Below are 57,137 nucleotides of genomic sequence, written 5' to 3'. Positions count from 1 at the left end.
TGCGCAGCTCCTTGCCGGTGGTCTCCAGGAGGTGGTTCTCGTCCTGGGTCTTGTACTCGTTGTACTTCTTCAGACCCGAGTGGTACTCGTCCATCCAGTTGCGGGCGAAGGTGCCGTCCTGGATCTCGGCGAGGACCTTCTTCATCTCGGCCTTGGTGGCGTCCGTGATGATCCGGGGGCCGGTCACGTAGTCGCCCCACTCGGCGGTCTCGGAGATCGACCAGCGCATCTTCTCCAGGCCGCCCTCGTACATGAGGTCCACGATGAGCTTCAGCTCGTGCAGGCACTCGAAGTACGCGATCTCCGGCTGGTAGCCGGCCTCGGTCAGCGTCTCGAAACCGGCCTTGACCAGGGCGGCGGTGCCACCGCAGAGCACGGCCTGCTCACCGAACAGGTCGGTCTCGGTCTCCTCCGTGAAGGTCGTCTTGATGACGCCGGCACGCGTACCGCCGATGCCCTTCGCGTAGGACAGCGCCAGCTCGAAGGCCTTGCCGGTGGCGTCCTGCTCGACGGCCGCGATACACGGAACGCCGCGGCCCTCCTCGTACTGGCGGCGCACCAGGTGCCCCGGGCCCTTGGGGGCGACCATGCAGACGTCCACGCCGGCCGGGGGCTTGATGAAGTCGTAGCGGATGTTCAGGCCGTGGCCGAAGAACAGGGCGTCGCCGTCCTTGAGGTTGTCCTTGATGGACTCCTCGTAGACCTTGGCCTGGATCGGGTCCGGCACCAGGATCATGATGACGTCGGCCTCGGCCGCGGCCTCGGCCGGCGTGACCACGCGCAGGCCCTGCTCCTCGGCCTTCGCCTTGGACTTGGAGCCCTCGTGCAGACCGACGCGCACGTCGACGCCCGAGTCACGAAGCGACAGCGCGTGGGCGTGGCCCTGGCTGCCGTATCCGATCACCGCGACCTTGCGGTTCTGGATGATGGACAGATCGGCGTCGTCGTCGTAGAACAGCTCGGCCACTGGGGTTCTCCTCGTTTGCGGTATTGCTGGTTCTGCGTCCCACCGTACGGCGGGGTGCGTAAGGGAAGTCTTCCGGTCTCGCGATGCGAGCACGGGGTGGAGCACGGGTTTGGCTTATGCCGTGCGGTCCAGGGCGCGCAGGCTCCGGTCGGTGATGGAGCGCGAGCCGCGGCCGATCGCGATGGTGCCGGACTGGACGAGCTCCTTGATGCCGAAGGGTTCCAGCATCTTGAGCATCGCCTCGAGCTTGTCGCTCGATCCGGTGGCCTCGATGGTGACGGCCTCCGGGGAGACGTCCACGGTCTTGGCGCGGAACAGCTGCACGATCTCGACGATCTGCGAGCGCGTCTCGTTGTCGGCGCGGACCTTGGCGAGCACGAGCTCGCGCTGGACGGCGGAGCCGGGCTCGAGCTCGACGATCTTCAGGACGTTGACCAGCTTGTTGAGCTGCTTGGTGACCTGCTCGAGCGGCAGCCCCTCGACGTTCACCACGATGGTGATGCGGGAGATGTCGGGGTGCTCGGTGATACCCACGGCGAGCGAGTCGATGTTGAACCCGCGGCGGGAGAACAGGGCGGTGATGCGGGCGAGCACACCGGGCTTGTTCTCGACCAGGACGGAGAGCGTGTGCTTGGTGGACATGGTGCTTGTTCCCTCTTCCCTACGGCTCTCAGTCGTCTTCGTTGTCGCCGAAGTCGGGGCGGACGCCGCGCGCGGCCATGACCTCGTCGTTCGAGGTGCCGGCGGCGACCATCGGCCACACCATGGCGTCCTCGTGGACGATGAAGTCGATCACGACCGGGCGGTCGTTGATCGAGTTCGCCTCCTCGATGCACTTGTCGAGGTCCTCGGGACGCTCGCAGCGGATCGCGTAGCAGCCCATCGCCTCGGACAGCTTCACGAAGTCCGGGACGCGCGTGCCCTTGTTCGGCGGCGTCTCACCCTCCGGGCCTGCGTGCAGCACGGTGTTGGAGTAGCGCTGGTTGTAGAACAGCGTCTGCCACTGGCGGACCATCCCGAGCGCGCCGTTGTTGATGACGGCGACCTTGATCGGGATGTTGTTCAGGGCGCAGGTGGTGAGCTCCTGATTGGTCATCTGGAAGCAGCCGTCGCCGTCGATCGCCCAGACCGTCCGGTCCGGGGCCCCGGCCTTGGCGCCCATCGCGGCGGGCACCGCGTAGCCCATGGTCCCGGCGCCGCCGGAGTTCAGCCAGGTCGCCGGCTTCTCGTACTGGATGAAGTGCGCGGCCCACATCTGGTGCTGGCCGACGCCCGCGGCGAAGATCGTGTCCTCCGGGGCGAGTTGGCCGACGCGCTGGATGACCTGCTGCGGGGAGAGCGAGCCGTCCTCGGGCTGGTCGTAGCCGAGCGGGTAGGTGTCGCGCCAGCGACTGAGGTCCTTCCACCAGGCGCTGTAGTCGCCGGTGTGGCCCTCGCTGTGCTCCTTCTGCACGGCCTGGATCAGATCGGCGATGACCTCGCGGGCGTCGCCGACGATCGGCACGTCCGCGGCGCGGTTCTTGCCGATCTCCGCCGGGTCGATGTCCGCGTGGACGATCTTCGCGAACGGCGCGAAACTGTCCAGCTTGCCGGTGACGCGGTCGTCGAAGCGGGCACCGAGGGCGACGATCAGGTCGGCCTTCTGCAGCGCGGTGACGGCGGTGACCGCACCGTGCATGCCCGGCATTCCCACGTGCAGCGGGTGGCTGTCGGGGAATGCGCCGAGCGCCATCAGGGTGGTGGTGACGGGCGCTCCGGTGAGCTCGGCGAGGACCTTGAGCTCGGCGGTGGCGTGCGCCTTGAGGACGCCGCCACCCACGTACAGGACGGGCCGCTTCGCACTCGTGATCAGCTTCGCGGCCTCGCGGATCTGCTTGGCGTGCGGCTTGGTCACCGGGCGGTAGCCGGGCAGATCGCTCTGCGGCGGCCAGGTGAACGTCGTCTGCGCCTGCAGGATGTCCTTCGGGATGTCGACCAGAACCGGTCCGGGACGGCCGGTCGAGGCGATGTGGAACGCCTCCGCGATCGCCTTCGGGATGTCCTCGGCCTTGGTGACGAGGAAGCTGTGCTTGGTGATCGGCATCGTGATGCCGACGATGTCCGCCTCCTGGAAGGCGTCCGTACCGATCGCCTTGGAGACCACCTGACCGGTGATGGCGACCAGCGGGACGGAGTCCATCATCGCGTCGGCGATCGGAGTGACCAGGTTCGTCGCACCCGGACCCGAGGTCGCCATGCAGACGCCGACCTTGCCGGTGGCCTGCGCGTAACCGGTCGCCGCGTGCCCCGCACCCTGCTCGTGACGGACGAGCACGTGACGCAGCCGGCTCGAGTCCATCATCGGGTCGTACGCCGGAAGGATCGTGCCGCCGGGAATGCCGAATACGGTGCCGGCCCCGACCTCCTCAAGCGAGCGAATGAGGGACTTCGCACCCGTGACGTGCTCGACGGGCACGGACTGCTGTCCTCCGGAACGGGGCCGCGGCTGCGGATGGTGGGCCCCGGTGGCCTGCTCGGTCATCGGCATTCTCTTCTCGATGCTGAGGGTTTTTGCGAGGTTTGTGCAGGGTGTTACGAGTTGTCTAGCGGATGCGTCCTGTCCCGGTGCAACAAAAAACCCCTCGTGCCGTGAGGCAAGCGAGGGGAGCGCGCCGGGAGCGGTTGCTGGGGATTCCGGTGCGGACCGGTGGGTCCCAGCTTCAGCCGACGCGCTTTCCAAGTACGAGAATTCGGGTGCGCATGGCATTGACCCTCCCCCCGGCACACGGGACGTGTCAAGTGGGTGGGATGGGAGTCTCATTATGTGAGCGCATGGCCGGTGCGCCCGCGAACACCGGCTCGGCCGGAGCCGTGGGCACGGGGAACTCCCCCGAGGCCAGCGCGCGCCGCAGCCGGTACTCGTCGAGCGGTCCGGAGAACGCCATGCCCTGGCCGTGCGTGCACCCCATGGCCCGCAGCGCGAGCACCTGCTCGGGCAGGTCCACGCCGTCGGCCACGGAGGTGAGGCCGAGGTCGCCCGCGATCCGCAGCAGCCCGCTGGTGATCTTGTGCAGCCGTGCGGACTCGACGACGCCCTCGACGAGCGACCTGTCCAGTTTCAGTACGTCGACGGGGAGGCGGCGCAGCGCGGTGATGGCCGCATAGCCGCTGCCGAATCCGTCCAGGGCGATCCGGACACCGAGCCTGCGCAGCGAGGTGAGCCGCCGCTCCAGCTCGTCGAGCGGGACGCGCGGGTCGCTGTCGGCCAGCTCGATGACCAGCGCACCCGACGGCAGCCCGTGCCGGGTCAGGAGCGCCTCGATGGAGCCGAGCGGCATGGCGCGGTCGAGGAGCCTGCGGGCGCTGATGCGTACGGCGACGGGCGTCGCGTGTCCGCTGTGGCCGCGCTCGGCGGCCTGCTCGACGGCCTCCTCCAGCATCCAGCGGCCCAGCTCGGCGGTGCGCTCGCTGTCGTCGGCGACCCGCAGGAACTCGGCGGGCGTGAAGAGGATGCCCTGCGCCGAGCGCCAGCGGGCCTGCGCGGCGACCGCCGTGATCCGGCCGTCGTCGAGGGAGACGATCGGCTGGTGCAGCAGCGCGAACTCCCCGTCGTGCAGGGCCGACCGCAGCCGCGTCGCCAGCTCCGCCTTCCGTACGACATCGGCCTGCATCTGCGGCGCGTACAGCTCGACGCGCCCCTTGCCCGCGGCCTTCGCCCGGTACATCGCCAGGTCGGCGTTGCGCAGCAGCTCGCCCGCCGTGATGTCGGGCTCGGCGAAGGCGACGCCGATGGAGGCGGCGACGCGCACGTCGTCGTGCCCGTCGATCGCGTACGGCTGGGACAGGGTGATTCTCAGCCGGTCGGCCAGCTCGTAGATCTGCTGTTCTCTGGCGGTGTGGTCGCGGCCTCCGTCGCCGACGATCAGTGCCGCGAACTCGTCACCGCCGAGACGGGCCGCGGTGTCCGAGGACCGCACGGAGTCGGCCAGCCTTCTTGCCGCCTGCACGAGCAGTTCGTCGCCCGCCTGGTGGCCGATCGTGTCGTTGACCTGCTTGAAGCCGTCGAGGTCGATGAAGAGCACGGCGGTGCCGTGGTCGGTAGCCCGCCGTCCGGTCAGGGCCTGGCTGACCCGCTTGGTGAACAGCGCCCGGTTGGGCAGGTCGGTGAGCGGGTCGTGCTCGGCGTTGTGCTGCAACTGCGCCTGGAGGCGCACTCGTTCGGTGACGTCTCTGCTGTTGAGGATCAGGCCGCCGTGGTGGCGGTTGATCGTGGACTCCACGTTCAGCCAGGCTCCGGTGCCGGACCGGAAGCGACATTCGATGCGGGTGGTGGGCTCCTCGATCTGGCTCGCGGCGAGGAAGCGCCGGATCTCGTGCACCACGCGCCCGAGATCCTCGGGATGAATGATCGAGGCCAGCTCGGAGCCCTTGAGCTCATCGGGCTCTCGTCCGTAGACCCCGGCGGCGGCGGGGCTGACGTATCTCAGGATCCCGTTCGGAGCAGCGATCATGATGACGTCGCTCGAGCCCTGCACCAGGGAGCGGAAGTGGTTCTCCTTCTGCGCCAACTCCTGGGTGAGCGTGATGTTGTCGAGGAGCATGATGCCCTGCCGCACGACCAGGGCGAGCACGACGGTGCAGGCCGTGAAGAGCACGACCCGGTCGACGCTGTGCCCGTTCAGTACGTTGTAGAGAATCCCCAACGTGCAGACGGCGGCGGCCAGATACGGGGTGAGTGCGGCCAGCGAGCCGGAGATGGGCCGGGTGTGACTGACCTGGTAGCGGCTGCCGGCCGGCTGGGGCCTGTCCTCCTGCCGGGGCCCGCCGCGCGGGCCCACCCACGGCGCGTACGCCATCAGGAGCGAGCCCGCGAACCAACCCGCGTCGAGGATCTCCCCCGAGCGGTAACTGGCGTGCAGCAGGGGCGAGGTGAACAGGGCGTCGCACATCACCGTCAGGGCGAGGGCGCCGACCGCGGTGTTCACCGCCGTGCGGTTGCCCGGCGAGCGCCGGAAGTGCAGCGCGAGCACCATGCTGACCAGGGCGATGTCGAGGAGCGGGTACGCGAGCGACAGTGCGGTGCGGGTGACGCTCTGCCCCTCGTACTCGGCGGTGTGCGCGAGGGCGAGGCTCCAGGAGAGGGTGACGAGGGATCCGGCGATGAGCCACGCGTCGAGCCCGAGGCAGATCCAACCGGCCTTGGTCACCGGGCGCTTGGCCAGGACGAGCAGGCCGATGATCGCGGGCGGCGCGAAGCAGAGGAAGAACAGGTCGGCGATGCTCGGGGTCGGCACGGTCTCGCGCAGGACGACCTCGTACCAGCCCCACACCCCGTTGCCCAGCGCTGCCATCAGGGAGGAGAGCGCGAACAGGAGCCACGCGGATCGAAAACGGCTGCGCCTGCTGCGCGCATACAGAAAGTTCGACACGGCGGCGACGGCGGCGGCGATGCTCAGGCCGAAGTCGCCCATGAACAGAGCGACTTCCTCGTCCCCCCAGCCCAGCGCCGACCCCGTGGCGAAGGACACGCACAGCAAGGTGAGCACCAGCTGGGGGCCCGCGCCCGCGCCACGGCGCGGGGCGGGGGCCGGGACCGGCCCGCCGGAGTGCACAGGGGGGCCCAGAGCCGTGGTCGTCGCCGCCTTGCCGGTCACCGGGCCGCCCCGGTCCGTCGGGCGGCTCCGGTGTCCCGCTCGCCGTGCGCGGTGTGCGGATGCCGTCGGCGGCCGCCGCGGGTGCCGCCGCGGTGCGGATGACTCCTGCGGCAGCCCGGGCTGCGCCCGTGCATCGGTGTGCGCGAGGCCAAGCGGACCAGCCGCCGGCGACCCCGCCGCGTCGGATCGTTCGCCCATAGGCCGTACATCGCCCGTCGCCCCCCTCGCAGTCCGTCACTCTTCCCCGGCGCCGCGTGATGAGCGGCGCTGCCCCAGTCGGGACGATACACCAGTCTCGTCACTCAGGGACATAGTTCCTCTACTCTCCGTGACGACCAGCGAGGATGACGGCACGCGGTGCAGCCGTGCGGGCGCGGAGCGTGTGCACCCAACGGCGGGCGGCCTCACGGGAGTTGACCGTGGGGCCGGGGGTTCGGGTGTCAACTCACGGTGAGTACCACGTTGTCGAGCGGCCGTCCGGCCGCGAACCGCGTGAGCTGAGCGGCGAGCAGCCGCTTGGCCCGCGGCTCGAACGCGGACGTCGGACCGCCGACGTGCGGGGAGATGAGCACTCCCGGAGCCTGCCACAACGGGTGCTCCTGGGGCAGCGGTTCGGGATCGGTGACGTCCAGGGCCGCCGTGATGCGGCCGCTCTCCAGTTCCGCGAGCAGCGCCTTGGTGTCGACGACGGGGCCCCGGCCGACGTTCACGAGGAGTGCGCCGTCCTTGAGCCGCGCGAGGAACTCGGCGTTCACCAGGCCGCGGGTCTCCTCGGTGAGCGGCGTGACCACGATGACGACGTCGGCCTCGGGCAGCAGCCGGGGCAGGTCGGTGAGCGGGTGCACGGGGCCGCGCTCCGTCGTACGTGCGGAGCGCGCGACGCGCGCCACCCGCGCGACCTCGAAGGGGACGAGCCGGTCCTCGATGGCGGAGCCGATCGCGCCGTAGCCGACGATCAGTACGTTCTTGTCGGCGAGCGCGGGACGGAATCCGGAGCGCCACTCTCCGCGCTCCTGTCCGCGTACGAAGTCGGGAATTCCGCGCAAGGAGGCGAGGATCAGGGTGAGTGCGAGCTCGGCGGTGCTGGCGTCGTGCACCCCGCGCGCATTGCACAACTGGACGCCGGGGCGCAGGTACTTGAGCCCGCCCTGTACGTGGTCGACGCCCGCGGAGAGGGTCTGCACCACTTGAAGGGAAGCCATCCGCTGCAGCGGGCGTACAGCGACTTCGGCGCCCTGCATGTAAGGGGCGACGTAGTACGCGCAGTCGGCCGGGTCCGCGGGGTAGTCCGGCTCACCGTTCCAGAAGCGGTAGTTGAGGCCTTCGGGAAGGCCGGGGATCTCGTCGGCGGGGAAGGGCAGCCACACATCACCAGTCATGGTCAGGAGGCTATGTCAGACGCTCTGAGGTGCAGAGGTTAGGTTGGGGACCTCAGGCGGAGCGGTCCGGGGAGGGCCACAGGGAGGGTCACGAGCACGTGGAGCCAGGAGGCGCGCGCAGGGCGATCGGGGCGGCGGCGCTCGAGGTGGGTGCGGTCGGGCTCGGCTGTATGCCGATGAGTTGGGCGTACACCGGCTCGCAGCAGCGGGGTGAGGAGTCGCTGCGCGCCGTGCACGCCGCGCTGGACCGGGGGTGCACCCTGGTCGACACCGCCGACATGTACGGGCCGTTCACGAACGAGCTGTTGCTCGGCCGCATACTGAAAGAGCGGCGTGCGGACGCGTTCGTGTCCACGAAGGTGGGGCTGCTCGTCGGCGAGCAGCACATCGTCGCCAACGGCCGCCCCGGCTATGTGAAGCGGGCGTGCGACGCGTCGCTGCGCCGGCTGCAGACGGACGTCATCGATCTGTACCAGCTGCACCGGGCCGACCCCGAGGTTCCCGTCGAGGAGACCTGGGGCGCGATGGCGGAGCTCGTGGGCGCGGGCAAGGTGCGCTCGCTCGGGCTGTGCGCCGTGGGCGCGCGGGCCGCGCGCCGGGGCGACCGGACCGGGGTGCATGCCGGAACGATCCGGCAGTTGGAGCGGATCCAGCAGGTGTTCCCGGTGAGCTCGGTGATGGCCGAGCTCTCGGTGTGGTCGCCCCAGGCGCTCGAGGCACTGCTGCCGTGGTGCGCGGCGCGGGGTGTCGGGTTCCTGGCGGCGATGCCGCTGGGCAACGGGTTCCTGCCGGGGACGCTGACGCCGGGCCAGGGTTTCGAGCCGGACGACGTGCGGGCCCGGCATCCCCGGTTCACCGCGGAGATGATGGCCGCGAACCAGCCGATCGTGGCGGGACTTCGCCGGGTCGCGGCCCGCCACGGCGAGGCGGTGACCCCGGCGCAGGTGGCGCTGGCCTGGGTGCTCGCGCAGGGGCGGAACGTGGTGCCGGTGCCCGGGACCAAGCGCGAACGGTGGGCGGCGGAGAACGCGGCGGCGGCCGAACTGACGCTGACGGACGGGGACTTGGCGGAGATAGCAGGTCTGCCCTCGGCGCAGGGGTCCTGGGACTGAGGAACCTGTACGGAGAAACTGCGCTGGGTTCCTGTGCTGGGAACGTGTGCTGGGAACCCGTGTCGGACTCGGACTCTGAGCGTTCAGAAGCTGTGTCGGACTCGGGCTCTGAGCGTTCAGGACCTGTGTCGGGCGCGGACTCTGAGCGTTCAGAAACTGTGTTGAGCTCGAGCTCTGAGCACTCAGGACCTGTGTCTGACACGGACTCCGAGCACTCAGGACCTGTGTCTGACACGGGCTCCGAGCACTCAGGACCTGTGTCTGACACGGACTCCGAGCACTCAGGACCTGTGTCTGACACGGACTCCGAGCGCTGCCGCCGTGATCGGTCGGCGGAGATCGGGAACCTGCACGGCGCGAGCGGTGTATGAACGGTAGAACCGTCGCGTCGAAGGGATCCTGATCGTGCAACGTCCAGCTGTGCGGCCCGCGTTGGCCGTGGCCGCTTGTGCCGCGCTCCTGTTCACGGCGGGCTGCTCGTCCGGCGGCGGGGAGCCGAGCAAAGAGAAGAGCTCCGGGGCAGCGGGCGCGAGCACGCCGGGTGCGTCCGCCTCCGCCTCGCGCGAGCCGGGGTCCGTCCCACCGGCGAAGGGCTCGGTGACCGTGGGGCGCACGGCGGCGACCGGTCTCAAGTCGCCCTGGGGACTTGCCCTGTTGCCCGACGACGACCTGCTCGTCTCGTCCCGCGACGAAGGCACCATCACGCGGATCCGGCCGGGCGGTGACAAGACGGAGCTCGGCTCGGTGCCCGGCGTCGCCCCGGCGGGCGAGGGCGGCCTGCTCGGCATCGCCCTCTCCCCCGACTACGCGTCGGACCACATGATCTACGCGTACTTCACGACCGAGTCGGACAACCGCATCGCGCGGATGCTGTACGACGAGAAGAAGCCGCCCGGTGAGCAACTGGGCGCGCCCGACACGGTGTTCAGAGGCATCCCCAAGGGCACGAACCACAACGGCGGACGGATCGCGTTCGGCCCGGACGGCCTCTTGTACGTGGGGACCGGCGAGACGTACCACACCGAATTGGCGCAGGACAAGAAGTCCACGGGCGGCAAGATCCTGCGGCTGACCAAGGACGGCGAGCCCGCTCCGGGCAACCCCTTCGGGGACTCGCCGGTGTATTCGTACGGGCACCGCAATGTGCAGGGGCTGGCCTGGGACGGAAGCGGGCGGCTGTGGGCCTCGGAGTTCGGCCAGGACACCTGGGACGAGCTGAACAACATCGTGCCCGGTGGTGATTACGGATGGCCCGATGCCGAGGGCAAGAGCGGCGACTCCAAGTACCGCGACCCGATTGCCCAGTGGCACACCGAGGACGCCTCCCCCAGCGGCATCGCCTTTGCCGAGGGCTCCATCTGGATGGCGGGTCTGAGGGGCGAGCGGTTGTGGCGCATCCCGTTGGACGGTGACAAGGCGGCGCACGAGCCGCAGGCGTTCCTGACGGGGAAGTACGGGCGGCTGCGCACCGTGATCTCCGCGGGCAGGGACCGGCTGTGGCTGGTGACGAGCGAGACGGATTCGCGGGGGACACCGGGGAAGGAGGACGACAGAATTCTCGAGTTGAAGGTCAGCTGAGCCGGTCGGTCTCGACCGGCCCGGCGTCCTCGGCCTCGCCGCCAGCCGCGTCCTCGGTCGCGTCCTCGGTCGTGTCCTCGGTCGTGTCCTCGGTCGTGTCCTCGGTGGCGTCCTTGGCCGCAGGCTCCGGCGGTGTCTCCTGCTGCGGGCGGCGTACGACGACCTTGCCGGAGGTGAGGTCTATGGGGCCGCGCCCCGGGTCGCCGTCATTGAGGTCGACGCGGGTCAGCTCCAGGCGCTTGCGTTCGTCGTTGGTGTGCTTGCGGCCGGGCGCGAACAGCTCCTCGAACATGTTGAACACTGCGCCTCCCGGTGATGTGGCGGCCGGTCCTCCCGTCCAGCGTACGGGAGGGCCCGGCGAGCCGGTCGCCCCTGTGGGTCGGCTCTAGCTGCCGGGCGGCACCGGTACCGACTGCTGCGGGAAGAGGTGCAGCCGGTGGGCCAGGGCCGCCGCCTCGCCGCGGCCGGCGACGCCCAGCTTGGCGAGGATGTTGGAGACGTGGACGCTGGCGGTCTTCGGGGAGATGAAGAGCTCCTCGGCGATCTGCCGGTTGCTGCGGCCGGCGGTGACCAGGCGCAGCACGTCCCGTTCGCGGCTGGTGAGGCCGAACTCCTCGGCGAGGTCGGCCGGGGCGCCTCGGCGGGGCACGTCGCGGGTGAGGGAGAGCCGGGCGCGCTGGGCGAGCAGGGCGACGGACTCGGCGAGCGGGCGGGCACCGAGGTGGTCGGCGACGGCGCCGGCGAGGCGGAGCAGGTCCGTGGCACGGTCGCGGTCCTCCTCGGTGGGGCCGCCGCTGGTGGCGGAGGAGACGAGGAGGGACTCGGCGAGACGGAAGCGGGCGCGGGCCAGGTCGTGCGGGCGGTCCAGCGGTTCGAGAGCGGTGACGGTGGCGGACCAGTCGTCGGGGGTGTCGCGGCCCTCGGCACGCAGCAGCTCGGTGCGGACCCACTGTTCGTAGGCGCGCCAGACGGGGACGGCGGTGGCCTGGCGCTTGGCGGCGTCGCGGATGCGGGCGATGGCCTCGAAGCGTCCGGCGTCGGCGACGGGCAGGCCGCGGGCGTCGGCCTCCGCGGCGGCCGCGGCGCGCAGCAGCGGCCAGATGTAGCGGTGCATGGAGGGCGGCAGACCGGCGGTGACGAGACGGTCGAGTTCGGCGCGGGCGTCGAGGAGGCGGCCCTGGGCGGCGGCGAGGGAGAGGCTGAGATGGGCGAGGGGCAGTTCGTGCTGCGGCTGCGGGTCGTGGGTGCCGAAGTGCTCGTGGGAGGCGGCGAGTTGGGCCGCTGCCTCCTGGAGTGCGCCGCGGCCGAGGGCGACGGACGCGAGGATGGCGCAGGACGAGCCGCGCGGCCTGCTGCTCAGGGCATGGCGGCGGGTCCGCTCGGCCGCCTTGACGGCCTCGTCCCAGCGGCCGAGGGAGGCGAGGGACTCGGCCTTGTTGGCGCGGATCCAGCCCTTGTTGTCGGTGAGGCCGTGGCGTCGGCACAGCTCGATGCCCTCGTCGCAGATGCGTACGGCCTCGGCGGAGCGGCCCGCGCCTTCGAGGAAGGAGGGCAGGTTGACGTTGACGTTGTTGACGCGGGCGAGCAGGCCGAGGGCGGTGGAGCGGTCGCGGACGGCGTACATCTCGGCGAAGCCGCGGTCGGCGTCACCGGCGTCGACGAGGAGGCCGCCGAGGATGAGCCGGGCGTGCAGCTCGGTCTCGTCGTCGCCGACCATGCGGGCGAACTCGACGGCGCGTTCGGCGGCGGCCAGCGTCTCGGCGCCGGGGTTGTGCAGCATGCCCCAGTTCGCGGCGTAGGTGAGGACTTCGGCGTGGACGGTCGACGGCGGCAGGCCGCGGACCAGTTCCTGGGCGGTGGCGATCTCGTCCCAGCCGTTGCCCCGGCCGGTGTGTGCGACGAGCCGCGAGCGCTGGAGCCAGAACCAGGCGGCGAGCAGGGGGTCGCCCTTGCCGGCGGCCGCGGCGTCGTCCAGGATGCGGATCGCGCGCTTGCCGATCTTCATGGCGCGCTCCCGCTCCCCGCACAGCCGTCCGGCGTCGGCGGCCTCGGCCATCAGGTCGAGGTAGTCGAGCCGGGTCTCGGCCGGGTCGCAGTCGCAGGACCGGTACGCCGTCGCGTACTCGCCCATGCGCAGGGCTTCCCTGATCTCCTCGGGTGCGGCGTCCCACAGCTCCATCGCCCGCTCCAGGAGCCGCAGTTGCTCGGAGTAGGCGTGCCTGCGGCGGGCCTCGCGGGAGGCGTCGAGGACGGCGGGCAGGGCTTTGGCGGGGTCGTGCGCGTGGTACCAGTACGTGGCCAGGCGCATGATGCGGGCCTCGCCGGGCACCAGCGCCGGGTCGGCCTCCAGGGCCTCGGCGTAGCGGCGGTTGAGGCGGGAGCGCTCGCCGGGCAGCAGGTCGTCGCTGACGGCCTCGCGGACCAGGGAGTGCCGGAAGCGGTAGCCGTCGCCGTCGGTGCTGGCGAGCAGGATGTTGGCGCCGACGGCCGCGCGCAGGGCCTCGATGAGTTCGTCCTCGCCGAGCCGGGCGACGGCGGCGAGCAGCGGGTACTCGACGGTGGAGCCGCCCTCGGCGCAGATCCGGGCGACGCGCTGGGCGGACTCGGGCAGCGACTCGACGCGGACGAGGAGGACGTCGCGCAGGGAGTCGGTGAGGCCCGTGGCGCAGCCCTCGGCGGCGGAGACGGCGAGTTCCTCGACGAAGAAGGCGTTGCCGTCGGAGCGGCGGAAGATGTCGTCGACGACGGCGCGCTCGGGTTCCGCGGCCATGATCCCGGCGACCTGCCGGGCCACTTCGTCGCGGCTGAGGCGGGCGAGTTCGATGCGGGTGACGGTGCGCAGCCGGTCGAGTTCGGCGAGCAGGGGGCGCAGCGGATGGCGGCGGTGCACGTCGTCGGCGCGGTAGGTGGCGACCAGGACGAGGCGGCCGAGCCGTCCGTCGCGCATCGTGCGGAAGAGGTACGAGAGGAGGTGCCGGGTGGAGGCATCCGCCCAGTGCAGGTCTTCGAGGACCACGACGACGGTGTGTTCGGCGGCGACGCCCGCGAGGAGCCGCCCGGTGAGTTCGAAGAGGCGGGCGGTGCCGCTCTCGTCGCCGCGTCCGTCGCGGCTCGGGCCCTGCGGGGCCGGGTCGCCCAATTCGGGGAGCAGGCGGGCCAGTTCGTCCTCGCGCCCGGCCGCGGCGGTGTCGAAAGCCTCGGGCAGTGTGCGGCGCAGCGCGCGCAGGGCGGTGGAGAAGGCGGCGAAGGGCAGTCCGTCGGCGCCGATCTCGACGCAGCCGCCGGTGACGACGACGGCGCCCTGCCGGCACGCCTCTTTGGCGAACTCCTCGACGAGGCGGGTCTTGCCGACCCCGGCCTCACCGCCGAGCAGCAGCGCCTGGGGCTCGCCGTCGGCGGCGCCTGCGAGGGCTGCGTTCAATATGCCCAGTTCATCGGCTCGGCCGACGAACACCGGGCTGACGGACCTGGTTTCCACACCGCCGAGCATCGCACACGGATGCGAGAGCGCGGCAGGAGTTTCGGCGCTGGGCAGAACGCTGGGCAGAACGGAGGGGAGGACGCCGTACCGGACGTCCTCCCCTGTCGCGTTCTGCCGGAGCCCCGGCACCGTGCTCATGCGGTGTGCGCGGCGCGGTGCCGGCGAAGACCGTTGGTACTCACCCGCCCCTCGGCGCCCTGGCCGCCCGAGCGGCCGGCGCGGCGGGCCGCCTTGGCCGCGGCGCGGGCGGAGCGGGCCAGTCGGTAGTCGTCGGCCTCCTGGATGAGCTGGGCGGAGCGGACCTGGTGGATCTCGTACTCGAACATCTCGTCTCCCTGGTGACGATCGGTTGTGTTTCTCGCGGTCTGTTCTCCGCGATGACTCAACTTTCGTCTCCCAGGGGGGTGCGCCACATCGGGAGAGTGCCGCATGTTCGGGGACGGGGATGCCTTACCCGGGACCGGGGGTGCCTTAGACGAGTGCCCAGTACCCCGGGCATCCGTCTAAGGCACCCCCGGAAACGCCATCGACCTGCGGTTTCTCCGAGTCTTAGCCGGCCTTAGCCTGCCTCAGCCGGCCTCAGCCGGACTTGGGCAGCCCCAGGATCAGGTCCGAGTACTTGGCCACGGCGAGCAGCAGTCCGAGGACGCCGAGCGTGACACCGGCCCACGCCGTCGACTTGATCCAGATCGCGTTCGGCTTGCCGGGCACGCCGAACGCGGGCTTGACCAGGACGAACGCACCGACGATGAGGGCGACCAGGGAGAAGATCCCGCCGACGAGGGCGGCGGCGTGCCAGGCGTCGCCGTAGACCTCGGAGACCTGCTTGCCGACGCTCGCGCTCTGCGACGTGTTGAGCTGGCCGATGAGGGACTCACGGGCCGAGGCGACCGTGCCGAGCCAGCTGCCGCTGAACGCCACGACGGCGAGGGCCACGGACACGATGGCGGCGGCGCCCTGGCCGACGCCGGACGGGCGGGACTCGGCGTTCTCCTTGGCGAGGGCCTCGAGTTCGGCCTCGGCAGCGGCCTCGGCGGCCTCGTCCTCGGCGTCCTCCGTGTGGTCGAGGTTCTCGGCGTCCCCGGCGTCCCCGGTGATCTCGGCGTTCTCGGTGTTCTCGGCCGTCTCCCCCTGGAGCTCGGCCTCGCGCTGCTCGTCAGTCTTCGTAGTCATGCTGCGCACCGTACGGACGGAGTCTGAGAGGTCCCTTAACGTTCCTTGTGTGCGTCGCGTGCCGTGCGCCACTCGGGCGCGAGCACGGACCAGACCTCCAGGTCGTGGCGGACACCGGCCCACAGGTGGGCCTGGCGGCGCACGCCGTCGCGGGTGAAGCCGAGGCGCCGGGCAGCGTTCAGGCTCGGCACGTTGCCGGCCGCGGCGACCCATTCGATCCGGTGGATGCCGCGCTCCTCGACGGCCCAGTCGATCAGTACGCGCATGGCCCGGTTGACCAGGCCGCGCCCGGCGGCGGCCGGTTCGAGCCAGCAGCCGACCTCGGCGTTGCCGCCCGTGGCGTCGAAGTTCAGCGTGAGGACGCCGCCGACGAGCTTCCCGTCGAGCCAGATGCCGTGGTAGGCGGCGGTGTCCGCGGCCCGCATGTCGGCGTACCGCTGCAGCGTCTCGCGCGCGGACGCGACATCCGTGACCTGGGAACCGAACGGGATGAACCGCCCGATGAACTCCCGTCCCCGGTCCAGGTTCGCCAGGAAGTCCTCGGCGTGCCAGGGCTCGAGCGGGCGCAGCTCGGCACCGTCGTCACCCAGGGATATCGCGTACATCGGGCTCCTTCACCAGCACGTCGTCCAGCGCGTCGCCGGTCGCGTCGCGCTGCACGGGAATCCTCGCACCCGCGGCGGCCGCACGGCATTCCGGCGGCTCGATGCTGAGCCGGGGCAGCCGGCGGTCGAGCCACTTGGGCAGCCACCAGTTGGCGCCGCCGAGCAGGTGCATCAGGGCGGGGACCAGGAGCGTACGCAGGATGAAGGCGTCGACGGCGACGGCCACCGCGAGGGCGATGCCGAACATCGCGATCACCCGGTCCCCGCTGAGCACGAAGGCCAGGAAGACCGAGATCATGATCACCGCGGCCGAGTTGATCACGCGGCTGGTCTCGGCGAGGCCGACCCGCACGGCCCGCCGGTTGTCGCCGGTCTCCAGCCACTCCTCGTACATCCGGCTGACCAGGAACACCTGGTAGTCCATGGAGAGCCCGAAGAGCACCGAGACCATGATCACCGGGAGGAAGGGTTCGATCGGGCCCGACCTTCCGAGGTCGAGGAGCTCGCTCCCCCAGCCCCACTGGAAGATCGCGACGACGACTCCGAAGGCGGCGCCGACGGCCGCGACGTTCATCGCGGCGGCCTTCAGCGGTATGCCGATCGAGCGGAACGCGAGCAGCAGGAGCAGACAGCCGAGCCCGACCACGACGCCCACGAACAGCGGCAGCTTGCCGATGATGACCTCGGCGAAGTCGTCGTAGCTGGCGGTGACGCCGCCGACCTGGACGGCGAGCGAGCTGCCCTGCTCGGCGTCCGGCACCACGTCGGTGCGCAGCCGGTCGACGAGCTCGCTGGTCCGCTCGGACTGCGGCGCGGAGGTCGGAACGATGGTCAGGTAGGCGGCGCTGTCGTCGCCGTTGTACGTGATCGGGGAGACGGAGGCGACGCCGTCGGTGGCGCGCAGCTCGCTGACGAGCTGGGTGAGCGCCCGCTTGTCCTGGGCGCCGTCGACCTCGCTGACGAGGGTCAGCGGCCCGTTCACACCGGGCCCGAAACCGTCGGCCAGCAGGTCGTACGCCTGCCGGGTCGTGGTCGACTTCGCGTTGTTGCCCTGGTCGGAGGTGCCCAGGTGCAGGAACAGGGTGGGCAGCGCGAGGACGGTGACGACCGCGAGGGCGATGCCGCCGAGCAGCTTGGGATGGCGCTCGACGAACGCGGCCCAGCGTGCGGCGAGCCCGGTCGGTACCTCCGGTTCGGGCCCGTGCCGGTCGAGCCGGCGCCGCTCGCGCCGCGACAGGGCCCGCGTCCCGATGAGGGACAGCAGGGCGGGCAGCAGCGTCACCGAGGCGGCGACGGTGAGCAGCACGGTCACGGACGCGGCGATCGCGACGCCGTTGAGGAAGCTGAGCCGCAGGATGAGCATGCCGAGCAGGGCGATGCACACGGTGGCGCCCGCGAAGACGACGGCGCGCCCGGTGGTGGCCACGGCCCGCTCGGCGGCGACCGCCACCGGCAGGCCCCGCTTCAGGCCGCGCCGGTGCCGGGTCACGATGAACAGCGCGTAGTCGATGCCGACGCCGAGACCGACGAGCATGCCGAGCATCGGCGCGAAGTCCGCGACGGTCATGGCGTGCCCGAGGAGGACGATGCCCGCGTACGCCGTGCCGACGCTGACGAGCGCGGTGGCGATGGGCAGCGCGGCGGCGGCCAGGGACCCGAAGGCGAGGAAGAGCACGACGGCCGCGACGACCACGCCGATGACCTCGGACAGGTGTGCCGACGCCGACTCGGTGAGCGCGACGGCGCTGCCGCCGAGCTCGACCTGCAGCCCGTCGGGGCCGTCGCGCTCGGCCGCCTTCGCCGTGTCGACGACGGCCTGCGCCTGGCTCTTCGGGATGTCGTCGGCCTGCTGCTCGAAGGTGACGGTGGCGTACGCGGTGTGCCCGTCGGCGCTGATCTGGCCCGCGCCCTGGGTCGCGTACGGGGAGACGACCGAGGAGACGCCGGGCAGCTTCCCGATCTCGGCGAGCGTGTTGCTCATCGCCGTCTCGACGTCGGCGGCGCGCACGGTGGAGCCGTCGATGTGCCAGACGACGGTGTCGCTGTCGCCGCCGAGCCCGGAGAACTCCTGGTTCAGGAGCTGGGCGGCGCGGCCCGACTCGGTGCCGGGTGCCTCGTAGTCGTTCGAGTACGCGGAGCCCGCGACGGCGGCTGCCGCGCTCGTACCGCCGAGCGCGAGCAGCCAGAACAGAACGACGACGAGCCGGTGCCTGACACACCACCGTGCGAGTGCGGCCACGGACGTGCTCCCTGGGTGATTCATGGATCTTTATCGGGAGCAGTCGTTTATCAGCGAATAGCCCGCAAAGAACACTTGAGCAGTGGCCAGCCACTCTTACAGCCAGAAGTGATCCTTTGTCGCTTTCGTGTGGTTACTCACATGGGCATCGGCTCAACCCGATACGCTCGCCCGCCCGTTCTCGATGTGTCCCATGAGCCGCCGGTGGAAGTCGCCCGGGCCGTCGGCCGTGATCGTGACGTCGTACCAGCCGTGCGTCTCCCGCGTCTCGTGCACCACGGTCACCGTCCGCCCCGCCCGGACCTGGACGGTCCGCCCGTCCACGGTGAACGTCCGGGCCGCCCCGCCCGTCGCACGCAGCCGGATCCGCAGGGCACGCGCGCGTGCGTCCACGCTCGTCGTGACGTCCGCCCCGCTGTCGGTACGTCCGCGCAGCTCGCGCCGGAAGCCGTTGGGCCCGGTCACCACGAAGTCGTACGCGCCCTTGCGCACGGGCACGGGCACGGCCGCCTCCCGTACGACGTCGAAGTGGCGCGGCGCCGCGAACTCGCCGGCGTACGGATACAGCGCGAAGTGCGTGCTGCGGCGGCCGGTGTTGACGAGGTCCAGGGTGAGGGTGTCCTCGTGCACGCGCGCGTGGGCGTCCGGCTGGTACGGCAGGGCGCGGGCCGGACGGGTGCCGCTCTCCTGCTCGGGCATCGACTGCTTCAGGGGCGGCCGCGGGGCCCAGCGCCCGGTGAACTCCGGGACGGGACCCGGCTGTTCGACCTCGGGCTGCCGGTGCCCGTGCCGGAAGTCGAAGGCGCCGGTGAGGTCGCCCGTGACCTGGCGGCGCCAGGCGCTGATGTTGGGTTCGCGGACCCCGGTCCACTGCTCGAGGAACCGGATGACGGAGGTGTGGTCGAAGACCTCGGAGCAGACGTACCCGCCGACGGTCCACGGCGAGACGACGAGCATCGGCACGCGCACGCCGAGCCCGGTGGGCAGCCCCTGCCAGTGCTCCTCGGCCACGTCCGGGCCCGGCACGGGCGGCGGCACGTGGTCGAAGAAGCCGTCGTTCTCGTCGTAGTTGATGAGGACGGCGGTCTTCTTCCACACCTCGGGGTGGCGGGCGAGCGCGTCGAGCACCTTGTAGACGATGGTCGCGCTGTGGATCGGCGACGAGACGGACGGGTGCTCGGAGTCGACGGCGGACGGCACGAGGTAGGAGACGCGCGGCAGCTTTCCGCCCGCCACGTCCTCGGCGAAGGCCTCGGCGAGCTTCCCGGTGGGCACGCGCCGCAGCGCCCGCTCGAACAGCGACCGCTCGCTCCCGGTGAGCGTGGCGACGCCCTTGTCCAGGGTGGCGAACAGGGCGTCCCGCTCGCTCTCGTTCACGGCGGCGCGCACCTTCGCGTAGAAGGCCTCCATGTACGTGAACCCGGTCCCGGCCAGGACCTTGCGCGCAATCGCCTTGAAGGTGGTGAAGAACTCGATCTGGTTGTCGGTGAAGTTCTCCCACTCGGTGTACGTCCGCCAGCTCACGCCCGCCTTCTCCAGGCGCTCGGCGTACGTCCCCCAGTCGTAGCCGGGATGCGTCGCCTCGTCGTACGCGTCGTTGCCGACGGCGCGGTTGCCGTTCGCCTCGTAGCCGGTCTTCCCGCTCCACAGGTGGTTGCGGTTGGGGCTGGTCGAGGAGTGGATGGAGGAGTGGTAGGCGTCGCAGACGGTGAAGGTGTCGGCGAGTTCGTAGTGCAGCGGGATGTCCTCGCGCGTGTAGTACGCCATCGTCGCCGCGGTCTTCGCGGTGATCCACCCGTCGTGCCAGCCGCCGTGCGCGGCCTTGGCGCCGCCGGACCAGGAGTGGTCGAGGGCGCCGACGTACTGCAGGTCCTTCTTCTGTGCCGCGGCGGCCGCGCGCACGGGGAACGGCAGGACGGAGCGGAGCAGGCCCCGCTGCTCGAACACGCTCTTCCCGCTGGGGAGTCGGATCGCGTTGCGGTCACCGAAGCCGCGCACCCCGCGCAGGGCGCCGAAGTAGTGGTCGAAGGACCGGTTCTCCTGCATCAGGATCACCACGTGCTCGATCGCGTCGAGCCCGCCCGACGGGGGTTCGTGCTGCTCGGCGAGGGCCAGTTGCAGCGACGGCGGCAGGAAGGACGCGGCGGAGGCGACGCCGAGGGCACCCCCGCCGATGGCCATGACGCGTCTGCGGGACAGCTCCGGCGGGAACGGGGACGGCGACACGGGGACCTCCGTGCGTAATGGTCTGCGATCGACCCGTGGGACGGTTCGGCGGGACGCTAGCCAGGCAAGGTGTCCCTGGGAAGTACCAGAACCGGCCGAAACGTAAACCCGCGGCTAGCCGAGCACGGCGAGGGACGCCCACAGCGCCACGGTGGACGCGGCCAGCGTGGCGGGCACGGTGAGCAGGCCGAGCCGCGTGAAGTCCCCCAGTTCGGGCTCCGTCCCGTGCGCGTGCACGATCCGCCGCCACAACAGGGTCGCGAGCGAGCCTACGTAGGTGAGGTTCGGGCCGAGGTTGACGCCGATCAGCGCGGCGAGCACCGGGCCGGGGCCCGCGGGTCCGACGACGGGCAGCAGGGCGAGGATCGCGGGCAGGTTGTTGATCAGGTTCGCGAGCAGCGCCGCGACGGCGGTGATCACGAGCAGCGCCGGCAGCGAGGAACCGTCGGGCAGCACCCGGGCGATCCCGTCGCCGAGCCCGTTGTCGACGACGGCCTTGACGACGACGCCGAGGGCGAGGACGAAGAGGCAGAAGGGCAGGTTGGCCGCCTTCAGCAGTTCGCCGGGGGTGCTGTGCCGCCGGGTCAGCGCCCTGGCCCCGAGCACGACGGCCCCCGCGAGCGCCGCCCACAGCGGCTCGAGCCCGGCGAAGGACGTGACGACGAACCCGACCAGGGTGAGCGCGAGCACCGTCAGCGTGAACACCGGGACGCCGGTGGGCTCCTGGGGGTCGGGCTCGTGCGCCGGCGCGTTCAGGTCATCGGCGAAGTACCGCCGGAACACCGCGTACTCGACCCCGATCGCGACCAGCCACGGCAGCGCCATCAGCCCCGCGAACCGGCTGAACGTCAGCCCGCTCGCGGTGAACGCCAGCAGGTTCGTGAGGTTGGAGACGGGCAGCAGCAGCGACGCCGAGTTGGCGAGATGGGCGCTCGCGTAGACGTGCGGGCGCGGCCGGGCGCCGATCCGGGCCGCGGTGGCGAAGACGACCGGGGTGAGCAGGACGACGGTGGCGTCCAGGCTCAGTACGGCGGTGATGACGGCGGCGACCGCGAAGACCCCGCCGAGCATGCGCTTCGGACTGCCGTGACAGGCCCGCGCGACGGCATCCCCCGCGGCCTTGAACAGGCCTTCGTCGGCGCAGAGTTGAGCCAGCAGCAGGATCGCCGCGAGGAATCCGACGACGGGGAGCAGGTCCTTGGTCTCGGACCAGGCGTGATCGACGGTGACCAGGCCGGTGGCCACGGCGATGACCGCGGCGGGGACGGCGGCCACGGCCTCCGGCCAGTTGCGGGGACGCAGGACGGCGAAGGCGAGGGTGGCCAGCAGGAGGCTGATCGCCAGGGTCGTACTCAGTGTGCCGCTCCGTTCCACGGGGCTGTGCCCCGGACCCGCTCCTCCCACGCCGGAGGGGCTGGTCATGACCAGCCCCTCCGGAACACCACAGGCTCAGCCTTCGCTGACGCCCAGCTTCTCCAGGATCAGCTCCTTGACGCGGGCCGCGTCGGCCTGACCCCGGGTCGCCTTCATGACGGCGCCCACGAGGGCGCCGGCGGCCGCGACCTTGCCGGACTGGATCTTGGCGACGATCCCGGCGTTGCCCGCGATGGCCTCGTCGACGGCGGCGGTCAGCGCGCCCTCGTCCGAGACGACCTTCAGGCCGCGCTTCTCGACGACCTCGTCGGGCGTGCCCTCGCCCTTCAGCACGCCGTCGATGACCTGACGGGCCAGCTTGTCGTTCAGGTCGCCCTTCGAGACCAGCTCGGAGACGCGCGCCACCTGCTCGGGCGTGATGGGCAGTTCGCCCAGCTCGACGCCCTGCTCGTTGGCGTTGCGCGCCAGCTCGCCCATCCACCACTTGCGGGCGGACGTCGAGTCGGCACCGGCGTTGATCGTCGCGACGATCGGGCCGATGGCCCCGGCGTTGCGGATCGACTGCATGTCGTGGGCGGAGATCGCCCACTCCTCGATCAGCCGGTTGCGCTGCGCGAGCGGCAGCTCCGGGAGCTCGGAGCGCAGCGCCTCGACCCACTCGCGGGCCGGGGCGACGGGCACCAGGTCGGGCTCCGGGAAGTACCGGTAGTCCTCGGCGTTGTCCTTGATGCGCCCCGACGTGGTGGAGCCGTCCTCCTCGTGGAAGTGACGGGTCTCCTGCACGATCGTGCCGCCGGAGGACAGCACCGCGGCGTGCCGCTGGATCTCGAAACGCGCCGCACGCTCGACAGAGCGAAGCGAGTTGACGTTCTTGGTCTCGCTCCGCGTACCGAACTTCTCGGTGCCGTTGGGCCGCAGCGACAGGTTCACGTCGCAGCGCATCTGGCCCTTGTCCATGCGGGCCTCGGAGACGTCCAGCGCCTTGATGACCTCGCGCAGCTCGGCGACGTACGCCTTGGCGACCTCGGGGGCCCGCTCGCCCGCGCCCTCGATGGGCTTGGTGACGATCTCGATGAGCGGGATGCCGGCCCGGTTGTAGTCGAGCAGCGAGTGCGAGGCGCCCTGGATGCGGCCGGTGGCACCGCCGACGTGCGTCGACTTGCCGGTGTCCTCCTCCATGTGGGCGCGCTCGATCTCCACGCGGAAGACCTCGCCGTCCTCCAGCTGTACGTCGAGGTAGCCGTTGAAGGCGATGGGCTCGTCGTACTGGGAGGTCTGGAAGTTCTTCGGCATGTCCGGATAGAAGTAGTTCTTCCGGGCAAAACGGCACCACTCGGCGATCTCGCAGTGCAGCGCGAGGCCGATCTTGATGGCCGACTCGACGCCGATCTCGTTCACGACCGGCAGTGCGCCGGGCAGACCGAGACAGGTCGGGCAGGTCTGGCTGTTGGCGTCCTGCTTCAGCTCGGTGGAGCAGCCGCAGAACATCTTCGTCTTGGTGCCGAGCTCGACATGGACCTCGAGGCCCATGACCGGGTCGTACGACGCGAGTGCGTCCTCGTACGACAGCAGCTCGGGAGTGGTCGTGGCAGTCACGATTTCTGAACTTCCCTCTCAGCCCAGCAGAACGTCGTCGTCGCCCAGGCGCTTGAGCTCCCGCAGCAGCAGGGCGATGCCGGTGGCGATGGCGGCGGCGGAGACGACGGCGTCGACGAGGCGCAGCGTGTCGTGCTCGGTGCGCGCCTTCTTCGCCTGCTTCATGACGCTGAGCGCGCCGAAAGCGGTCGTCCCGATCGACAGGTACGTGCCGGACTTGGACTTCTTGAACCCCTTGGCCTTACCGATTGCACTCACAGCGACGGAGCCTCCTCGAGCAGCGGGTGGCCCCACTTTTCCACGAAGGCGGCCTCGACGGCCGCGCCCACCTTGTACAGGCGGTCGTCCTTCATGGCGGGGGCGATGATCTGCAGGCCGACCGGCAGGCCGTCCTCGGGAGCCAGGCCGCAGGGCAGCGACATGGCGGCGTTGCCGGCCAGGTTGGTCGGGATGGTGCACAGGTCCGCGAGGTACATCGCCATCGGGTCGTCGGCACGCTCGCCGATCGGGAAGGCGGTGGTCGGCGTCGTCGGCGAGACGATGACGTCCACGCTCTCGAAGGCGGCCTCGAACTCGCGCGTGATGAGCGTACGGACCTTCTGGGCACTGCCGTAGTACGCGTCGTAGTAGCCGGAGCTCAGCGCGTACGTGCCCAGGATGATGCGGCGCTTGACCTCGTCACCGAAGCCGGCCTCGCGGGTGAGTGCGGTGACCTCCTCGGCGGAGTGCGTGCCGTCGTCGCCGACCCGCAGGCCGTAGCGCATGGCGTCGAACCGGGCGAGGTTCGAGGAGCACTCGGACGGCGCGATCAGGTAGTACGCGGACAGCGCCAGGTCGAACGTCGGGCAGTCCAGCTCGACGATCTCGGCGCCCAGCGACTTGAGCAGCTCGACCGACTCGTCGAAGCGCTGCACGACACCGGCCTGGTAGCCCTCGCCGCGGAACTGCTTGACGACGCCGACGCGCATGCCCTGGACCGAGCCGTTGCGCGCGGCCTCGACGACCGGCGGGACCGGGGCGTCGATGGACGTGGAGTCGAGCGGGTCGTGCCCGGCGATGGCCTCGTGGAGCAGCGCCGCGTCCAGGACCGTGCGGGCGCAGGGCCCGCCCTGGTCGAGGCTGGAGCTGAAGGCGACCATGCCGTAGCGGGAGACGCCGCCGTAGGTGGGCTTGACGCCGACCGTGCCGGTGACGGCGGCGGGCTGGCGGATCGAGCCGCCGGTGTCCGTGCCGATGGCGAGCGGGGCCTGGTAGGCGGCGAGGGCGGCGCTGGAGCCACCGCCCGATCCGCCGGGGATGCGGGTGAGGTCCCACGGGTTGCCGGTGGGTCCGTACGCGCTGTTCTCGGTGCTGGACCCCATGGCGAACTCGTCCATGTTGGTCTTGCCGAGGATGACGACGTCGGCGGCCTTCAGGTTCTTGACCAGCGTCGCGTCGTACGGCGGGATCCAGCCTTCGAGGATCTTCGAGCCGACCGTGGTCGGGATGCCCTCGGTGGTGAAGATGTCCTTCAGCGCGAGCGGGACGCCGGCCAGCGGGCCGAGCTTCTCGCCCGCGGCGCGCTTGGCGTCCACGGCGGCGGCCTGCTTGAGGGCGCCCTCGCGGTCGACGTGCAGGAAGGCGTGCACCTTCTCGTCGACGGCCTCGATCCGGGCCAGGTGGGCCTCGGTGACCTCGACGGCCGTCAGCTCGCCGGAAGCGATCTTCGCGGCGATCTCGGCGGCGGTGAGCTTGATGATGTTGCTGTGGTCCGTCATGACTTCTTAGTCCTCCCCCAGGATCTGCGGCACCTTGAAACGCTGCTGCTCCTGGGCCGGGGCGCCGGAGAGCGCCTGCTCGGGGGTGAGCGACGGACGGACCTCGTCCGCGCGCATGACGTTCGTCAGCGGCAGCGGGTGGGAGGTCGGCGGTACGTCTTGGTCGGCGACCTCGCTGACGCGGGCGACCGCGCCGATGATGTCGTCGAGCTGGCCGGCGAAGTGGTCAAGCTCTTCGGGCTTCAGCTCCAGACGCGCCAGCCGGGCGAGGTGGGCGACCTCCTCGCGCGTGATGCCAGGCATGCAGCGATCCTCAGGGTGGAGTGTGTGTGGTTTGGGCCCAATCCTATGGGGCTCAGGGCAGTGCCCGGTAAACGGTTTGTTCGGGCCCCGGTCCGGCCTCCGGTCCGGCCTCTGGTCCGGCCCTCGATCCCGCCCTGGCTCCGCCCCTCTGCTCAGCGCCGCTTGTCCCAGGCCGTGCTGGTCAGGAAGTGGTTGTCGTAGCGCTCCTGCACCTCCAGCAGCGACTCGGGACTCAGCTCGCCGAGCGCGATGCGCTGCAGGTGCCGGAAGTACTCGAAGCGCTCGACGCCGGGCGCGAGGACGATGAGCAGGTCGGCGTCGGAGCCGGGGACGGCGGCGAAGGCGTGGGCCGTGCGCGGCGGCACCACGATCAGGTCGCCCTTGCCGCCCGTGACGATCTCGTCGCCCGCCAGGAACTCGGCGGCGCCGTCGAGCACGTAGAACATCTCGGCGCTGTTGTTGTGGTGGTGCGGCGTCGCGCCGTTCGCGCCGTCGGACAGGGTGACGCGCTGGGTGGACAGGGCGCCGCCGGTGGTACTGCTGTCGGCGAGCAGCCGCACCGTGGTGGGGGCGCGGCCGATCACCTCGGCGTCGGTCTCACGGACGAGCACGGACGAGTCGAACTCCGGGACGACGAACGACACTTGGGCCTCCTCGGGACAGACGTACGGACGGACGGACCTGGGTCTACGGGCGTGCGGACGGTCGGGCGGTCGGGCTCAGGCGGCGAACAGTAGTCCCGCGCTGAGGAGCACGGCGACGGCGGTGGCGAAGTGGACGCCGTACGCGACGGCCTTGGGGCCCCCGTGGCGCAGCACTATCAGCATGTCGCCGAGCGGCGCGACCGCGACCGCGAGCATGAACCACGCCTCGGCCTGCGCACTCACGAACGCGATCAGCGCCAGGCCCACCAGGCCGAAGGTGAGGTCCCGCAGCCCCTTGACCGTGAGGTAGGCGGGGTCACCGGCGCCGTTCGCCTTGGCGGGTACCCCGTATCCGGCGGCGGACGGCTCGGGCCGGAACAGGAAGCGGGCCCCGATGAAGACGACGAACAGATCGAGCACGACGGCGAGGGTGTAGGCGGTGACGGTCATGGCAGCTCTCCCCTGGCTTCATTTTCTAGCAGCGCTAGCAACAAGAGCGAAGCTATCAGAGCATCGACAGATTTGCTAGCGTTGCTAGAATCAAGGCATGACCATTCAGGCGCGCCGGGAGCGCGAGCGGGCCGAGCGGGAGCGGTTGATCGTGACGGCAGCGATGGAACTGGCCGAGTCGGAGGGCTGGGGCGCGGTGACCACGCGCAGGCTCGCCGCCGAGGTCGAGTACAGCCAGCCGGTCCTCTACAGCCACTTCAGGGGCAAGGGACACATCATGGCGGCGGTCGCGGTGGAGGGCTGTGCGGAGTTGGCGACGTCCCTGCGCGCCGCCCGCACCGGGGCCGACGGCGCGCGGACCGCCCTGGGCGCGGTCGCCACGGCGTACACGGACTTCGCGCGCCGGCGGCCCGCGCTGTACGACGCGATGTTCACGCACGCCGTGGACCTGCCGTTCGCCTCACCCGAGGCGCCGGCGCCGCTGCACGATGCCTTCGGTGAACTCCGCGCGGTGGTCCGGCCGTTGGCCCCGGACGGCGACGACGTCGGCGTCCGCACCGAGATGTACTGGGCATGCCTGCACGGGCTGGCCACCCTCAGGCACAGCGCCCGCCTGCCGGAAAAGGCCCACGCCCGGCGGCTGGCACTCGTGGTCGACCTGTTCGGACAACACCGCTGACCGGGAAGGCGACGGTCCGCCCCCGGGATCCCTCCACCGGCCCCTCTAAGGAAGGGGCCGGGGGTCGTCACCCTTGGCGGCCGGCAGCGCCGCGGGCGTCCGCTGCCAGCCACGGGAACCCCGGGCCCGCAACCACGCGGTGGTCTCGTCCGGCGGCATCGCGGCGGCGACGAGCCACCCCTGCACCGCGTCGCACCCGAGGTCCCGCAGACGCTCCCACGTCTCGTCGTCCTCGACGCCCTCGGCCACCACGAGCAGCCCGAGCGAGTGCGCCAGGTCGACGGTGCAGCGGACGATCTCCGCGTCCTCGTTGTCCACGGCGAGCCGCGCGACGAACGACCGGTCGATCTTCAGCTCGCTCACCGGCAGTCGCCGCAGGTGGACGAGCGAGGAGTACCCGGTCCCGAAGTCGTCGAGGGACATCTTCACGCCGTGCCCGGTCAGCCCCGCCAGGGTGTCCGCGGCCCGCTGCGGGTCCTCGAGCAGGACGTGTTCCGTTATCTCCAACTGCAGTGATCCGGCCGGGACTCCGTGCCGCGCGAGCCGCGCCGCGACCGCTCCGGCGAACCCGGGCGTGTGCACGTCCCTCGGTGACACGTTCACCGCGACCGGCACGTGCAGGCCCTGCGCCCGCCAGCGCGCCACCTGGGCCAGCGCCGTCTCCAGTACGTACTCGGTCAGGTGCGGCATCAGTCCGGACGACTCGGCGATGGCGATGAACTCGTCCGGCGGAACCTTCCCTCTCTCCGGATGCACCCACCGCACGAGCGCTTCCAGACCCGCCACCTGACCGTCGAACCGCACCTTCGGCTGGTAGTGCAGCTCCACGTCCCCGGCATCGAGCGCGCGCCGCAGATCGCCCAACAGGCCCAGCCGGTCAGGGGTGTTGGAGTCCCGCTTCGACTCGTAGACCTCGACGCCCGTACGGTCCCGCTTGGCCTGGTACATCGCGACGTCGGCGCGGCGCAGCAGGCCCTCCGCGTCGAGCGCGTGGTCGGGGAAGACGGCGAGTCCGGCGCTCGCCTCGAGGACCAGCGTCAGGCCGTCCAGATCCAGCGGGGAGCCGAGTGCGGCGACGAGGTTGCGGGCCACCCTTGACGCGGACGTCGTGGAGTCGGCGACCGGCAGCAGCACGGCGAACTCGTCGCCCCCGAGCCGCGCGGCCTCCGCTCCGCGCGGCAGGGCCGCTCTGAGCCGATCCGCGATCTGCAACAGGAGCCGGTCACCGGCGAGATGGCCCAGTGTGTCGTTGACCGAACGGAACCGGTCGAGGTCGATCAGGAGCAGCGCGCTGCGCGCCCCGATCCGCTCGGCGTCGTCGAGCGCGGTCCAGGTGCGCTCCAACAGCCACTGCCGGTTGGGCAGTCCGGTGAGCGGGTCGCGCAACTGCTCCTCGGCGCGGGCCCGCGCGATCCACAGCGTCGAGTCGAGCGCGATCAGCGGGATCGCGAAGAGCGGCAGCAGGACCGGCAGGGCGATCGCCACGACGCAGACCAGCGGCGCGATGCCGAGCAGCGCGACCCCGACCAGGCCCTGCCGCGCGAGCGCGGTCCGCGCGACCGTGGGCAGTCCGGAGGGACGCGGCGCGTGGACGTACCAGAGCAGGGCGCGGGTCACGAGCAGATACGTGGCCGCGACGAGGACGACCTCGGGGGCCGTGTACAGGTCCCAGGTCTCCGGCTTCCAGGGGGACTCGACGGTCGGTACGCGGCCGAACGCGGCCATGACGAGGGCGCCCGCGGCGATGCCCAGCATGTCGATCGCGCCGTGCAGGACGCCCTGGCGCCAGCGGTGTCGGCGGGCGGCCCCGACGAGCACGACGACGGTGATGCTGACCATCCCGGCGGGCACCCAGCCGTACAGGAGGAGCACGGCGAGCGTGAGGGCGGCGCCCGATCCGGTGCCGCCCCACCAGCGGTCGCGGCCGAGCGCGACGAGGTGACCGACGATGATGCCGGTCAGCACGGCGAGCGACCAGCCGACGGTGTCGGAGGGGAAGAGTGCGTGGCCGCCGGTGAACGCCCGGTAGAAGCCGGCGCCGAGGACGGCCGCGGCGAGCGTGACGATCGCCCCGGGCAGCAGCGGCAGGGTCGCGGCCCTCGAGGTGTCGGCGGCCGCCGTGTGCTCGTTGTGCGCGGGGGTGGCCGCGCCGACGTGGCCGCTGCCCGGCAGGCCCGTGGCGGCGACGCCGGTGGCCACCGCGGTGTGCGTCGCGGGCTCCGCACTCAGCGGACCCGACGTGGCCGGTGAACTCGGGGTGCCGGCGCTGCTACCGGTACCGGCACCCGGACCGGAGTCGGCCGTGGCGTCGAAGGCCGTCCCGCTCCTGTCCGTGCCGGGACGGCGGAGACCGAAGACTCCGGATCCCGTCCCGCGCCACCAATTGCGCCAGTTCACCGCACCACCGCACTCGTTCTCCCCGCGACCGCTCTCTTTGCCGTCGCCCCCGTCGTGCCCGTCGTGTCCTTCGTGTCCGTCCGCGCTGTGAGCCGAGGCGCGCCGCGCGCGTCGGCGCGGACGCAGCCGTGAGTCCGGGGCGGCGCTCTCGGTCGGTTCCATTCCCGTCCCTCTCACAGCCGGCGGTGCTCACGTCCGCTGCCCGCTCCCCCGGCTTCCGAGAGCCGAAGGATTTGCCCCATCCGCAGCAGGACACGGCAGACGCACACCCTCAACAGTAGGCCGCAGAAGGCTTCCACGGGCACCAGACGGACGCGCCCGACCACTGTTGCCCGAATGCGGCCCGGCCACCCGTATGCATCTGGTATGCGCCGAACGGGTGGCCTTCAACCGCTACTCCTGGGTCGGTTCTTCAGCGGGAAGTGCCACTTCGGCGGCCGCTTCGGGGCCCTGCTCGAGAAGCACGGCGAAGCCGTCCTCGTCCAGAACCGGAACCTTCACCTGCATGGCCTTGTCGTACTTGGAGCCCGGGTTCTCCCCGACGACCACGAAAGACGTCTTCTTCGAAACGGAACCGGTCACTTTGGCACCTCTGCTCTGCAGCGCCTCTTTCGCGCCATCTCGCGTGTGGTGCTGCAGCGTCCCGGTGACGACGACGGTGAGGCCTTCGAGCGGCCGGGGCCCCTCGTCCTCGCCCGAGCCCTCCTCCTCCATGCGCACCCCGGCCTCGCGCCACTTGCGCAGGATCTCCCGGTGCCAGTCCTCGGCGAACCACTGCTTCACGGAGGCGGCGATGATCCCGCCGACGCCGTCGGTCGCGGCGAGCTCCTCCTCGGTGGCCTGGTCGATGCGGTCGATGGAGCGGAACTCGCGCGCGAGCGCCTCGGCGGCGACCGGTCCCACGTGCCTGATCGAAAGACCGTTGATGAACCGGGCCAGCGGTCGCTCCTTGGCGGCGGCGATGTGCTCCAGCATCGCCACCGCGTTCTTCTTCGGCTGGCCCTTCTGGTTGGCGAAGACCGTGACGACCTTGTCCTCACCGGTCTTGGGGTCGCGCTTGGGCAGGCCGCTGTCCGGATCCAGGACGTAGGCCTTGATGGGCAGCAGCTGCTCGATGGTCAGGTCGAACAGGTCGCCCTCGTCGGTGAGCGGCGGCTCGGCGGGCTCGAGCGGCGCGGTGAGCGCGGCGGCGGCGACCGCTCCGAAGTTCTCGATGTCCAGGCACTGGCGGCCACCGAGGTAGTACAGGCGCTCGCGCAACTGGGCAGGGCACGTACGTGCGTTGGGGCAGCGGAGGTCGATGTCGCCCTCCTTCATCGCCTTCAACGGCGTACCGCACTCGGGGCACTCGGCGGGCATCACGAACGCGCGCTCGCTGCCGTCGCGCAGGTCGGCGACGGGGCCGAGGATCTCGGGAATGACGTCACCGGCTTTCCGGATGACGACGGTGTCCCCGATGAGCACCCCCTTCTTCTTGACGATCTCCTGGTTGTGCAGCGTCGCGAACTCGACCTCGGAGCCCGCCACCGTCACCGGCTCCACCTGCGCGTACGGGGTGACGCGGCCCGTACGGCCCACGCCCACGCGGATGTTGACCAGTTTGGTGTTGACCTCTTCGGGCGGGAACTTCCAGGCGATGGCCCAGCGCGGGGCGCGCGCGGTGGAGCCGAGGCGGCCCTGCAGCGGGATCTCGTCGAGCTTGACGACGACGCCGTCGATCTCGTGCTCGACCGAGTGGCGGTTCTCTCCGTAGTACGCGATGAACTGCCGTACGCCGTCGAGGTCGTCGACCACCCTGTTGTGCTTGGCGGTGGGCAGGCCCCACCCGCGCAGCAGGTCGTACGCCTGGGAGAGCCGGTCGATGTCGAAGCCCTCGCGGGCGCCGATGCCGTGGACGACCATGTGCAGCGGGCGGGTCGCGGTGACGCGCGGGTCCTTCTGGCGGAGCGAACCCGCCGCCGCGTTGCGCGGGTTGGCGAAGGGCTTGTCGCCGGCCTCCACCAGGCGGGCGTTGAGCTCCTCGAACTTCTCCATCGGGAAGTAGACCTCGCCGCGGATCTCGACGAGGGCCGGGATGTGCTCGCCCTTGAGGCGGTCGGGGATCTCCGCGATCGTGCGGACGTTGGGCGTGATGTCCTCGCCGACGCGGCCGTCGCCGCGGGTGGCCGCGCGCGTCAGCCGCCCGTTCTCGTACGTCAGGTTGACCGCGAGGCCGTCGACCTTCAGCTCGCACAGGAAGTGGTGGCCGGTGGCACCGACGTCCTTGTGGACGCGCTCGGCCCAGGCCGCCAACTCCAGGTCGTCGAAGGCGTTGTCGAGGGAGAGCATGCGCTCGCGGTGCTCTACGGACGTGAACTCCGTCTCGTAGTTCCCCGCGACCTTCTGCGTCGGCGAGTCCGGGGTGCGCAGCTCCGGATACTTCTCCTCCAGCGCCTCGAGCGAGCGCAGGAGCTTGTCGAACTCGGCGTCGGAGACGACCGGCGCATCGTTCACGTAGTACCGGAAGCGGTGTTCCTCGATCTGCTCGGCCAGCTGGGCGTGCTCGTCCCGCTCCTTGGCGGGCACGGAGCCGGCGGATCCCGTGTGCCCCTCGGTCTCCGGTGTGTTTCCAGCGCTTGCGGCAGCCACCGTCTCGTCCTCCCGTATTCCTTCGTCCCCGGTCACTCAGGGTTGTCCGCCAGTGATCTTGCCGCCCGGGCGCAGTGGGCAAGTGCCGCGCGGGCGTACGCGGGTGAGGCACCCGCGAGTCCGCACGAGGGCGTGACCACGACCGACTCCGCGAGCGAACCCGGATTCAGCCCCAGCCTGCGCCACAGCGTCCTGACACCCATGACGCTACCGGCAGGGTCTGACAATGGGCCGTCCACTCCCGGCACGACACCGGCGAACAGCTTGGTGCCGCCTTCGACGGCCTCGCCGAGCGTCTCGTCGTCACGCTCGGTGAGCAGCGAGAAGTCGAACGAGACCGCGTCGGCGCCGGCCCGGCGCAGCAGCGCGAACGGCACGTCGGGGGCGCAGGAGTGCACGACGCAGGGCCCTGTGCCGTGGACCGCCATGACGTCGCGCAGGGTGGACTCGACGAGCTGGCGGTCGACGGCGCGGTGCGTGCGGTACTCGCTGGCGGTCTTGACCTGGCCGCGCAGGACGGCGATGAGGGAGGGCTCGTCGAGCTGCAGGACGAGCCGGGCGCCCGGCACACGCCGCTGCACGTCGGCGAGGTGGGTGCGCAGTCCCTCGGCGAGCGAACCGGCGAGGTCACGGCACGCGCCCGGGTCGGAGAGCGCCGCCTCCCCGTTCCTCAACTCCAGTGCGGCGGCGAGGGTCCACGGGCCGACGGCCTGCACCTTGAGCGGTCCCTCGTACCCCTGCGTGAACTCCTCGAGCGCGTCGAGGTCCTCGCCGAGCCAGGACCTGGCGCGCTTGGTGTCGCGGCCCGGGCGGTCGCCGAGGCGCCAGCCGCTGGGCTCCACGCGCGCGTACAGGTCCACGAGCAGCCCCGCGGTGCGGCCGATCATGTCGGCGCCGGGGCCGCGGGCCGGAAGCTCGGCGAGGAACGGGATGCCCTGGTCGCCGCCGTCGAAGGAGCCGGTGACGGTCTTGGCGGCCTCTCGGGCGTCGCCACCGGGCATCGAACCGACGCCTGTGGCCGGCCCCCAGCTGAAGTCGCTCTTTTCACTCACCCAGGAAGAGTACGTACTGAGGAAGGGAACGTGACGCCCGCGGCGGCCGGCCGACGCTTCAGCGGCCGGGGCGGACCGTGAGGTCGTTGACCTCGGCGTCGCGCGGCAGGTCGAGAGCCATGACGATCGTCGTGGCCACCGACTCGGGGTCGATCCAGCGCGACGCGTCGTACTCCTTGCCCTCCTGCTGGTGCACCTTGGCCTGCATGGGGCTGGCGGTGCGCCCCGGGTACACGGAGGTGACCCGCACGCCGTTCCCGTGCTCCTCGTGGCGCAGCGAGTCGGCGAGGGCCTTCAGGCCGTGCTTGGAGGCGGCGTACGCGGACCAGTCGGCGTGGGCGGCGAGCCCCGCACCGGAGTTCACGAAGACGACGTGCCCCTGGGCGACGCGGAGTTGGGGCAGGAAGTGCCGGGTCAGCTCGGCCGGGGCGACGAGGTTGACGTTGAGCTGCTGCCGCCACGACTTCGGCGTCAGCTCGCCCACCGGTCCCAGGTCGACGACGCCGGCGATGTGCAGCAGCGAGTCGATCCGGTCCGGCAGCGTCTGGTGCGAGAACGCCCAGGACAGCTTGTCGGGGTCGGCGAGGTCACCGACGAGCGTCCGCGCCCCGGGGAACTCGGCGGCGAGCTCTTTCGCCCGCCCCGCATCGCGCGCGTGGAGGAAGATTTCGTCCCCGCGCGCGTGGAGGCGCCGGGCGACGGCGGCGCCGATTCCGGAACCGGCGCCGGTGATCACATGAGTTGCCATGGCCGCCATGCTCGCACTACTCGATGCCCTGCGACTCCTCCAGGTAGGCGAGGGCGCCGACCGGCTCGTCGGCGAAGAAGACGAGGTCGGTGAGGGGGACGGGCAGGAACCCCTCGTTCTCCATCCTGCGGAACTGCTCCTTGAGCCCGTCGTAGAAACCTGCGGAGTTGAGCAGCACGATCGGCTTGTCGGTCTTGCCGTGTTTCTTGAGCTCGAGGATCTCGGTGGCCTCGTCGAGGGTCCCGGTCCCACCCACCATGACCACCACAGCGTCGGCCTTCTCAAGAAGGAGGGCCTTGCGCTCGGCGAGGTCCTTGGCGACGACCATCTCGTCCGGCGCGGTCACCGGGCGGGCCTTGGCCGCGAGGAACTCCACGGACACCCCCAGAAGCCGCCCTCCGGCCTCCGCCACCCCATCGGCGACGACCTTCATGAGCCCGCTCTCCGAACCGCCCCACACGAGCGTGTGCCCGCCCTTGCCGAGCAGCTCCGCGAACTCGCGGGCGGGGCGGGTGTAGCGGTCGTCGAGGTCGGCGGCGGAGAGGAAGACGCAGATGTTCATGGAATCCACGGTACGTCTCACCGCCCCGGGAAGAACCGGGGGCCGCCGGGCGCTGATCCCCATATGGCTGATGGACACACGATCACGATCGAGCAGGGTTCGCAGCGGGTGCGTGTCGTGCGCGACGGGCAGGTGCTCGCCGACAGTGCGCGGCCGCTGCTGCTGCGCGAGACGGGCTGTCCCGTGCGCTACTACCTCCCGGGGGAGGACGTCGCCCTGGACCGGCTGACCCCCTCGGACACGACCACGTACTGCCCCTTCAAGGGAACGGCCTCCTACTGGTCGCTGCCCGACGCCCCCGACCTCGTCTGGTCCTACCCGGAGCCCAAGGCCGAAGTGGCCGCCATCAAGGGGCACTTGTGCTTCTACGAGGTGGAGGTGGTGGAATAGCGGGGTGGACGCGTCTCAGGGGTTCGGGCAACAGGGTGGCGTGGCGGGTGGATTCGGCGCCCCGCCACCCATGTTCGCGCCGGCCCCGCCCGCTCCCCCGTCGGGAGTCCCCGGCCCCGAGTTCGTCGCCGCCGATCAGTACAGCGGCCTCGTCATCGACGCCGAGGGCGTCCACTTCGAACAGGGCCCGCACGCCATCGACCTGCCCTGGGCACATCTGCGTACGGTGCACTTCCAACCGCTGGACGCGGGCATCTCGGTAACGGCGGTGACCCTCGACGGCCCGGTCTACGCCTGCCAGGTCCGCGCCCGCCGCCGCTCACACGTCCCGACCTGGTGCACGGACCTGGCCGCGGTACTGCACCACTACCTCCAGGGCCGTCCCTGACCCCACCCGGCCCTCGACCCTCGGCAATTCACCTGCGCTTGGGGGCAGTTGACGGCTCGCCCGATCGGATGAGCGCTCACAACAGGGCCCGGCCAACGGCCCGTTGAGCTCTGCCCACCCCGCGCGTCGGTCCTGCTCCTCGGTGCGGTTCACGCAGGAGGCGGCATCACTACTGTGCCGCTCTCCTGCGACTCCGCACCGAGGGGATCTTCTGTGACCGACGAGATGACGCACCGGCCCGACCGGGCCACGTACCTGGACCTGAGCCACGATCCCGTTCAACAACGGCTGTTACGCAAGGCGTTGGAGGTGTTCCGGCGGGGCGACAGCGGGCCTGTGTTGAAGGAAATGGCTCAGGAGGTGCTTGCGGGGCGGGTGGGATTGCGTGACGCCACGCGAGTCTCCGCCTACGCGGAGGAGGTCATTGAACAGGGGCAGGAGTTCCGCAATCGCTGGGATGCGATGCCGGACAGGGAACGGGAAGCTCTGGCCCTGAGCGGCGAACGACAAGTGGCGGCGGAACGAGCCCTCCTGAAATCAGAACGCACAGGGCGGTGGTCGGCATGACGCTCGCTGTGAAGTCGGGGGACCTGGTCGGGTACGCGGGCCTGCTGCACAGGGCGGGCAAGGACTGCGAAAGTGCCCGCGCCTATCTCGACCGCTGCACCGGCATCGACTCCTCGTTCGTCGGGGACCTCTGGAACTGGGCCCTTGGCGACCATGCGAAGAGGGTGCACGACGCCCGCGACGTCCTGACCCGCTTCGATACGATTCTCGGCGCCTCGGTGAGCGAACTGAAGAAGACCGCCGTCTGGTACGACTCGGTGGACCTGGAGCAGGCGCGCAAGATCGATGCGACCTATCCCGCCGTGCAGCCCTCCGCCGTTCCGAGGGCACGCCCGAGCGGCGACACGTCGTTCCGGGACATGCGCGACGCCGTCGGTCGCCTCCACTCACCCGGCGGCGCCGACGGCTGGCTCCAGGGTCATCTGTCGGAGCTCGAGTTCGCGCCCGCCAACAAAGCCGCGGGAACCCTGCTGGACTTCGGCAGCGTGTCGGCCTTGGCCAACGAGGGCCTCAAGTTCGCTTTCGGCTGGGACGTTCTCGGGCACATCGCCAACTGGCTCGCGGGCGACTGGCAGAGTTACGCCAACTGCGCGGATGCATGGGACTGCCTGGGCAATGCCTGTGGTGACATGGCCGCGAACATTCGACACGGAAATTCCGTGCTCAGTGTCACGTGGCGGGGAAATGCTGCCGACGGCGCATGGAAGTACTTCGACAACTCGGCAAGAACACTCGAATCGACACGTGAGGCTTTCCACGATCTCCGGGATCGCTATCAGAGCGTGGCTACGCTCGTCTTCTCATTTGCCGAAACGGTGAAGGGAGGCATTGCGGAGCTCTGCGACTGGGGAGCCCAGGTTGCCATCGCTGCCGCCGCCTCCACCGCGATGGCATCCTCCGGTGTCGGCATCGCCGGCGCGTTCGTCGGCGCGGCCTTCGCCGCAGAACGCGTGGCTGCCATGGCCAAGCGGTACCGGGAACTCACGGAGCAGTACGACGTGCTCATGGGCACGGTCAACGCGGCTTTCGCCGGCGCTGGTGCAATGTGCGCGCTCGTCGGCGATGTGCGGAAGTTCCCCGTGGTAGGCAAGAGTTACGACAACGCGCTGGTGTAGTACGCCCGCCGGTTCCAGCAGGGAAGATGATGAATCTCGAACAGAGACTGGCCGACGAGGCACGGCACCATCGTGACCGGCGCTTCACCACCGTCGCCGTGGGCTTCTTCGCGGTACTGACGACTCTTGGAACAGTGTCACAGGCGCTGAAGGGCACACTCGAGCCGTCCATGATCGGCGTGACCTCGTTGCTGCTCTATGGCACGTACCTGGCATTTCAGGGTTGGCGGCAAAAGGAAAACAGACTCTCCTGCGCCGCCTTGCTGGTGCTCCCCGGAATCTTCGTCGCCGCCCACCTCATGAGGTCGATGTAGGGCCTGGGCGAAATCCGTCGGGGCTACGCCAGGGCGGCAACCCGCACAGTCGTGGCGATCGTCGCCGACCCCACCACCCGCGTCCCGTCATAAAGCACGATCGCCTGCCCCGGGGCAACCCCCCGGGCCGGCTCCTGGAACGTGACTCGGAGTTCGTTCTCGACGAGTTCCGCCGATACCTCCGTCTCGCCGCCGTGTGCCCGCAACTGCGCCGTGTACGTACCCGGACCAACCGGCGCCACCCCGCACCACCGCGGCTTGATCGCCGTCAGGGACGTAACGTCCAGGGCGGCCGCCGGGCCCACCGTCACCGTGTTGTCGACCGGGGAGATGTCGAGGACGTAGCGCGGCTTGCCGTCGGGGGCGGGGGTGCCGATGCGCAGGCCCTTGCGCTGGCCGATCGTGTAGCCGTACGCGCCCTCGTGCGTACCGAGCTTCGTGCCCGACTCGTCGACGATGTCGCCCTCCGACTTGCCGAGGCGCGAGGCCAGGAAGCCCTGGGTGTCGCCGTCGGCGATGAAGCAGATGTCGTGGGAGTCGGGCTTCTTCGCCACCGCGAGGCCGCGGGCCTCGGCCTCCGCCCGGATCTCTTCCTTCGTCGTGACCGTGTCGCCGAGCGGGAACATCGCGTGGGCCAGCTGACGGTCGTCCAGCACGCCCAGGACGTACGACTGGTCCTTCGCCATGTCGGACGCGCGGTGCAGTTCGCGGACTCCGGAGTCCGTCGTGATCACCTGCGCGTAGTGACCCGTGCAGACCGCGTCGAAGCCGAGGGCCAGCGCCTTGTCGAGGAGCGCCGCGAACTTGATCTTCTCGTTGCAGCGCAGGCACGGGTTCGGCGTGCGGCCCGCCTCGTACTCCGCGACGAAGTCCTCGACGACGTCCTCGCGGAAGCGGTCCGCCAGGTCCCAGACGTAGAACGGGATGCCGATGACGTCCGCCGCGCGGCGCGCGTCGCGGGAGTCCTCGATGGTGCAACAGCCGCGGGCGCCGGTGCGGAAGGACTGCGGGTTCGCGGAGAGGGCCAGGTGGACGCCTGTGACGTCATGGCCTGCTTCTGCGGCGCGGGCCGCCGCTACGGCGGAGTCGACGCCGCCCGACATGGCGGCGAGTACGCGGAGGGGGCGGGAAGTCTGCGAAGTCATAGCCCTAACAGAGTACGGGGCCGCGGGAACCGAATCCTTCGGATATCCGTTGTGGATCTCGTACGGGAATGACGGGGGGCGTCAGATGGGCAAGCAGGGAGCGGGGAAGGGCGGCGGCGGGGACCGGGGCGGTGCCGTCAGTCGGCGGACCCTGATCGTGGGGGGCGCGGCCGCGGCCGTGGGCGTGGGGCTGCTCGCGCGCAGCGATCTCGCCCACATGTGGTGGCAGGTGCCCGGGGTCGACAAGCCGCGTACCGCGGGCGCGGTGGACTTCAAGGGCGCGGAGTGGGTGGCGGCGGCCGCGGCGAACTGGCGGCGGGCGGACCGGCCCGACGACTACGCCATCGACCGCGTCATCATTCACGTCACGCAGGGCAGCTATCAGGGCACCTTGAAGGTGTTCAAGGACCCTTGGCACGGGGCCGCCGCGCACTACGTGGTGCGGCAGGACGGGCACATCGCGCAGATGATCCGGGAGCTGGACGTCGCGTTCCACGCGGGGAACAGGGACTACAACCAGCGCAGTGTCGGCATAGAGCACGAGGGTTTCGTGGACCGGCCCCAGGACTTCACCGCTGCCATGTACGCGGCTTCGGCGCGGCTGACCGCCGGGATCTGCAGACGGTACGGGATACCCGTCGACCGGAAGCACATCATCGGGCACGTGGAGGTGCCGGGCACCGATCACACCGACCCCGGACCGCACTGGGACTGGGACCGGTACATGAAGTTGGTGCGGGCCGCCCACAAGCAGAGCACGAGCGAGAGCACGAGCGGCACGGGCCGCACCGGCACCGCGAAGGCTTAGGTCAGGCCCGCCGTTCGCGCCCGCTCCACCGCCGGGCCGATCGCCTGGGCCACGGCCGCCACGTCCGCCTTCGTCGACGTGTGGCCGAGGGAGAAGCGGAGCGTGCCGCGGGCCAGGTCGGGGTCGGTGCCGGTGGCCAGGAGGACGTGGCTGGGCTGGGCGACGCCCGCCGTGCAGGCGGAGCCCGTGGAGCATTCGATGCCCTGGGCGTCCAGGAGGAGCAGCAGGGAGTCGCCCTCGCAGCCGGGGAACGTGAAGTGGGCGTTCGCCGGGAGGCGGCCGCCGGGCGTGGGGTCGCCGCCGAGGATCGCCTCGGGGACGGCCGCGCGGACCGCCGCGACCAGCTCGTCGCGCAGACCGCCGATCTCGCGGGCGAACCACTCGCGCTGCTCGGCGGCGATGCGGCCCGCCGTCGCGAAGGCGGCGACGGCGGGGACGTCGAGGGTGCCGGAGCGGACGTGCCGCTCCTGCCCGCCGCCGTGCAGCACGGGGACGGGCGTGTACTCACGGCCGAGGAGCAGGGCGCCGATGCCGTACGGGCCGCCGACCTTGTGGCCCGAGACCGTCATCGCGGCGAGGCCGGACGCGGCGAAGTCGACCGGGATCTGGCCGTAGGCCTGGACCGCGTCGGCGTGCAGGGGAACGGCGAACTCCCCTGCCGCGTCCGCCAGTTCACGCACCGGCTGGATCGTGCCGATCTCGTTGTTGGCCCACATGACGGTGGCGAGGGCGACGTCGTCGGGGTTGCGCTCGATCGCCTCGCGGAGCGACTCCACCCGCACCCGGCCGTAGGAATCGACCGGCAGGTACTCGACCGTGGCGCCCTCGTGCTCGGCGAGCCAGTGCACGGCGTCGAGGACGGCGTGGTGCTCGACGGGGCTGGCGAGGACGCGGATGCGGGCCGGGTCCGCGGCGCGGCGTGCCCAGTACAGGCCCTTGACGGCGAGGTTGTCGGCTTCGGTGCCGCCCGAGGTGAACACGACCTCGCTGGGGCGGGCGCCGAGGGATTCGGCGAGGGTCTCGCGGGACTCCTCGACGGTGCGCCGGGCGCGGCGGCCCGCGGCGTGCAGGGACGAGGCGTTGCCGGTGACGCCGAGCTGGGCGGTCATCACCTCGACCGCCTCCGGGAGCATCGGAGTGGTCGCGGCGTGGTCGAGGTAGGCCATGGTGGGCACGATTCTACGAGCCCGGTGGCGGACCTCTGTCGCCGCGTGGGGTCCCGTTCCCACGCGGGGGCCTCGACGGGCCTCGCCGGGCCTCGCCGGATGCCGTCAGGCGTCGTCCGGGCGTCAGCCCGCGATGCTCCACGACAGCGTGCCGTCCGCGGAGACCAGCGCGGCGAGCACGACGAGGTCCGCGACTCCGAGGCCGAGACCCAGCAGGGCGCGGCCCCGGCGGCTGGTGCCGCGCCACAGGGCGATGCCCGCGAGGACGATGGCGATCGGGCCGAGCAGGACGTTCAGGACGAGCAGGCCGAGGAGCCCGAGGACGAACGAGGCGACGGCCATGCCGTCGGAGTCCCGGCGCACCGCGGGGCGGGCCGTCGTCGTCTCTGCTTCTGCTTCTGCTTCTGCTTCTGCGGTGAGTTGCATGGTGGTACCCCCTGGTCGGACGTGGACGGAGCTCAGCTCTGGTGGCGGCGGCCGCGCTCGCGCACGGCGAAGACGGTCAGCCAGACCCCGATGACGGCGGCCGCGGTGAGCGTGAAGGCGAGTGGCGCGTGGGCGACGGTGCCGAGCGCGAAGCCCAGGAGCAGAAGGGCCGCTACGAGGAACAGCATGGGAAACCTCTCAGGCTTGGATCAGGCTTCAATCAGGCTTGGGTTACGACTGTTCACTGACTGACGAGTCTAGCGCCGCACACGGCTTCCCAATTACAGAGAACAACTGTTAACTGGATGACATGAGTCACACCCCGTCCAGCCAGTCGCTCGGCATCCGGCAGGCGCAGAAGCAAAAGACCCGACAGGCGCTCCTGGACGCCGCGTTGGAGCTGCTGGAGGAGCAGAGCCTGAGCAGCCTGGGGCTGCGCGAGGTCACGCGCGCCGTGGGCGTGGCCCCGACCGCCTTCTACCGGCACTTCGACAGCACGGCCGACCTCGGCGTCGCCCTGGTCGAGGAGGCGCTCGGCAGTCTGCACGCGATGATCCGCGACGCCCTCACGGCGACCTGGGACAGCGACGAACGCATCGCGCGCACCGTCGAGTTGATCGCCCGTCACGTGCGGGCGTACCCCGCGCACGTCCGCTTCATCGCACGCGAGCGGCACGGCGGGGTCCAGCCGGTGCGGGAGGCGATCGGCGAGCAGCTCGGGCAGTTCGCCGGGGAGGTGCGGGACGCCCTGCGACGGGACCCGGAGGCGGCCGGCTGGACCGAGGAGGACCTGCTGATGCTGGCCGGCCTGTACGTCGACCACATGGTGCTGACGGCCTCGGCCCTCCTCGTCACCGCCCCGGAGGACCTGGCCCGCGCCTGCGGCCTCGCCGAGCGGCAGTTGCGACTGGTGAGCCTGGGGCGCAGGCACTGGCTCGATGCGTCATGAGCAACTAGCCTTACGGTCATGACAGCCGCCGACCGGAACGCCGTAAGGGATCTCGACCGTCGGGACCTCGACCGCTGGGATCTCGACCGCAGCCACCCCGGACCGACCGGCGAGATCCGCTGGACCGCGCTCGGCCCGGCGGACGCCCCGCCCGTCGTCCTCGTCCACGGGACGCCCTTCTCGTCGTACGTCTGGCGCGGCCCGGCGCGGGCACTGGCCGCCGAACACCGTGTGTACGTATGGGACTTGCCGGGCTACGGCGCCTCCGAGATGCGTGCGGGGCAGGACGTCACCCTGGACGCTCAGGCGCGGGTGCTGGCCGGGCTCATCGAGCACTGGGGGCTGGCCGAACCCGCCGTCGTCGCGCATGACTTCGGCGGCTGCGTCGCACTGCGCGCGCATCTGCTGCACGGCGCCGCGTACTCCCGGCTCGCCCTGGTCGACCCGGTGGCCCTCGCACCCTGGGGCTCCCCCACGTACCGGCTGCTCGCTCAACACGCCGACGTCTTCCGGCAGTTGCCCGACGAGCTGCACGAGGCGCTCGTGCACCGCTACGTCAGCTCGGCCAGCCACCGGGGGCTGCATCCGGACACGCACGCGCGGCTCGTCGCGCCCTGGGCGAGCGGGGCGGGCAAGGACGCCTTCTACCGGCAGATCGAGCAGAACGACCAGCGGTTCACCGACGACATCCAGGGCCGTTACGGGGAGTTGGCGCTGCCCGTGCTGGTCTGCTGGGGCGCCGAGGACACCTGGATCCCGCTCGCGCGCGGGCAGGAGCTGGCCGAGGCGATCCCCGGCGCCGAGCTGCGCGTCATCGAGGGGGCCGGGCACCTCGTCCAGGAGGACGCGCCCGCCGAGCTCACGGCCGCCCTGGCCCGGTTCCTGCGTACAGGGCCGTGACCGCGGCGGCACTTCGGGCCAACTCCGCGCGCACTTCCGGCGGTTGGAGCACTTCGAGGTGGTCGACGAAGGGCAGCAGGGTGCGGGCCGCCGCCAGGACGCCGTAGCCGAGCCGCACGGTGATCCACTCGCTGACGCCGTCGTCCTCGGGGTGCTCGATCAGGGAGCTGCCGCACATCCGCAGGAACAGGTCGAAGCGGCTGCGGTGCACCCGGGCCGTGACGTCGATCCCGCCGGGCCGCACTTCGACCTGCTGCTTCAACACAGCCCACACGTCGGCGAGTTCGACCCCTTTGCGCCGCTGGACGGGGGCGTCGGTGACCTTCACCGCGTGCGTCCGGTCGGCACGGAAGAGGCGGGGCACGGCCCGCCGGTCGGCGACCAGGTACCAGACGCCCGCCTTGGAGACGAGGCCGTACGGGTCGACGGTGTACGTGCGGGGCGTCTCGGTGCCGCTGTGCCGGTAGCGGATGCGCAGCCTGCGGTCGGCGAAGACCGCGTCCTGGAGAGCGCTGACGTCGACCTCGCGCACCGGCGGGCCCATCCAGCGGGAGGACTCGACGAGGATGCGGCGGCTCGTCAACTCGGCGGCGGGGCGGTGCGGTTCGGGCAGTGCGGCCATGACCTTGCGCAGGGCCGAGCCGATCGCGGAGTCAAGGCCGAGGGCCGCGTGTGCGCCCTGCGCGGCGAGGATGAACAGGGCGCGGGACTCGTCCTCGGTCAGGCCGGTGACGTCCGTGCGATAGCCGGGCAGGAGGGCGATGCCGCCGTGCCGCCCGCGCTCGGCGTAGACCGGCACACCGGCGCTGCTGAGCGCCTCGACGTCCCGGTAGATGGTGCGCACCGAGACCTCCAGGCGCTCCGCGAGCTCGTGGGCGGGGACGCGGCCGCGGGTCTGGAGGAGCAGCAGGACGGAGAGCAGGCGGTCGGACTTCACGGTCCCAGCGTGCCGCAGATCGGCCGGAAATGTTGACCGTGGGTGTCAGGTAATTGCGGCAGGGTGTGGAACCCGGGGCCGCACGGCCCCGCGCCCACCGACGACCCAGGAGCCCAGGATGACCGGCACCCCGGACCCCCGCCCCCTGCTCGAACGCGCCACCGCCCAGCTCGCCCGCCTCATCGGCGGCGTTCAGCCGGGGCAGTACGAACTCCCCACCCCCTGCGACGAGTTCGACGTACGGCGACTGATCTCGCACGTCGTCGGCGGCACCCGGCGGATCGCCGTCGTCGGGGAGGGCGGCGACGGGCTCGCCGTGCCGTCGTTCGCCGAGGGGATCGCCGACGGGGAGCTCGCGCAGAGGTACGAGGCCGGGCGCATCGAGGCGCTCAAGGCCTGGCAGGACGACGCCCGGCTCGATGCCGAGGTCACCGTCCCGTGGGGCAGCGTGCCGGGGCGGGCCGCACTCGGCGGGTACGTCCTGGAGACCACCACCCACTCCTGGGACCTGTGGGAGGCGCTCGGCCGGCCGGGTTCGCTCGACCCGGAGCTCGCCGGGTTCGCCCTCGCCGTGGCCCGGCAGGCGCTGCCCGCCGAGCGGCGCGGACCCGAGGTGCCGTTCGGGGAAGTCGTGGCAGCACCTCAAGAGGGCGGCCCCTACGGGGAGTTGGCGGCCTGGCTGGGCCGCCGTCCCCTCGCCGCGGAGGCCGGCTAGCCGAGCCTGACCCGCGCCAGCTGGCGCGACTGGGCCACGAGGCGGTCCTTCGCGTCCCAGATCTCCGCGTCCTCCTCCAGGAAACCGCCCGCCAGGTTGCGGGTGGTGATGGAGACGCGGAGCGGTCCCGGCGCGGGCCGGCAGCGGACGTGGACCGTCAGCTCGACCGTCGGCACCCATCCCTTGAGGCCCATCTCGAAGGCCGTCGGCGGCAGCGCGTCCACCGCGAGCAGCAGCGACAGCGGGTCCGCGTCGCGGCCGTCGGCCAGGCCGAACCACGCGCGCATCTCGCCCTTGCCGGACGGCGCCCCGAGCGCCCAGCCGAGGGTGGCCGGGTCGAGCTTGAGGTCGAGCCGTTCGGTGATCGCCGAGCTGCCGGGGACGGGCGGGGCACCCTCGGGGCTGTCGCCCGCGCCGAAGCAGTGCTCGATCGGCGGGAGGGCGGGCGGTTCGGCGGTGGTGCGCACGTCGTCGGGGAGGGTGTCGAGGTCGCCGTACGAGGCCAGGACGCGGATGCGCTCGACCTCGGAGCCGTCCTCGGCGTACTGGAACAGGGAGGCCTGGCCGGTGGAGAGGGTGCGGCCGGTGCGGACCACATCGGTGCGGATCACGGCCGGTCCGGGGGCCGACGCCGTGAGGTAGTGCGCCGAGACGGTGAACGGGTCGCTGTGCGGCAGGGCGTCCGCGAGGGCGCGGCCGAGGACGGCCAGCAGGTAGCCGCCGTTGACGGCACTGATGATCGTCCATCCGGCGGAGAGGTCGATGTCGTAGACACCGGGCTCGCGACGGGTGACGGCGGTGTCGCGGTCGAACTCGCTGTCGCCGATACGGGCCTGGATGCGGGCCTGCGTGGATGCTGCTTCTGCCATGCAGAAAACGTACAACAGGAAATTACTAAGCGGTAGCTTCTGACTGTGAAGCCCTCGTTACGCGCCCGGGTACCGGGCCCGCCACAAGCTCTCGTCACACGCCCTCGTCCACCGCGGACGACCTGCGGTGCCAGGCCCGCGGCGCGCGCCAGTGGTAGCGCATCGCGAGCAGCCGCAGGACGAAGGCGGTGAGGACCGCGATGCCGCTCGTGATGCCGGTCAGCGCGTCGTAGCGGATGCAGAGCACGACGATCGCGGAGCCGACCATCGCCGGCACCGCGTACAGGTCGCGGTCCCAGCGGACCAGTGAGGGCACCTCGTTGGCGATGATGTCGCGCAGCACGCCGCCGCCGACGGCCGTGGCGAGACCGAGGGCGGCGGACGCGGTGAGGCCGAGGCCGTAGTCGTACGCCTTGGTCGTGCCGGTCACGCAGAACAGTCCGAGGCCCGCCGCGTCGAAGACGTTCACGGCGGTCTGGGTGCGCTCGACCTCGGGGTGCAGGAAGAAGACGAGGGCGGCGGCGACGAGCGGGGTCAGGAAGTAGCCGAGGTCGGTGAAGGCGGCCGGCGGCACGGCCCCGATGACCAGGTCGCGGAAGACACCTCCGCCCAGCGCGGTGACCTCGGCCAGGGCGGCGATGCCGAAGACGTCCCAGTTCTTGCGTACGGCCATCAGCGCACCGGAGATGGCGAACACGAAGATGCCGATGAGGTCGAGCCAATGCTGGACGGAGGGGGTGAACAGTTCCTGGAGCACCCGATGATTGTTACAGCGACGGCTTACCGGGTCGGTACAGCCAGCTGTAGAAGATCGTGTCCAGGTTCTTGCCGGAGATCTTCTCGGCGAGCCGCTGGAAGTCGCCGGTGTTCGCGTTGCCGTAGCGGTTGAGCTTCGTCCAGGCCGGGAGCAGCTTGAAGAAGGCCTGGTCGCCGATCCGTTCGCGGATCCGCTGGAGCGTCATCGCGCCGCGCTGGTAGACGGCCGAGGCGAACATCGTGTCGCGCTGCGGGTTCGCGACGATGATGTTCCAGAACGTGGAGTCGGCCGGGCGCGCGTCGTAGGCGGCCTGGAACGAGTCGTGGGCCGAGCGGATGCCCTTGTGCTCGGACCACAGCCACTGGGCGTACGTGGCGAAGCCCTCGTTGAGCCAGATGTCCTTCCACCGGTCGACGGAGACCGAGTCGCCGAACCACTGGTGGGCCAGCTCGTGCACGATCGTCGACTCGGAGCGCACGGCCGAGTAGCTGGGCTTGGTCTGGGTCTCGAGCGAGAACCCGGCCTGCGGCATGTCGTCGACGACCGCGCCCGTCTCCTCGAAGGGGTACGGGCCGAAGACCTGCGACCAGTAGTCGGTGGCCTCGGCCGTCACCGCGTACACGTCGACCGTGTTGCTGCCCTTCAGAACCGGGTCGATGGCTACGTAGATGGGGGTGCCGGCGGGCGTGCGGCCCTGCTGGACGTCGAACCTGCCGATGCTGGCGGTCGCCAGGTAGGTGGCCATGGGCTTCGACTCGCGCCAGTGGTTGACCGTCTGCGTGCCGCGGTCCGTGGTGTACGTGTCCACGAGGCGGCCGTTGGAGACACCGGTGAGGCCCTTGGGGGCCTTGATGCGGATGTCGTACGTCGCCTTGTCCGCGGGGTGGTCGCTGGACGGGAACCAGGTGGAGGCGGCGTTCGGCTCGCACGCGACGAAGACGCCGTCGTCGGTCTTCATCCAGCCGTAGTCGGAGCCGAAGACGATCGGGCCGTTGAGCGCCTCGGGGACGCCGCCGTAGGTGACGGTGACCTTGAAGGTGTGGTTCTTGCGGATCGCGCTGCGCGGGGTGATGACGATCTCGTCGCCGGTGCGCGTGAACTCGGCGCGTCTGCCGTCCACTTCGACCCGGGTGACCGTGAGTTTCTGCAGGTCCAGATCGAAGGAGGAGAGGTTCTGGGTGGCGCGGGCGGTGACGGTGGTGCGGCCGTCGAGGCGGTCCGTGTCGGGGTTGTAGGCGACGTCGAGGTCGTAGTGACGGGCGTCGAAGCCGCCGTTGCCGAGCTGCGGGAAGTAGGTGTCGCCGATGCCGTCGGAGCCGGGGGTAGGGGCTGGTGAGGCGGCTATCAGGCAGAAGGAGGTGGCCGCGACGGTGAGCGCGGCCAGGCGTGCCGAACGGGAGAGGGCCATGGGCGTCCCTTCGAGCAGGTTCCGGTGTATCCGATGTAACGGACACGGAGACTCTGCCGTCCGGGCTGGGTCGTGTACATGACCCTTCTGCGTCATTTCGGCGGGGTCGAAGGCGGCTCGGCCCCCTTCGACCCCGACCTCCTACTTGTCCTCGGGCTCCTGCGGCGGCTCCTCGGCCGCGGCCGGCGCCGGGATCGTCACCACGTCGATCGCCTCCTTGGCCGCCGAGAGGAGCGTGGTGTCCTCGGGGGCCTGGTCGGGGGCGTTCTCCGGGTGGTGGCAGGCGACCTGGTGGCCGGTGCCGAGCTGCAGCAGCGGGGGCTCCTTCGTGGCGCAGAGCTCCGTCGCCTTCCAGCAGCGCGTGTGGAAGCGGCAGCCGGCGGGCGGGTTGATCGGCGAGGGCACGTCGCCGCGCAGCAGGATGCGCTCGCTCTTGGCCCCGCGCCGCTTGGGGTCGGGGACGGGGACCGCGGACAGCAGCGCCTTGGTGTACGGGTGCATCGGCGTCGCGTACAGGTCGTCGCGGTCGGCGAGTTCGACGATCTTGCCGAGGTACATCACCGCGATGCGGTCCGAGACGTGCCGGATGACCGAGAGGTCGTGCGCGATGATCACGTACGTCAGGCCGAACTCGTCCTGGAGGTCCTCCAGGAGGTTCACGACCTGGGCCTGGATCGAGACGTCCAGGGCCGAGACCGGCTCGTCGGCGACCACGAGCTTCGGGCGCAGGGCCAACGCCCGGGCGATGCCGATGCGTTGACGCTGACCGCCGGAGAACTCGTGCGGGTAGCGGTTGTAGTGCTCGGGGTTGAGACCGACGCGCTCCAGGAGGTCCTGGACCGCCTTCTTGACCCCGCCCTCGGGCTTGACGCCCTGCAGCTGGAAGGGCGCGCCGACGATCGTGCCGATGTTGTGGCGCGGGTTCAGCGACGAGTACGGGTCCTGGAAGATCATCTGCACGTCGCGGCGGAGCGGACGCATGCCGCTCGTGCCGAGGTGTGTGATGTCCTTGCCCTCGAACTCGACGCGTCCGCCGGTCGGTTCGAGCAGACGCGTGATCAGGCGCCCCATCGTCGACTTGCCGCAGCCGGACTCACCGACGACGCCGAGGGTCTCCCCCGGGCGTACGTCGAAGGTCAGGCCGTCCACGGCCTGCACGGCGGCGACCTGCTTCTTGAGCAGGCCCTTCTTGATGGGGAAGTGCTTGACCAGGCCTTCGACCTTCAGCAGCGGTTCGACCGACGCGGCGTCCGGTGAGGTCGTCGCCTGCTGGGGAATCGAGGAGGGGGCCGGAGGAGTCATCTCGGTCTCGGGTCCTTTGGCGTCCGTCACAGCTTCGGCGCAATCTCTTCGGTCCAGATCCGCTCCCGCTCCTCGCCCGACATGTGGCAGGCGGAGAAGTGGCCGGAGCCGACCTCGCGCAGTTCGGGGCGCTCGGTGCGGGTGATGTTGTCCTTGGGGATGTCCGCGTAGGGGCAGCGCGGGTTGAAGGCGCAGCCGCTCGGCAGATTGATCAGGCTGGGCGGGGAGCCCTTGACCGGCGTGAGCCGCTCGGTCTGCTCCCGGTCGATGCGCGGCATCGAACCCAACAGGCCCCAGGTGTACGGGTGTTGAGGCTTCGTGAAGACCTCTTCGGCGGTGCCTCGCTCGACGCACCGGCCGCCGTACATCACGAGCAGTTCGTCCGCCATCTCCGCGACGACACCGAGGTCGTGCGTGATCATGACGACGGCCGAGCCGAACTCCTTCTGCAGATCGCGGATCAGGTCCAGGATCTGCGCCTGCACGGTCACGTCGAGCGCGGTGGTCGGCTCGTCCGCGATGAGCAGCTCGGGGTTGTTCACCAGCGCCATCGCGATCATCGCGCGCTGGCGCATGCCGCCGGAGAACTCGTGCGGGTAGGAGTCGACGCGCTTGTCGGGCTGCGGGATGCCGACCCGGTCGAGCATCTCGATGGCGCGCTTGCGGGCCACCTTCTTGTCGACGTCGTGGTGGACGCGGTACGCCTCCACGATCTGCTTGCCGATCGTGTAGTACGGGTGCAGCGCGGACAGCGGGTCCTGGAAGATCATCGCCATGTCGCGGCCGCGCAGCTTGCGTACGGCGTTCTGGTCGCCGTGCAGCAGCTCGGTGCCGTCCAGCCAGATCTCACCGCTGATCTGCGCCTTGCGCCGGCCGTACTGGCCCGCGGTGTGCAGACCCATGATGCCGAGCGACGTGACGGACTTGCCCGATCCGGACTCGCCGACGATGCCGAGGGTGCGGCCCTTCTCCAGGGTGAAGGAGAGTCCGTCGACGGACTTGACCAGGCCGTCGTCGGTCGGGAAGTGCACCTTGAGGTCGCGGACCTCGAGGAAGGCGCTGGGGGCGCCGGAAGCAGCAACGGGTTCGCCGACCGCCGCTCCGGTCTTGTGCAATTCGGTCATCCCAGCCTCACTCGCGGGTCGATGACGGCGTACAGAAGGTCCACGACGAGGTTGGCGACGGCGATCGCGAGAGCCGCGAACAGCGTCACGCCGAGGATCACGGGCAGGTCCTTGCTGCTGATGGCCTGGACCGCCGCGAGGCCGAGACCCGGCAGGTTGAACGTGGACTCGGTGAGCACGGCGCCGCCGAGCAGCACGCCGAGGTCGAGTCCGAAGACGGTGAGGATCGGCGTCATCGCGGAACGCAGGGCGTGCCGGGTGATGACGGCGGACTCGCCGAGCCCCTTGGCGCGCGCGGTGCGGATGTAGTCCTCGCCCAGGATCTCCAGCATGGTCGCTCTGGTGAGTCGGGCGTACATCGCGGCGTTGAGGAAGGCGAGCACGAACCACGGCAGGATCAGCGTCTGGAGCCAGGTGCCGATCGAGTCGTCGGTGGAGAGGCTGTCGGCCATGTGCACCCAGCCGAGGCTGTGCACGAAGACGCCCATCGCGACCATGCCGGTGAAGAAGACCGGGAGCGAGACGCCGCCGAGGGCGGTGGTCATCGCGGCGCGGTCCCAGATGGTGCCCCGCTTGAGGGCGGAGAGCACACCGGTGGCGACACCGGCGACGAGCCACAGGACGCAGGCGCCGGCGGCGAGCGCGCCGGTGACGGGCATGGCGTCCTTGAGGGTGTCCCAGACCGGCACCTCGGTGCGGAAGGAGTACCCGAAGCAGGGGGCGGCGCAGTGGGTCACGTCTCCGCCGTTGGCGTAGTCGCGCCCCATCGGGATGCCCTTGATGAAGTCCCAGAACTGGACGAGGACGGGGTCGTCCAGGCCCAGCTTGATCCGGATGCCGGCGAGCTGCTCGGCTCCGGTGGCCTTGCCGGCGAAGAGGACGGCGACGTCCTGACCCGCCCATTTGGGCAGCATGAAGAAGATGGTGAAGGTCGCGAGCAGAACGACGAGCACCATGATGATTACGGCGAACAGGCGCCGGATGAGATAAGCAAGCACTGTGCGCGGCCCGGCGGTGGCCGGGAACTCCTCGTGGGGGTTCCCGGTCATCGCCCTGGGCCATCACCTGCCCTTCGGACTGGCGGGTTTCGGCGGCGGAGGTCCAGATCCGGGCAACGGATCAACTCCGTTGCCCGGAAGGGGCGTTACTTGGTGACGCCGAGAGAGACGTAGTCGTAGCGGCCGTTGTAGGAGTCGGCCATGTAGGCGTTGGTCAGACGCGGGCCGCGCCAGGTGATGTTCTTCTCGTAGAGGAAGGGCATCCAGTCGGCCTGGTCGAGGATCCGCTTGTCGAGCTCCTCGTAGATCTTCCCGGCCTTGTCCGCGTCGGTCTCGGCGATCGCCTGGTCGAAGAGACCGTCGATCTTCGGGTCCTTGATCTGGGACTCGTTGTAGTTACCGGTCTGCACGAGGAACCGGCTGTCCCACAGCGGCTGGCCGAAGCCCTGGCCGGACGGGAAGTCCGGGCCCCATCCGCTCATGGTCATACCGAGACCGCGCTGCTTGACGACCTTCGGCGAACCGGTGATCGAGGAGGCCTCGGCACCGTCCAGCGGGTCGACCTCGAGCTTGATGCCGACCTTGGCGAGCTGCGCCTGCAGCGCCTCGGCGGCGTCGACCTCGCCCGGGTTGTTGTTACGGGCGCTGATCTTGGTGGAGAAGCCGCTCGGCTGACCGCACGCCTTCAGCGACTCCTTGGCCTTGGCCTCGTCCGGCTTGCCCTTGCGGGCGAGGATGCCGTACGGGTCGTAGTCGCTGTGGCCCTTGATGGACTTCGGCAGCGTCGAGTTGGCGATGTCGCCACCGGCGAGCGGGCCGCCGCGGACCTGCTGCAGGCCGGCGAAGTCGGTCGCGTAGAAGACGGCCTTGCGGCAGTCGACGTTGTCGAGCGGCTTCTGGTTGTGGTTCAGCGCGACGTAACGGACGAAGGACGTCCGCATGTTGTCGACGTTGTCCTTGTGCTTCTGGACGGCGGTGACGCGGCCCGACTGGGTCATGCCCGTGCCGTTGAGGTCGACGTCGTAGTCGCCGGCCATCAGGCGCTTGTCGTTCTCCTCGAGGTTCGCGGAGATGGTGACGTCGATCGTGTCCGGAAGAGCGGCGCGGATCGGGTCCGACTCCTTCTTCCAGGCGGTGTTGCGGACCAGGACGATCTTCTTGTTGGCCTTGTACTCCTGGAACTTGTACGGGCCGGACGAGAAGGGGTGCTGGGTGTACTTGGCCTTCGTGTCCTTGGCCTGCTTGACCGGCGCGCCGGACGGCATGGCGAGGAACTGCTCGAAGTCACCGTTGGGCTTCGGCAGGTGGAAGATGATCGTCTTCGCGTTGGGCGTCTCGATCGCCTTCAGACCCTCCTTGGAGGTGTCCTTGTACGGACCCTTGTACTCCTTCTTCGGGTCCAGGTTCTGCTGCAGGTACTGCGGACCACCGGTGATGACGTCCGAGGCCCAGATGCGCTCGATGCCGTACTTGACGTCCTGCGCGGTGACCGCCGAACCGTCCTCCCACGTGACGCCGTCACGCAGGGTGTACGTGTAGGTCTTGCCGCCGTCCGTGACCTTGCCGGGGCCGGTGGCGAGGTCGCCGACCAGCTCGGTGGAGGCGGCGCCCGCCTTGGGCGCGTAGCTCACCAGCGTGCGCGCGTAGAAGCGGGAGAAGTCCCAGGCCATGCCGTAGTACTGGCGCTGCGGGTCGGCGGAGTCCAGGTCCTGCTTGCCGACCATCTTCAGCGTGCCTCCCTTCTTCGTCGAAGGGTTGGCGATCTTGTTGTACGCCGCGTCGTAGCCGGCGCCCTTGGACGAACCCTTGGAGTCGCCGTCACCGCCGCCGCACGCCGTGGTCGACACCAGAGCCGCGACCACGAGGGCGGCACCGGCGGCGAGCCGTCGTTTCGAGGAACCTGTGGGCATTTTCTCGTAACCTCCGAGATCGCGGTCCCGGGCAAACTGCCGGAGAACCATGGAGTCAAGCCACCTGTCGAATCGGCAGGGGCAGTTCTGTGAGGGCCAGTTGAGGGCCGGTCGGGCGGGTGCCCGGCGCGGCTCTACCGGGTGCCCTTCGGGTCGAGGGCGTCGCGCAGCCCGTCGCCGAAGAGGTTGAACGCGAGGACGGTGATGAAGATCGTGACGCCCGGGAAGACCATGAACATCGGGTCCTGCTCGTACGTCTCGAGCGCGTCCCGGAGCATGCCGCCCCAGGACGCGGTGGGCGGCCGCACACCCGCGCCGAGGAAGCTGAGCGCCGCCTCCGTGAGGATGTTCGTCGGGATCATCAGCGTCGTGTAGACCGTGATCGGTGCGACCAGGTTCGGCAGCAGCTCACGGAAGAGGATGTGCCGCGAGCCGCCGCCGAGGGACCTGGCCGCTTCCACGTATTCGCGCTCGCGCAGCGACAGGGTCTGGCCGCGGACGATGCGGCCGACGTACGGCCAGCCGAAGAATCCGATGACCAGGACGAGGATCGCGATGCGCACCCCGCTGCCGGTCAGGCCGAGCAGGTCGTCCGGGAGCACCGAGACCAGCGAGATGATGAAGAGCAGCTGCGGGAACGAGAGCAGCACGTCCATCACGCGGCTGATCAGGGCGTCGATCCAGCCGCCGAAGTAGCCGGCGATGATGCCGAACAGGGTGCCGAGCACCACCGCGACGATCGCCGCGCAGAACGCCACGAGCAGGGAGATCCGGGCGCCGTAGACGATGCGGCTGAAGACGTCGCGGCCCTTGTTGGGCTCGACGCCGAACAGGTAGTCGCTGCTGACGCCGCCGAGCGAGCCCTGCGGCAGGTTCGTCAGGGGGTCCAGCTTGTCCTGGTGGAAGTCGTTCGGCGGGTGGCCGAGCAGACTCACGATGAGCGGCGCGAAGACCGCCACCAGGACGAGCAGGACGACAACGATGCCACCGGCGAGAGCCACCTTGTCCCGCTTCAGGCGGTTCCAGGCGATCGCCTTCAGCGACCGGCCCTCGACCTTGCGGCCCGCGCCGTTCGCGGCAGCGTCGACCGGTGCGGTCGGTTCCGCATCCGCGGTCGTGTTCTGCAATGGTGCCGTCATCGTGGCAAGGACCCCTCTCAACCGGCGGTGACCGGCCCGCACTTGCCGCTGTAGCGGCGTGGTTCAGTCCGTCGTACACAGAGGCGAAGCCCCTTGGAGCGGGAGTCTTCAACCTGTGTGCGATCTGTTGCCAGACTTGACGGGGAAAGGATGCCTAAACGTGATGCTGTCTGGGGGGTTCCGTTATCCGGACGGCAGTGAACGGGGGGCGGACAGTGGTCAGTTGGGTCGGAAGTGACTCCAGTACGGACATTGCGCCCACACGTGCCCCTCTCCGCACCAACCCACCCTGTACCGAAATAGAGCCGTTATGGGGGCAGTTGGCTCTCAGTACTGGCCGACCGGCGGATAGCCGTAGCCGCCGCCGGCCGGAGCCGCGGGTGCCGCGTGCGCCTCGCGGTCGTAGAACGGGCGGGCGCTCGCGCGCAGCCACATCGCCACCGGGTCGTACTCGTCCGACATGGCGACCGTGGAGACCGGCAGGCCGTCGGGGACCGCCGCGACGGACTGCTGCATCATCGCCCGCACCGCGTCCACCGACGCGGGCGACGTGTCGTACACGTCGAGGCCGATCGCCAGGTAGGGCGCGCCCAGCGCGGGCTGCACCCAGGCGCGGCGCAGCGAGCGGATCGCGGTCGTCCGATGGGCGTTCTGCGCCAATACGGCGTAGAACTGGGGGATTTCGATCGTGGGGTCCGTGATGCGCAGGGGCCCGGCCGGCTGTCGGTCCAGGCCGCCCGCGATCCGGCGCAGATCGAGCCAGGGGATGCCGACTCCCCCGCCGGGCGCGTGCGGATTGAGCCACAGGCCGTAGTGGTCGGGGTAGAGCGTCCGGGCCGCGTCGACGCCGCCGACCACCTCGTACGCGCGGGACCAGCCGGAGGCGGAGAGCTCCTGGGCGGAGGTGACGCAGGGGGCGTACGAGAAGCCGTCCACGTCCATGTTCCCGTACTGGGCGTCGGGGGAGCCCGCCTGGCCGTGCCAGAGCAGCATCCAGACCTGGCCGGACGCGGGGTCGGCGAGGGCCGCGAGCAGCGCCTCGTACGCGTCGTAGCGCCCCGGGGTCACCTGGCGCAGCATGTGCTCGACCTGTCCGGCCGCGGCCGTGCCCGACGCACTCACCCGTAACCGCCCCTTCGTGAACTTCCGTGTTCCACCCGTGCCACCCGTGCCCTTCGGGGCGTGAGGTCGCCCGTCCGGTCAGGTCATGAAACCAGCTTAAGCGGCGTTCCTGACACCGACTTGACGGACGGCGTCACCGTTCCCGTACATAGAACGGACGCACGCGCGTGCGCAGGAAGTCGGCGACCGGGTCCTGGGTGACGTCGAGGAAGACGAGGTTCACCGGCCAGCCGACCGGTACGCGGCCGAGCGCACGGCCCAGCGCGTCCAGCGGCAGATCGCGGGCGGCGCCCTCCCACTGGCTCAGCGCGACGCCGATGAACAGCGACGGGTCGCCGTCCTCGACGACCGCGAGCGCGCGGTGGGCGCTGAGCACGGTGCCCGTCGCCTCGAACTCCTCGCGCACGGCCGCCAGGAAGTCCACCGGGTCGTGCTGCCAGTCCGGCTCGGAGAGCACGACGCGGCCGCCGGACGAGGGGCCGTCCAGCGGGGTGCGGCCGCTGCGGGCCAGTTCGGCGACGGCGGGTGGGGGCAGCGGGATGCCGACGGTGCCGTCCGGGTTCAGGGCGAGACCGACCTGGGCGGGCAGGCCGCGCGCGAACTCGACCGCCGGGGCCACCGTGCAGTCCATGCGCCCGCCGGTGACCTGCATGAACTGCTGCTCGGAGGTGAAGACGGGCACGTACGCCTGGCCCTCGAGCTCCAGGGTCGGCAGATCGAGCTCGCGGCTCGCGGTGGAGCCGCCCCTGGGCAGCGGGATCCACAGGTGGCTGCGGCCGAGGACCTCGACGATGCGCGCGCCCGCGCCCTCGACGCCGAGCGCGGCGGCGAGGACCTGCTCCAGCTCGTTCGCGGGCCAGCCCTGGGTCGGGTGGGCGTGGGCGCCCTCGTGGTGTGCCGGGTGTTCCATAGCCGCCGACGATAACGCGTACCCCCAAATGGACACGCTCCGCATCTGTCTGGTTGCGGAGCGTGGTGGTGGATTCGAGGGTGGCGACAGGGGAGCCCTCTACGAAAGGACCCGCCGCCATGGCCCGCGCACCCCGCAAGGCCGCAGCCGTCGTCGCCGCCTCCCTGTGCGGCGCCCTCATCCTCGGTGGGGCGGGCGCCGCCGTGGCCGCGCCGGCCGCACCCTCCGCCCCGCGGACCCGCAGCGATCTGGAGTCGCTGCTCAAGGCCGTCGACGACTACATCGCCGCGTCGACCCTGTTCATGGTCCCGGACGAGACCACGCTCGCGAAGGTCTCCGACGAGCTGGACACCGTGCTCGGCTACGGCGAGAACCAGCCGGCCGCGACCGGGCTCACCGCGCTGGCGCAGAGCTCGCTGAAGACCCAGGCCGACGAGTTGGAGAAGGCCACGGCCGCGCAGGACTGGGTCAAGGCCCTGGCCGTCCTGCAGGGCCTGCCGAAACTGGCGAACGACGCGCTCACCGCCTCCGGCATCGACGCGCTGATCGGCTCGCTGCAGAAGGACCCGGCCGGTGCGGATGCCGACGCGTCTACCCCGGCCGACGCGGATGCCGACGCGGCGACTGACACGGGGGCGGACCCGGCGGACGAGCCCGCCGACACGGGGGCGAACCCGGCAGACCCGGCGGCGGTTCCGCAGGCCCCGGCCACCCCGCAGATTCCGGGGCTGCCCCAGATCCCGGGGATCCCGCAAGCCCCGGCGGCAGTCCCGAACACCCCGGCGACTTCGCAGACTCCGGCGAATCCTCAAGTGCCGGCCGTCCCGCAAATCCCGGGCATGCCCCAGATCCCGGGGATCCCGCAGGCCCCGGCCGCGGTCCCGAACACCCCGGCGACTTCGCAGACTCCGGCGAATCCTCAAGTGCCGGCCGTCCCGCAAATCCCGGGCATGCCCCAGATCCCGGGGATCCCGCAGGCCCCGGCCGCGGTCCCGAACACCCCGGCGACTTCGCAGACTCCGGCGAATCCCCAAGCGCCGGCCGTCCCGCAAATCCCGGGCATGCCCCAGATCCCGGGGATCCCGCAGGCCCCGGCCGCGGTCCCGAACACCCCGGCGACTTCGCAGACTCCGGCGAATCCCCAAGCACCGGCCGTCGCGGTCCCCCGCACCCCGCCGCGTTTTCGGGGGATCCC

General features: G+C 70.7%; 51 protein-coding genes and 1 pseudogene (1 of these 52 running past the window's edge). 13 read left to right on the top strand and 39 right to left on the bottom strand.

Features of this window, described 5'->3' with window-relative positions; all coding sequences use genetic code 11:
* The 5 genes from ilvC to ACIBUY_RS41890 all read right to left on the bottom strand — a co-directional run.
* Window positions 1-967: the 5' portion of a ketol-acid reductoisomerase gene (gene ilvC, locus ACIBUY_RS41910; RefSeq protein ID WP_365570279.1), read on the bottom strand. 35 nt of this gene lie to the left of the window's left edge; only the first 967 of its 1,002 coding nucleotides appear in the window; its start codon is at window positions 965-967; its stop codon lies beyond the left edge, outside the window.
* 114 nt (window positions 968-1,081) lie between these two features.
* The gene (gene ilvN, locus ACIBUY_RS41905; RefSeq protein WP_324769519.1) at window positions 1,082-1,609 is read right to left on the bottom strand and encodes an acetolactate synthase small subunit; all 528 of its coding nucleotides are present in this window, start codon (window positions 1,607-1,609) and stop codon (window positions 1,082-1,084) included.
* 28 nt (window positions 1,610-1,637) lie between these two features.
* A complete protein-coding gene (locus ACIBUY_RS41900) occupies window positions 1,638-3,488 on the bottom strand; it encodes an acetolactate synthase large subunit (RefSeq protein WP_365570283.1) in 1,851 nt (616 codons plus the stop codon).
* A 253-nt stretch (window positions 3,489-3,741) separates the two neighbouring features.
* Complete coding sequence (locus ACIBUY_RS41895) at window positions 3,742-6,600, bottom strand: putative bifunctional diguanylate cyclase/phosphodiesterase (RefSeq protein WP_399155489.1); 2,859 nt, start codon at window positions 6,598-6,600, stop codon at window positions 3,742-3,744.
* A 440-nt stretch (window positions 6,601-7,040) separates the two neighbouring features.
* A complete protein-coding gene (locus tag ACIBUY_RS41890; protein ID WP_365570288.1) occupies window positions 7,041-7,979 on the bottom strand; it encodes a 2-hydroxyacid dehydrogenase in 939 nt (312 codons plus the stop codon).
* Between the two features lie 98 nt (window positions 7,980-8,077).
* Here ACIBUY_RS41890 and ACIBUY_RS41885 point away from each other — a divergent pair, with 98 nt between their 5' ends.
* Window positions 8,078-9,091, top strand: a complete 1,014-nt coding sequence (locus ACIBUY_RS41885) for an aldo/keto reductase (protein ID WP_399155488.1) — start codon at window positions 8,078-8,080, stop codon at window positions 9,089-9,091.
* A 399-nt stretch (window positions 9,092-9,490) separates the two neighbouring features.
* On the top strand, window positions 9,491-10,669 hold the full coding sequence (locus ACIBUY_RS41880) for a PQQ-dependent sugar dehydrogenase (protein ID WP_399155491.1): 1,179 nt from the start codon (window positions 9,491-9,493) through the stop codon (window positions 10,667-10,669).
* Here the strand turns inward: ACIBUY_RS41880 and ACIBUY_RS41875 are convergent.
* From ACIBUY_RS41875 to ACIBUY_RS41810, 14 genes are all read right to left on the bottom strand, one after another.
* Entirely contained in the window at window positions 10,662-10,970 is a 309-nt protein-coding gene (locus ACIBUY_RS41875; RefSeq protein WP_399155487.1) for a DUF6191 domain-containing protein, read from the bottom strand. The genes ACIBUY_RS41880 and ACIBUY_RS41875 overlap by 8 nt on opposite strands.
* 84 nt (window positions 10,971-11,054) lie before the next feature.
* The gene (locus ACIBUY_RS41870) at window positions 11,055-14,159 is read right to left on the bottom strand and encodes an AAA family ATPase (protein ID WP_365570578.1); all 3,105 of its coding nucleotides are present in this window, start codon (window positions 14,157-14,159) and stop codon (window positions 11,055-11,057) included.
* A gap of 125 nt (window positions 14,160-14,284) precedes the next feature.
* Window positions 14,285-14,476, bottom strand: a complete 192-nt coding sequence (locus ACIBUY_RS41865; RefSeq protein WP_365570299.1) for a hypothetical protein — start codon at window positions 14,474-14,476, stop codon at window positions 14,285-14,287.
* A gap of 253 nt (window positions 14,477-14,729) precedes the next feature.
* On the bottom strand, window positions 14,730-15,323 hold the full coding sequence (locus ACIBUY_RS41860; protein WP_399155486.1) for a hypothetical protein: 594 nt from the start codon (window positions 15,321-15,323) through the stop codon (window positions 14,730-14,732).
* 35 nt (window positions 15,324-15,358) lie between these two features.
* Window positions 15,359-15,928, bottom strand: a complete 570-nt coding sequence (locus tag ACIBUY_RS41855; protein WP_365570303.1) for a GNAT family protein — start codon at window positions 15,926-15,928, stop codon at window positions 15,359-15,361.
* The gene (locus tag ACIBUY_RS41850; protein ID WP_399155485.1) at window positions 15,906-18,167 is read right to left on the bottom strand and encodes an MMPL family transporter; all 2,262 of its coding nucleotides are present in this window, start codon (window positions 18,165-18,167) and stop codon (window positions 15,906-15,908) included. Before ACIBUY_RS41850 ends, ACIBUY_RS41855 begins: the two co-directional genes overlap by 23 nt.
* 153 nt (window positions 18,168-18,320) lie before the next feature.
* A complete protein-coding gene (locus ACIBUY_RS41845; RefSeq protein WP_399155490.1) occupies window positions 18,321-20,348 on the bottom strand; it encodes a phosphocholine-specific phospholipase C in 2,028 nt (675 codons plus the stop codon).
* A gap of 159 nt (window positions 20,349-20,507) precedes the next feature.
* Window positions 20,508-21,815, bottom strand: coding sequence for an arsenic transporter (locus tag ACIBUY_RS41840; protein ID WP_399155484.1), 1,308 nt, complete (start codon window positions 21,813-21,815; stop codon window positions 20,508-20,510).
* 27 nt (window positions 21,816-21,842) lie between these two features.
* Window positions 21,843-23,363 (bottom strand): Asp-tRNA(Asn)/Glu-tRNA(Gln) amidotransferase subunit GatB, encoded by a 1,521-nt coding sequence (gene gatB, locus ACIBUY_RS41835; RefSeq protein ID WP_365570314.1) that lies wholly within the window; start codon window positions 23,361-23,363, stop codon window positions 21,843-21,845.
* 18 nt (window positions 23,364-23,381) lie between these two features.
* On the bottom strand, window positions 23,382-23,621 hold the full coding sequence (locus ACIBUY_RS41830; protein ID WP_399155483.1) for a hypothetical protein: 240 nt from the start codon (window positions 23,619-23,621) through the stop codon (window positions 23,382-23,384).
* On the bottom strand, window positions 23,618-25,120 hold the full coding sequence (gene gatA / locus ACIBUY_RS41825; RefSeq protein ID WP_365570319.1) for an Asp-tRNA(Asn)/Glu-tRNA(Gln) amidotransferase subunit GatA: 1,503 nt from the start codon (window positions 25,118-25,120) through the stop codon (window positions 23,618-23,620). Before gatA ends, ACIBUY_RS41830 begins: the two co-directional genes overlap by 4 nt.
* A gap of 6 nt (window positions 25,121-25,126) precedes the next feature.
* The gene (gene gatC / locus ACIBUY_RS41820) at window positions 25,127-25,423 is read right to left on the bottom strand and encodes an Asp-tRNA(Asn)/Glu-tRNA(Gln) amidotransferase subunit GatC (protein WP_018531282.1); all 297 of its coding nucleotides are present in this window, start codon (window positions 25,421-25,423) and stop codon (window positions 25,127-25,129) included.
* Between the two features lie 152 nt (window positions 25,424-25,575).
* A complete protein-coding gene (locus tag ACIBUY_RS41815; RefSeq protein ID WP_399155482.1) occupies window positions 25,576-26,067 on the bottom strand; it encodes a cupin domain-containing protein in 492 nt (163 codons plus the stop codon).
* A 75-nt stretch (window positions 26,068-26,142) separates the two neighbouring features.
* Complete coding sequence (locus tag ACIBUY_RS41810; RefSeq protein WP_399155481.1) at window positions 26,143-26,517, bottom strand: DUF4267 domain-containing protein; 375 nt, start codon at window positions 26,515-26,517, stop codon at window positions 26,143-26,145.
* A gap of 97 nt (window positions 26,518-26,614) precedes the next feature.
* On the opposite strand from ACIBUY_RS41810, the gene ACIBUY_RS41805 reads away from it, so the two are divergent.
* Window positions 26,615-27,196, top strand: coding sequence for a TetR/AcrR family transcriptional regulator (locus ACIBUY_RS41805; protein WP_399155480.1), 582 nt, complete (start codon window positions 26,615-26,617; stop codon window positions 27,194-27,196).
* Window positions 27,197-27,241: 45 nt separating this feature from the next.
* Here ACIBUY_RS41805 and ACIBUY_RS41800 read toward each other — a convergent pair whose 3' ends face one another.
* The 5 genes from ACIBUY_RS41800 to ACIBUY_RS41780 all read right to left on the bottom strand — a co-directional run bounded on the left by ACIBUY_RS41800 (window position 27,242) and on the right by ACIBUY_RS41780 (window position 34,583).
* A complete protein-coding gene (locus tag ACIBUY_RS41800; protein ID WP_399155479.1) occupies window positions 27,242-29,755 on the bottom strand; it encodes an EAL domain-containing protein in 2,514 nt (837 codons plus the stop codon).
* A 231-nt stretch (window positions 29,756-29,986) separates the two neighbouring features.
* The gene (ligA, locus tag ACIBUY_RS41795) at window positions 29,987-32,221 is read right to left on the bottom strand and encodes an NAD-dependent DNA ligase LigA (protein ID WP_399155478.1); all 2,235 of its coding nucleotides are present in this window, start codon (window positions 32,219-32,221) and stop codon (window positions 29,987-29,989) included.
* A 32-nt stretch (window positions 32,222-32,253) separates the two neighbouring features.
* Entirely contained in the window at window positions 32,254-33,273 is a 1,020-nt protein-coding gene (locus ACIBUY_RS41790) for a methionine synthase (protein ID WP_399155477.1), read from the bottom strand.
* 58 nt (window positions 33,274-33,331) lie between these two features.
* Window positions 33,332-34,030 carry an SDR family oxidoreductase gene (locus tag ACIBUY_RS41785; protein WP_365570335.1) on the bottom strand — a complete coding sequence of 233 codons (699 nt, stop codon included), beginning with the start codon at window positions 34,028-34,030 and terminating at the stop codon, window positions 33,332-33,334.
* A 7-nt stretch (window positions 34,031-34,037) separates the two neighbouring features.
* Window positions 34,038-34,583: a TIGR00730 family Rossman fold protein gene (locus ACIBUY_RS41780; protein WP_399155476.1), complete on the bottom strand. Its 546-nt coding sequence runs from the start codon at window positions 34,581-34,583 to the stop codon at window positions 34,038-34,040.
* Between the two features lie 63 nt (window positions 34,584-34,646).
* On the opposite strand from ACIBUY_RS41780, the gene ACIBUY_RS41775 reads away from it, so the two are divergent.
* The 5 genes from ACIBUY_RS41775 (at window position 34,647) to ACIBUY_RS41755 (ending at window position 37,357) form a co-directional block, all read left to right on the top strand.
* Window positions 34,647-34,973 carry a DUF427 domain-containing protein gene (locus ACIBUY_RS41775; RefSeq protein WP_399155475.1) on the top strand — a complete coding sequence of 109 codons (327 nt, stop codon included), beginning with the start codon at window positions 34,647-34,649 and terminating at the stop codon, window positions 34,971-34,973.
* Window positions 34,974-35,013: 40 nt separating this feature from the next.
* Window positions 35,014-35,361, top strand: coding sequence for a hypothetical protein (locus ACIBUY_RS41770; protein ID WP_365570344.1), 348 nt, complete (start codon window positions 35,014-35,016; stop codon window positions 35,359-35,361).
* Between the two features lie 213 nt (window positions 35,362-35,574).
* Window positions 35,575-35,928, top strand: coding sequence for a hypothetical protein (locus ACIBUY_RS41765; protein WP_399155474.1), 354 nt, complete (start codon window positions 35,575-35,577; stop codon window positions 35,926-35,928).
* Window positions 35,925-37,043 carry a hypothetical protein gene (locus ACIBUY_RS41760; protein ID WP_399155473.1) on the top strand — a complete coding sequence of 373 codons (1,119 nt, stop codon included), beginning with the start codon at window positions 35,925-35,927 and terminating at the stop codon, window positions 37,041-37,043. The genes ACIBUY_RS41765 and ACIBUY_RS41760 overlap by 4 nt, the downstream gene beginning before the upstream one ends.
* A gap of 26 nt (window positions 37,044-37,069) precedes the next feature.
* Window positions 37,070-37,357, top strand: coding sequence for a hypothetical protein (locus ACIBUY_RS41755; protein WP_399155472.1), 288 nt, complete (start codon window positions 37,070-37,072; stop codon window positions 37,355-37,357).
* Window positions 37,358-37,380: 23 nt separating this feature from the next.
* Here the strand turns inward: ACIBUY_RS41755 and mnmA are convergent, their stop codons facing one another.
* Window positions 37,381-38,502: a tRNA 2-thiouridine(34) synthase MnmA gene (gene mnmA, locus ACIBUY_RS41750; RefSeq protein WP_399155471.1), complete on the bottom strand. Its 1,122-nt coding sequence runs from the start codon at window positions 38,500-38,502 to the stop codon at window positions 37,381-37,383.
* Between the two features lie 85 nt (window positions 38,503-38,587).
* Here mnmA and ACIBUY_RS41745 point away from each other — a divergent pair, with 85 nt between their 5' ends.
* Window positions 38,588-39,310, top strand: a complete 723-nt coding sequence (locus tag ACIBUY_RS41745) for an N-acetylmuramoyl-L-alanine amidase (protein ID WP_399155470.1) — start codon at window positions 38,588-38,590, stop codon at window positions 39,308-39,310.
* Here ACIBUY_RS41745 and ACIBUY_RS41740 read toward each other — a convergent pair.
* From ACIBUY_RS41740 to ACIBUY_RS41730, 3 genes are all read right to left on the bottom strand, one after another.
* The gene (locus ACIBUY_RS41740; RefSeq protein WP_399155469.1) at window positions 39,307-40,476 is read right to left on the bottom strand and encodes a cysteine desulfurase family protein; all 1,170 of its coding nucleotides are present in this window, start codon (window positions 40,474-40,476) and stop codon (window positions 39,307-39,309) included. The two genes, ACIBUY_RS41745 and ACIBUY_RS41740, sit on opposite strands and share 4 nt — an antisense overlap.
* 123 nt (window positions 40,477-40,599) lie before the next feature.
* Complete coding sequence (locus tag ACIBUY_RS41735; RefSeq protein ID WP_365570365.1) at window positions 40,600-40,902, bottom strand: DUF4190 domain-containing protein; 303 nt, start codon at window positions 40,900-40,902, stop codon at window positions 40,600-40,602.
* A 32-nt stretch (window positions 40,903-40,934) separates the two neighbouring features.
* Window positions 40,935-41,090, bottom strand: coding sequence for a hypothetical protein (locus tag ACIBUY_RS41730; protein ID WP_365570368.1), 156 nt, complete (start codon window positions 41,088-41,090; stop codon window positions 40,935-40,937).
* Window positions 41,091-41,212: 122 nt separating this feature from the next.
* Between ACIBUY_RS41730 and ACIBUY_RS41725 the strand changes: the two genes are divergently transcribed.
* Complete coding sequence (locus ACIBUY_RS41725; protein ID WP_365570370.1) at window positions 41,213-41,851, top strand: TetR family transcriptional regulator; 639 nt, start codon at window positions 41,213-41,215, stop codon at window positions 41,849-41,851.
* 18 nt (window positions 41,852-41,869) lie between these two features.
* A complete protein-coding gene (locus ACIBUY_RS41720) occupies window positions 41,870-42,751 on the top strand; it encodes an alpha/beta fold hydrolase (RefSeq protein ID WP_399155468.1) in 882 nt (293 codons plus the stop codon).
* Here ACIBUY_RS41720 and ACIBUY_RS41715 read toward each other — a convergent pair.
* A complete protein-coding gene (locus ACIBUY_RS41715) occupies window positions 42,711-43,688 on the bottom strand; it encodes a YafY family protein (RefSeq protein ID WP_365570376.1) in 978 nt (325 codons plus the stop codon). The two genes, ACIBUY_RS41720 and ACIBUY_RS41715, sit on opposite strands and share 41 nt — an antisense overlap.
* Before the next feature lie 118 nt (window positions 43,689-43,806).
* Here ACIBUY_RS41715 and ACIBUY_RS41710 point away from each other — a divergent pair, with 118 nt between their 5' ends.
* A complete protein-coding gene (locus ACIBUY_RS41710) occupies window positions 43,807-44,403 on the top strand; it encodes a TIGR03086 family metal-binding protein (RefSeq protein WP_399155467.1) in 597 nt (198 codons plus the stop codon).
* Here ACIBUY_RS41710 and ACIBUY_RS41705 read toward each other — a convergent pair.
* The 10 genes from ACIBUY_RS41705 to ACIBUY_RS41660 form a co-directional block, all read right to left on the bottom strand.
* The gene (locus ACIBUY_RS41705) at window positions 44,400-45,272 is read right to left on the bottom strand and encodes a thioesterase family protein (RefSeq protein ID WP_365570382.1); all 873 of its coding nucleotides are present in this window, start codon (window positions 45,270-45,272) and stop codon (window positions 44,400-44,402) included. The two genes, ACIBUY_RS41710 and ACIBUY_RS41705, sit on opposite strands and share 4 nt — an antisense overlap.
* A 94-nt stretch (window positions 45,273-45,366) precedes the next feature.
* Window positions 45,367-46,029, bottom strand: a complete 663-nt coding sequence (locus ACIBUY_RS41700; RefSeq protein WP_365570385.1) for a trimeric intracellular cation channel family protein — start codon at window positions 46,027-46,029, stop codon at window positions 45,367-45,369.
* A 10-nt stretch (window positions 46,030-46,039) separates the two neighbouring features.
* Entirely contained in the window at window positions 46,040-47,437 is a 1,398-nt protein-coding gene (locus ACIBUY_RS41695) for a M1 family metallopeptidase (protein ID WP_399155466.1), read from the bottom strand.
* 141 nt (window positions 47,438-47,578) lie between these two features.
* On the bottom strand, window positions 47,579-48,739 hold the full coding sequence (locus tag ACIBUY_RS41690; RefSeq protein WP_365570391.1) for a dipeptide ABC transporter ATP-binding protein: 1,161 nt from the start codon (window positions 48,737-48,739) through the stop codon (window positions 47,579-47,581).
* 26 nt (window positions 48,740-48,765) lie between these two features.
* A complete protein-coding gene (locus ACIBUY_RS41685; protein ID WP_365570394.1) occupies window positions 48,766-49,863 on the bottom strand; it encodes an ABC transporter ATP-binding protein in 1,098 nt (365 codons plus the stop codon).
* Entirely contained in the window at window positions 49,860-50,861 is a 1,002-nt protein-coding gene (locus ACIBUY_RS41680) for an ABC transporter permease (protein WP_365570587.1), read from the bottom strand. The genes ACIBUY_RS41685 and ACIBUY_RS41680 overlap by 4 nt, the downstream gene beginning before the upstream one ends.
* A gap of 146 nt (window positions 50,862-51,007) precedes the next feature.
* Window positions 51,008-52,771: an ABC transporter substrate-binding protein gene (locus tag ACIBUY_RS41675; RefSeq protein WP_365570397.1), complete on the bottom strand. Its 1,764-nt coding sequence runs from the start codon at window positions 52,769-52,771 to the stop codon at window positions 51,008-51,010.
* Window positions 52,772-52,905: 134 nt separating this feature from the next.
* The gene (locus ACIBUY_RS41670; protein ID WP_365570400.1) at window positions 52,906-53,910 is read right to left on the bottom strand and encodes an ABC transporter permease; all 1,005 of its coding nucleotides are present in this window, start codon (window positions 53,908-53,910) and stop codon (window positions 52,906-52,908) included.
* A gap of 327 nt (window positions 53,911-54,237) precedes the next feature.
* Entirely contained in the window at window positions 54,238-55,032 is a 795-nt protein-coding gene (locus tag ACIBUY_RS41665) for an enhanced serine sensitivity protein SseB C-terminal domain-containing protein (protein WP_365570403.1), read from the bottom strand.
* Between the two features lie 133 nt (window positions 55,033-55,165).
* Window positions 55,166-55,942: an enhanced serine sensitivity protein SseB gene (locus tag ACIBUY_RS41660; protein ID WP_365570405.1), complete on the bottom strand. Its 777-nt coding sequence runs from the start codon at window positions 55,940-55,942 to the stop codon at window positions 55,166-55,168.
* Window positions 55,943-56,061: 119 nt separating this feature from the next.
* Here ACIBUY_RS41660 and ACIBUY_RS41655 point away from each other — a divergent pair.
* Window positions 56,062-57,137: pseudogene (locus ACIBUY_RS41655) on the top strand (hypothetical protein); the annotation flags it as partial.

Origin of the sequence: Streptomyces sp. NPDC050085 (assembly GCF_044460595.1) — a bacterium.
Lineage (GTDB): Bacteria > Actinomycetota > Actinomycetes > Streptomycetales > Streptomycetaceae > Streptomyces.
Note: the sequence above shows the minus strand (reverse complement) of the source record. Positions and strands in the feature narration are given on the sequence as shown.

Coding starts and splice junctions, on each gene's coding strand:
- ACIBUY_RS41890 (WP_365570288.1), bottom strand. CDS start 7,979: ATGACTGGTGATGTGTGGCTGCCCTTCCCCGCCGACGAGATCCCCGGC.
- ACIBUY_RS41780 (WP_399155476.1), bottom strand. CDS start 34,583: ATGAACATCTGCGTCTTCCTCTCCGCCGCCGACCTCGACGACCGCTAC.
- ACIBUY_RS41760 (WP_399155473.1), top strand. CDS start 35,925: ATGACGCTCGCTGTGAAGTCGGGGGACCTGGTCGGGTACGCGGGCCTG.
- ACIBUY_RS41870 (WP_365570578.1), bottom strand. CDS start 14,159: ATGCTCGGCGGTGTGGAAACCAGGTCCGTCAGCCCGGTGTTCGTCGGC.
- ACIBUY_RS41860 (WP_399155486.1), bottom strand. CDS start 15,323: ATGACTACGAAGACTGACGAGCAGCGCGAGGCCGAGCTCCAGGGGGAG.
- ACIBUY_RS41845 (WP_399155490.1), bottom strand. CDS start 20,348: ATGGCCATCGGCGGGGGTGCCCTCGGCGTCGCCTCCGCCGCGTCCTTC.
- gatC (WP_018531282.1), bottom strand. CDS start 25,423: ATGCCTGGCATCACGCGCGAGGAGGTCGCCCACCTCGCCCGGCTGGCG.
- ACIBUY_RS41670 (WP_365570400.1), bottom strand. CDS start 53,910: ATGACGGCACCATTGCAGAACACGACCGCGGATGCGGAACCGACCGCA.
- ACIBUY_RS41840 (WP_399155484.1), bottom strand. CDS start 21,815: ATGACCAGCCCCTCCGGCGTGGGAGGAGCGGGTCCGGGGCACAGCCCC.
- ACIBUY_RS41705 (WP_365570382.1), bottom strand. CDS start 45,272: ATGGCAGAAGCAGCATCCACGCAGGCCCGCATCCAGGCCCGTATCGGC.
- ACIBUY_RS41720 (WP_399155468.1), top strand. CDS start 41,870: ATGACAGCCGCCGACCGGAACGCCGTAAGGGATCTCGACCGTCGGGAC.
- ACIBUY_RS41730 (WP_365570368.1), bottom strand. CDS start 41,090: ATGCTGTTCCTCGTAGCGGCCCTTCTGCTCCTGGGCTTCGCGCTCGGC.
- ACIBUY_RS41800 (WP_399155479.1), bottom strand. CDS start 29,755: ATGGAACCGACCGAGAGCGCCGCCCCGGACTCACGGCTGCGTCCGCGC.
- ACIBUY_RS41710 (WP_399155467.1), top strand. CDS start 43,807: ATGACCGGCACCCCGGACCCCCGCCCCCTGCTCGAACGCGCCACCGCC.
- ACIBUY_RS41785 (WP_365570335.1), bottom strand. CDS start 34,030: ATGGCGGCCATGGCAACTCATGTGATCACCGGCGCCGGTTCCGGAATC.
- ACIBUY_RS41675 (WP_365570397.1), bottom strand. CDS start 52,771: ATGCCCACAGGTTCCTCGAAACGACGGCTCGCCGCCGGTGCCGCCCTC.
- mnmA (WP_399155471.1), bottom strand. CDS start 38,502: ATGACTTCGCAGACTTCCCGCCCCCTCCGCGTACTCGCCGCCATGTCG.
- ACIBUY_RS41745 (WP_399155470.1), top strand. CDS start 38,588: ATGGGCAAGCAGGGAGCGGGGAAGGGCGGCGGCGGGGACCGGGGCGGT.
- ACIBUY_RS41690 (WP_365570391.1), bottom strand. CDS start 48,739: ATGACTCCTCCGGCCCCCTCCTCGATTCCCCAGCAGGCGACGACCTCA.
- ACIBUY_RS41855 (WP_365570303.1), bottom strand. CDS start 15,928: ATGTACGCGATATCCCTGGGTGACGACGGTGCCGAGCTGCGCCCGCTC.
- ACIBUY_RS41775 (WP_399155475.1), top strand. CDS start 34,647: ATGGCTGATGGACACACGATCACGATCGAGCAGGGTTCGCAGCGGGTG.
- ACIBUY_RS41900 (WP_365570283.1), bottom strand. CDS start 3,488: ATGACCGAGCAGGCCACCGGGGCCCACCATCCGCAGCCGCGGCCCCGT.
- ACIBUY_RS41740 (WP_399155469.1), bottom strand. CDS start 40,476: ATGGCCTACCTCGACCACGCCGCGACCACTCCGATGCTCCCGGAGGCG.
- ACIBUY_RS41685 (WP_365570394.1), bottom strand. CDS start 49,863: ATGACCGAATTGCACAAGACCGGAGCGGCGGTCGGCGAACCCGTTGCT.
- ACIBUY_RS41725 (WP_365570370.1), top strand. CDS start 41,213: ATGAGTCACACCCCGTCCAGCCAGTCGCTCGGCATCCGGCAGGCGCAG.
- ACIBUY_RS41865 (WP_365570299.1), bottom strand. CDS start 14,476: ATGTTCGAGTACGAGATCCACCAGGTCCGCTCCGCCCAGCTCATCCAG.
- ACIBUY_RS41810 (WP_399155481.1), bottom strand. CDS start 26,517: ATGACCGTCACCGCCTACACCCTCGCCGTCGTGCTCGATCTGTTCGTC.
- gatA (WP_365570319.1), bottom strand. CDS start 25,120: ATGACGGACCACAGCAACATCATCAAGCTCACCGCCGCCGAGATCGCC.
- ilvN (WP_324769519.1), bottom strand. CDS start 1,609: ATGTCCACCAAGCACACGCTCTCCGTCCTGGTCGAGAACAAGCCCGGT.
- ACIBUY_RS41660 (WP_365570405.1), bottom strand. CDS start 55,942: ATGGAACACCCGGCACACCACGAGGGCGCCCACGCCCACCCGACCCAG.
- ACIBUY_RS41755 (WP_399155472.1), top strand. CDS start 37,070: ATGATGAATCTCGAACAGAGACTGGCCGACGAGGCACGGCACCATCGT.
- ACIBUY_RS41805 (WP_399155480.1), top strand. CDS start 26,615: ATGACCATTCAGGCGCGCCGGGAGCGCGAGCGGGCCGAGCGGGAGCGG.
- ACIBUY_RS41695 (WP_399155466.1), bottom strand. CDS start 47,437: ATGGCCCTCTCCCGTTCGGCACGCCTGGCCGCGCTCACCGTCGCGGCC.
- ACIBUY_RS41735 (WP_365570365.1), bottom strand. CDS start 40,902: ATGCAACTCACCGCAGAAGCAGAAGCAGAAGCAGAAGCAGAGACGACG.